The sequence below is a fragment of the Rufibacter sp. JT3400010 genome (assembly GCF_054956755.1).
The window spans coordinates 115,343-171,493 of the sequence record NZ_JBUDXA010000009.1; the positions used below are offsets into that span (position 1 = coordinate 115,343).

43 protein-coding genes and 1 tRNA gene (1 of these 44 running past the window's edge) are annotated in these 56,151 nt (G+C 48.0%); 30 read left to right on the top strand and 14 right to left on the bottom strand.

The annotated features are described in order from the left end of the window. The 6 genes from ACY0JR_RS11030 to ACY0JR_RS11055 all read left to right on the top strand — a co-directional run. On the top strand, nucleotides 1-229 hold the 3' portion of the coding sequence (locus ACY0JR_RS11030) for a DNA/RNA non-specific endonuclease (protein ID WP_462634143.1). 1,658 nt of this gene lie to the left of the window's left edge; 229 of the gene's 1,887 nt are visible here — the last part of the coding sequence; the start codon falls outside the window, past its left edge; its stop codon occupies nucleotides 227-229. Between the two features lie 96 nt (nucleotides 230-325). After that, nucleotides 326-1,405, top strand: a complete 1,080-nt coding sequence (locus tag ACY0JR_RS11035; protein ID WP_462634144.1) for a M4 family metallopeptidase — start codon at nucleotides 326-328, stop codon at nucleotides 1,403-1,405. Between the two features lie 53 nt (nucleotides 1,406-1,458). Beyond that, nucleotides 1,459-1,779, top strand: a complete 321-nt coding sequence (locus ACY0JR_RS11040) for a protealysin inhibitor emfourin (protein ID WP_462634145.1) — start codon at nucleotides 1,459-1,461, stop codon at nucleotides 1,777-1,779. Nucleotides 1,780-2,163: 384 nt separating this feature from the next. After that, on the top strand, nucleotides 2,164-2,457 hold the full coding sequence (locus tag ACY0JR_RS11045) for a hypothetical protein (RefSeq protein ID WP_462634146.1): 294 nt from the start codon (nucleotides 2,164-2,166) through the stop codon (nucleotides 2,455-2,457). Nucleotides 2,458-2,469: 12 nt separating this feature from the next. Continuing rightward, on the top strand, nucleotides 2,470-3,486 hold the full coding sequence (locus tag ACY0JR_RS11050) for a hypothetical protein (RefSeq protein ID WP_462634147.1): 1,017 nt from the start codon (nucleotides 2,470-2,472) through the stop codon (nucleotides 3,484-3,486). Between the two features lie 108 nt (nucleotides 3,487-3,594). Next, on the top strand, nucleotides 3,595-4,029 hold the full coding sequence (locus tag ACY0JR_RS11055) for a cupin domain-containing protein (protein WP_462634148.1): 435 nt from the start codon (nucleotides 3,595-3,597) through the stop codon (nucleotides 4,027-4,029). A 236-nt stretch (nucleotides 4,030-4,265) separates the two neighbouring features. On the opposite strand, the gene ACY0JR_RS11060 is transcribed toward ACY0JR_RS11055, so the two are convergent. Then, the gene (locus ACY0JR_RS11060; protein ID WP_462634149.1) at nucleotides 4,266-4,463 is read right to left on the bottom strand and encodes a hypothetical protein; all 198 of its coding nucleotides are present in this window, start codon (nucleotides 4,461-4,463) and stop codon (nucleotides 4,266-4,268) included. 191 nt (nucleotides 4,464-4,654) lie between these two features. On the opposite strand from ACY0JR_RS11060, the gene ACY0JR_RS11065 reads away from it, so the two are divergent. Continuing rightward, complete coding sequence (locus ACY0JR_RS11065; RefSeq protein WP_462634150.1) at nucleotides 4,655-4,954, top strand: hypothetical protein; 300 nt, start codon at nucleotides 4,655-4,657, stop codon at nucleotides 4,952-4,954. A 208-nt stretch (nucleotides 4,955-5,162) separates the two neighbouring features. On the opposite strand, the gene ACY0JR_RS11070 is transcribed toward ACY0JR_RS11065, so the two are convergent. The 4 genes from ACY0JR_RS11070 to ACY0JR_RS11085 form a co-directional block, all read right to left on the bottom strand. Beyond that, a tRNA-Glu gene (locus ACY0JR_RS11070) sits at nucleotides 5,163-5,234 on the bottom strand. A gap of 319 nt (nucleotides 5,235-5,553) precedes the next feature. Further along, nucleotides 5,554-6,867: a hypothetical protein gene (locus ACY0JR_RS11075; RefSeq protein WP_462634151.1), complete on the bottom strand. Its 1,314-nt coding sequence runs from the start codon at nucleotides 6,865-6,867 to the stop codon at nucleotides 5,554-5,556. A gap of 402 nt (nucleotides 6,868-7,269) precedes the next feature. Further along, a complete protein-coding gene (locus tag ACY0JR_RS11080; protein ID WP_462634152.1) occupies nucleotides 7,270-7,815 on the bottom strand; it encodes an RNA 2'-phosphotransferase in 546 nt (181 codons plus the stop codon). A 146-nt stretch (nucleotides 7,816-7,961) separates the two neighbouring features. Further along, entirely contained in the window at nucleotides 7,962-11,189 is a 3,228-nt protein-coding gene (locus tag ACY0JR_RS11085) for a S41 family peptidase (protein ID WP_462634153.1), read from the bottom strand. Between the two features lie 353 nt (nucleotides 11,190-11,542). Here ACY0JR_RS11085 and ACY0JR_RS11090 point away from each other — a divergent pair, with 353 nt between their 5' ends. Next, nucleotides 11,543-12,832 carry a PepSY-associated TM helix domain-containing protein gene (locus ACY0JR_RS11090; protein ID WP_462634154.1) on the top strand — a complete coding sequence of 430 codons (1,290 nt, stop codon included), beginning with the start codon at nucleotides 11,543-11,545 and terminating at the stop codon, nucleotides 12,830-12,832. 369 nt (nucleotides 12,833-13,201) lie between these two features. Here the strand turns inward: ACY0JR_RS11090 and ACY0JR_RS11095 are convergent, their stop codons facing one another. Next, nucleotides 13,202-14,872 (bottom strand): amidase, encoded by a 1,671-nt coding sequence (locus ACY0JR_RS11095; protein WP_462634155.1) that lies wholly within the window; start codon nucleotides 14,870-14,872, stop codon nucleotides 13,202-13,204. A gap of 163 nt (nucleotides 14,873-15,035) precedes the next feature. Here ACY0JR_RS11095 and ACY0JR_RS11100 point away from each other — a divergent pair, with 163 nt between their 5' ends. Together ACY0JR_RS11100 and ACY0JR_RS11105 are read left to right on the top strand one after the other, a co-directional pair. Then, nucleotides 15,036-16,172 carry a DmpA family aminopeptidase gene (locus ACY0JR_RS11100; RefSeq protein WP_462634156.1) on the top strand — a complete coding sequence of 379 codons (1,137 nt, stop codon included), beginning with the start codon at nucleotides 15,036-15,038 and terminating at the stop codon, nucleotides 16,170-16,172. Then, a complete protein-coding gene (locus ACY0JR_RS11105; RefSeq protein ID WP_462634157.1) occupies nucleotides 16,156-17,007 on the top strand; it encodes an aminotransferase class IV in 852 nt (283 codons plus the stop codon). Before ACY0JR_RS11100 ends, ACY0JR_RS11105 begins: the two co-directional genes overlap by 17 nt. Nucleotides 17,008-17,396: 389 nt before the next feature. On the opposite strand, the gene ACY0JR_RS11110 is transcribed toward ACY0JR_RS11105, so the two are convergent. The 4 genes from ACY0JR_RS11110 to ACY0JR_RS11125 all read right to left on the bottom strand — a co-directional run bounded on the left by ACY0JR_RS11110 (nucleotide 17,397) and on the right by ACY0JR_RS11125 (nucleotide 22,840). After that, a complete protein-coding gene (locus ACY0JR_RS11110) occupies nucleotides 17,397-18,521 on the bottom strand; it encodes an endo-1,4-beta-xylanase (protein WP_462634158.1) in 1,125 nt (374 codons plus the stop codon). A 171-nt stretch (nucleotides 18,522-18,692) separates the two neighbouring features. Beyond that, nucleotides 18,693-19,445, bottom strand: a complete 753-nt coding sequence (locus tag ACY0JR_RS11115) for an SDR family NAD(P)-dependent oxidoreductase (protein WP_462634159.1) — start codon at nucleotides 19,443-19,445, stop codon at nucleotides 18,693-18,695. A gap of 17 nt (nucleotides 19,446-19,462) precedes the next feature. Continuing rightward, complete coding sequence (locus tag ACY0JR_RS11120; RefSeq protein WP_462634160.1) at nucleotides 19,463-21,625, bottom strand: alpha-glucuronidase family glycosyl hydrolase; 2,163 nt, start codon at nucleotides 21,623-21,625, stop codon at nucleotides 19,463-19,465. A 162-nt stretch (nucleotides 21,626-21,787) separates the two neighbouring features. Then, a complete protein-coding gene (locus ACY0JR_RS11125) occupies nucleotides 21,788-22,840 on the bottom strand; it encodes a LacI family DNA-binding transcriptional regulator (protein ID WP_462634161.1) in 1,053 nt (350 codons plus the stop codon). A gap of 645 nt (nucleotides 22,841-23,485) precedes the next feature. Between ACY0JR_RS11125 and ACY0JR_RS11130 the strand changes: the two genes are divergently transcribed. The 7 genes from ACY0JR_RS11130 (at nucleotide 23,486) to fsa (ending at nucleotide 37,218) form a co-directional block, all read left to right on the top strand. Next, nucleotides 23,486-26,596 carry a SusC/RagA family TonB-linked outer membrane protein gene (locus ACY0JR_RS11130; RefSeq protein WP_462634162.1) on the top strand — a complete coding sequence of 1,037 codons (3,111 nt, stop codon included), beginning with the start codon at nucleotides 23,486-23,488 and terminating at the stop codon, nucleotides 26,594-26,596. A 164-nt stretch (nucleotides 26,597-26,760) separates the two neighbouring features. Continuing rightward, nucleotides 26,761-28,563: a RagB/SusD family nutrient uptake outer membrane protein gene (locus ACY0JR_RS11135; protein ID WP_462634163.1), complete on the top strand. Its 1,803-nt coding sequence runs from the start codon at nucleotides 26,761-26,763 to the stop codon at nucleotides 28,561-28,563. A gap of 204 nt (nucleotides 28,564-28,767) precedes the next feature. Then, the gene (locus ACY0JR_RS11140; RefSeq protein WP_462634164.1) at nucleotides 28,768-30,513 is read left to right on the top strand and encodes a glycoside hydrolase family 43 protein; all 1,746 of its coding nucleotides are present in this window, start codon (nucleotides 28,768-28,770) and stop codon (nucleotides 30,511-30,513) included. 117 nt (nucleotides 30,514-30,630) lie between these two features. Then, nucleotides 30,631-31,800, top strand: a complete 1,170-nt coding sequence (gene uxuA, locus ACY0JR_RS11145) for a mannonate dehydratase (RefSeq protein ID WP_462634165.1) — start codon at nucleotides 30,631-30,633, stop codon at nucleotides 31,798-31,800. 11 nt (nucleotides 31,801-31,811) lie between these two features. Continuing rightward, complete coding sequence (uxaC, locus tag ACY0JR_RS11150; protein WP_462634166.1) at nucleotides 31,812-33,272, top strand: glucuronate isomerase; 1,461 nt, start codon at nucleotides 31,812-31,814, stop codon at nucleotides 33,270-33,272. Nucleotides 33,273-33,288: 16 nt separating this feature from the next. Beyond that, complete coding sequence (locus tag ACY0JR_RS11155) at nucleotides 33,289-36,219, top strand: glycosyl hydrolase 115 family protein (RefSeq protein ID WP_462634167.1); 2,931 nt, start codon at nucleotides 33,289-33,291, stop codon at nucleotides 36,217-36,219. 324 nt (nucleotides 36,220-36,543) lie between these two features. Next, nucleotides 36,544-37,218, top strand: a complete 675-nt coding sequence (gene fsa / locus ACY0JR_RS11160) for a fructose-6-phosphate aldolase (protein WP_462634168.1) — start codon at nucleotides 36,544-36,546, stop codon at nucleotides 37,216-37,218. A gap of 574 nt (nucleotides 37,219-37,792) precedes the next feature. Here fsa and xylA read toward each other — a convergent pair. Both xylA and ACY0JR_RS11170 read right to left on the bottom strand, forming a co-directional pair. After that, nucleotides 37,793-39,124, bottom strand: coding sequence for a xylose isomerase (gene xylA / locus ACY0JR_RS11165; RefSeq protein WP_462634169.1), 1,332 nt, complete (start codon nucleotides 39,122-39,124; stop codon nucleotides 37,793-37,795). A 24-nt stretch (nucleotides 39,125-39,148) separates the two neighbouring features. After that, nucleotides 39,149-40,630, bottom strand: coding sequence for a xylulokinase (locus ACY0JR_RS11170; protein WP_462634170.1), 1,482 nt, complete (start codon nucleotides 40,628-40,630; stop codon nucleotides 39,149-39,151). Nucleotides 40,631-41,010: 380 nt separating this feature from the next. Here ACY0JR_RS11170 and ACY0JR_RS11175 point away from each other — a divergent pair, with 380 nt between their 5' ends. From ACY0JR_RS11175 to ACY0JR_RS11185, 3 genes are all read left to right on the top strand, one after another. Further along, on the top strand, nucleotides 41,011-42,042 hold the full coding sequence (locus ACY0JR_RS11175; protein ID WP_462634171.1) for a LacI family DNA-binding transcriptional regulator: 1,032 nt from the start codon (nucleotides 41,011-41,013) through the stop codon (nucleotides 42,040-42,042). Between the two features lie 272 nt (nucleotides 42,043-42,314). After that, entirely contained in the window at nucleotides 42,315-43,181 is an 867-nt protein-coding gene (locus tag ACY0JR_RS11180; protein ID WP_462634172.1) for an MBL fold metallo-hydrolase, read from the top strand. A 186-nt stretch (nucleotides 43,182-43,367) separates the two neighbouring features. Further along, nucleotides 43,368-43,694, top strand: a complete 327-nt coding sequence (locus tag ACY0JR_RS11185) for a hypothetical protein (RefSeq protein WP_462634173.1) — start codon at nucleotides 43,368-43,370, stop codon at nucleotides 43,692-43,694. 335 nt (nucleotides 43,695-44,029) lie between these two features. Here the strand turns inward: ACY0JR_RS11185 and hrpB are convergent, their stop codons facing one another. Both hrpB and ACY0JR_RS11195 read right to left on the bottom strand, forming a co-directional pair. Continuing rightward, nucleotides 44,030-46,579 (bottom strand): ATP-dependent helicase HrpB, encoded by a 2,550-nt coding sequence (gene hrpB, locus ACY0JR_RS11190; RefSeq protein ID WP_462634174.1) that lies wholly within the window; start codon nucleotides 46,577-46,579, stop codon nucleotides 44,030-44,032. A gap of 139 nt (nucleotides 46,580-46,718) precedes the next feature. Continuing rightward, nucleotides 46,719-47,210, bottom strand: coding sequence for a YciE/YciF ferroxidase family protein (locus tag ACY0JR_RS11195; protein ID WP_462634175.1), 492 nt, complete (start codon nucleotides 47,208-47,210; stop codon nucleotides 46,719-46,721). A gap of 453 nt (nucleotides 47,211-47,663) precedes the next feature. Here ACY0JR_RS11195 and ACY0JR_RS11200 point away from each other — a divergent pair, with 453 nt between their 5' ends. From ACY0JR_RS11200 to ACY0JR_RS11245, 10 genes are all read left to right on the top strand, one after another. After that, the gene (locus ACY0JR_RS11200; protein ID WP_462634176.1) at nucleotides 47,664-48,584 is read left to right on the top strand and encodes a lytic transglycosylase domain-containing protein; all 921 of its coding nucleotides are present in this window, start codon (nucleotides 47,664-47,666) and stop codon (nucleotides 48,582-48,584) included. 197 nt (nucleotides 48,585-48,781) lie between these two features. Beyond that, entirely contained in the window at nucleotides 48,782-49,327 is a 546-nt protein-coding gene (locus ACY0JR_RS11205; RefSeq protein WP_462634177.1) for an RNA polymerase sigma factor, read from the top strand. After that, nucleotides 49,324-49,935: a cupin domain-containing protein gene (locus ACY0JR_RS11210; RefSeq protein WP_462634178.1), complete on the top strand. Its 612-nt coding sequence runs from the start codon at nucleotides 49,324-49,326 to the stop codon at nucleotides 49,933-49,935. Before ACY0JR_RS11205 ends, ACY0JR_RS11210 begins: the two co-directional genes overlap by 4 nt. A gap of 474 nt (nucleotides 49,936-50,409) precedes the next feature. Beyond that, on the top strand, nucleotides 50,410-51,183 hold the full coding sequence (locus tag ACY0JR_RS11215; protein WP_462634179.1) for a sensor histidine kinase: 774 nt from the start codon (nucleotides 50,410-50,412) through the stop codon (nucleotides 51,181-51,183). Nucleotides 51,184-51,263: 80 nt separating this feature from the next. After that, on the top strand, nucleotides 51,264-51,911 hold the full coding sequence (locus ACY0JR_RS11220) for a response regulator (protein WP_462634180.1): 648 nt from the start codon (nucleotides 51,264-51,266) through the stop codon (nucleotides 51,909-51,911). Between the two features lie 298 nt (nucleotides 51,912-52,209). Then, nucleotides 52,210-53,085: a M12 family metallopeptidase gene (locus tag ACY0JR_RS11225; RefSeq protein ID WP_462634181.1), complete on the top strand. Its 876-nt coding sequence runs from the start codon at nucleotides 52,210-52,212 to the stop codon at nucleotides 53,083-53,085. 111 nt (nucleotides 53,086-53,196) lie between these two features. Further along, nucleotides 53,197-53,727, top strand: a complete 531-nt coding sequence (locus ACY0JR_RS11230; RefSeq protein WP_462634182.1) for a hypothetical protein — start codon at nucleotides 53,197-53,199, stop codon at nucleotides 53,725-53,727. A gap of 106 nt (nucleotides 53,728-53,833) precedes the next feature. Continuing rightward, nucleotides 53,834-54,796 (top strand): hypothetical protein, encoded by a 963-nt coding sequence (locus ACY0JR_RS11235; RefSeq protein WP_462634183.1) that lies wholly within the window; start codon nucleotides 53,834-53,836, stop codon nucleotides 54,794-54,796. A 506-nt stretch (nucleotides 54,797-55,302) separates the two neighbouring features. Further along, a complete protein-coding gene (locus ACY0JR_RS11240) occupies nucleotides 55,303-55,515 on the top strand; it encodes a hypothetical protein (RefSeq protein ID WP_462634184.1) in 213 nt (70 codons plus the stop codon). A gap of 433 nt (nucleotides 55,516-55,948) precedes the next feature. Beyond that, the coding region (locus tag ACY0JR_RS11245) for a hypothetical protein (protein WP_462634185.1) at nucleotides 55,949-56,151 on the top strand (203 nt) is incomplete at its 3' end.

Sequence of the window (56,151 nt, forward strand, 5' to 3'; positions counted from 1 at the left end):
CCAAATGGAAGAACAAATCCTGAAAGATAAGAATGGCCGTACGTACATCAAGTTTCAGCTTTATCAGATCTCGTTGCAAACGCTGGAAGAGTTAACCGGTGTTGTTTTTGAGGAACTGAAAGAGGTACAACCTCAGGAGATTACCCAGCAGGAGTTTGCTGCTATGGCAGAAGGGGCAGAACCCCAGCAATGGCCTATTGTCCTGGGTCCTATTGATATTAAACTATAAACCTGTAACTATTTCGTCTGAGTTTGTCTGCTTACAACTAAATAATTTAGACAGAGTATTTTAGAACATACGTGTAAATACTAAACCAAACAGAAGATGTGCCAGCAAGCCCCCCATCGCCATTCCATATTCTGTATTCTGCCCCCTTACCTTTTACGGGCCATTGCCGAGAACGGAAACAAAGAGCAGCGATCCCGCGCGTTGCGTATTATAAGCGGAGATATGACCTTCCGCAACTTGCGGTCAGGCGGTCGTGCAAGCGCAGAGTTTTTCAGGAAAAGGTCCTTAGCCTTTATGGTGGCCGGTGAAAAACAACGGACTATTTTTACTGCCAACAACAGCCAGACGCTGCCCGGAGTGATTGTCAGGTCAGAAGGAGGTCCACCCACAGATGATGTGGCGGTAAACGAAGCCTATGATGGCCTAGGGGCTACTTATGATTTCTTCTGGAATGTCTTCAAGCGCAACTCTATTGATGATGAAGGAATGCCGCTGTACGGCACTGTGCACTTCGGCGAAGACTACACCAACGCTTTTTGGGACGGCCAGAGAATGGTGTTCGGCGACGGAGACGGAGAGTTTTTCAACCGGTTTACGTTGGCGCTGGATGTCATTGCCCATGAACTGGCCCACGGCGTAACGGAAGACGAGAGCCAGTTACTATACTCAAGTCAGCCAGGGGCTTTAAATGAATCCCTTTCCGATGTTTTTGGCTCATTAGTGAAACAATACACCCTCAACCAAACCGTTGACCAAGCCGACTGGCTGATAGGGGCGGGGCTGTTTACCGATCAAGTACAGGGCGGAGGTGGGAACGTAGCGGCCATCCGTTCCATGAAAGACCCCGGAAGCGCGTATGATGATCCGGTGCTGGGCAAAGACCCACAACCGAAGCACATGAATGAATTCGTGAACACTTTTGAAGACAACGGCGGGGTACATATTAACTCCGGTATTCCCAATCACGCTTTCTACCTGGCAGCCATGAGCATTGGAGGGTATGCCTGGGAAAAAGCAGGACGTGTCTGGTATGCCACCTTGCTTGATCCGGGACTCAGGCCAAACGCCAACTTCCAGCAGTTCGCCGCCTTGACCATTGAACATGCCAAACGGTTTGACGTGGAAGCGCAGGTGCGGGATGCCTGGAACCAGGTAGGTATTTCAATGCCTGTTTAAGAAGCTTTCTCGGTTTTATACTCTCTTTGTGATTTTAGATTTTAGCCTCTTTTATGAAAATTCAATTCAAAACAGAAGGCGGGCTCGGGTATTTTCCAGGGTTAAACAAACCGCTGGAATTAAATAGCAATGAACTACCAGAGGAAGAAGAGAACCATTTGATGGGCTTAATCAAAGAAACCAGCTTCTTTGATTTGCCAAACCAACCTTCGGAGGTTACCCGGGGGGCAGATATGAAACAGTACCACATCAAGGTAGAAGAAGAGGGCCGTGAGCACTGGATTCAGGTGAGCGATACTTCTATTAACCCCCGGTTGCAGGAACTGGTGACTTACCTAAACAATAAACGCAAGGAGCAACAGTCAAGAAAATAAGCATTCATAAACTGAGGAATAGATGATCATTGTTTATGGGTTGTTTTTCCAAAAAAAGGCTTGAAAACGCTAAAAAGAGCAGGTGCATAAACAGACGTATTAGCTTATAAACACACATACTTTCAACCTGAAAGGATCTTGTGAGCAAGCAAGAATTGCCATTAAGAACTGCTACTGCCGTTCGCCACCAAGATCCTTCCAGGATGACAAAGAAGAAATACTTAAAAGCATCTTCAGGTAAGTGACAGTTTAAGCCTAAGCGTCAGCGGAAATGCTCGGTTGTTTTAGGTCTGTTTTTTAGAAATACGACTTAGAAAGGAAGAAACCTCTTTTCCCAAATTCAAAACATATTAGACATATCAAACACGTTTACTCAATCAACTAATGGCAAAGAATCATAGAATTAGTGTTGAACTAAGCACAGAGGCTACGCTGCAGCTTTTTATGTTAGAAGGTTATGCGGTAGCCCTCACCCGAACCCTTGATAATGTCTACCGCATCACCATCAGTGATTTCCCCATTGAAGGCGAGTTAGACTATTATGTGCATTGTACGGGCTGGAACAAAACCCCCTGGAACCTCAAGATCTTGGTAGATGACAAAGATGTAACCCCAGAGCCTATCAAAGGAGAAATCAAGAAAGGGTATTCTGTCCTTAGAGGTGCCATCACCCTTTAATCTGTGAGCAGTATGAAAAAGAGAAGCGGTACAGTGGCTTTCATGGCAGCCATCTTGTTAACAGTTCTGAACCTGTCAGCCCATGCCCAAACGTTTAAACCCATTTTTGAAGATAAAGAGGGGAGAACCGCCATTATTGCTCCCATTGGGTACTTCGGGGTGAATACAGGGAACCGAAGCATTCAATTTCAATACTTCTTTTCTAAATCAGCCTCACCAGCCGAGGAGGGAAGCCAATTGCTGAAGCGGAACCGGTGTTACTGGGGCTTTAACGTGGCAGGCTCCGCATCGGGAGACTTGTCAACGTTATTCTCCAATGGTGATTTTACTCCCGGTACTTCGGCTAATCTGTTTTTAGGTCATAGATCACTGTTCTTTCCTACCATTGATAAAAACGGAACTCCGGTGTTACATGGAGATAATCAGATTTCCATAGAAGATTGGCTGACATTTAGATTAGGCGGACAGGCCGCCAGATATACTTTATATGATCCCGCAAGGCCTTTTAATCAGCAGATTTACAGTGAGAGGTTTCGGGGGTATCTGGCGCAGGTGGCCTACACGGTACTCATCGGCGGAGCCACTTCCATTGGGGCTTCTTGGGATATTTCAAGGGAAAACAACATTGACAATTTGGCCTCCGTCAGCTTCAGGCAACAGACAGTCAGCACAGATCCCACGGGGCAAACTACCCGCATCATTGAGCAAGAGTTTAAGGCTTATTCCGGAGCTTATGCAACGGAGGTTGTGAATACCTTCAGCCTGGATGCCGTGCAGTATATTACCCCAGCCTCAAATGTGAACTATGCCCTTCACCTGTATGGCCGGCGAGTTCAGTCAGATGATCCCGTTTACCAAACAGGCCTTGGTTTTTACCTGTTTCCCAAGGGGAAAGTGGCCGGTGGTGTTTTTGTCCAGACCAGTGATCTAACCAATGCTGTGTCTGAAACACCGGAATTTTCCAAAAGAATAGACCTGGGGCTTACCGTAAAGTTCATTCTGCCTGGGTTGGGTATACCTAGTCCATGATCATGAGTGAAAGTTATCAATTCAGTTGAAACTGTAGTGCGCCAGCTTTCAGCAAAGCTCTCTATTGTAGCTTCTTCCTATTTTTGAGTTTGTAAAGTATCATTAAGTATGAAAACCAGGCTTTTGCTGTCATTTTCCGTGGCATTGCTCTTTTCCACAGATAGAGACTTGTTTGCACAGGCTAAAACACCTGATAAGAGCGGTTATGTGCTGGAGCAAGATGCGCAAGTGAGTAAAACGCAACCTGGTCCGCACAGCGGCGGCGGGGAGACCACCGCATACAGTTTCTTTGAGGGAGTCTCCGATTTTACTACTGCTTTCAGGAAAAGAACCCTAAAACCCGGTTCATCTATTGGGTATCATTTACAGAAAGAAGATGAGGTGTACTATATTCTTAGTGGCACTGGCCAAATGAAAATGAATGGCAAAACCTTCCCAGTAAAACCCGGTGATGCCATTCTAACCCGTCCTGGCAGTTCGCACGGCTTGGCCCCAGACAAAAACACCGAGCTAACCCTGCTCATCGTCTATGAGAAAAAGTAAAAGAAGGTGTCAGCTTTTCTGGGGACTTTTCATTCCTTTTCTGAACCAGGAAAGATTTTGGGTGAACCGGTAGCCTCAGGGACGGGCACCCATCGGCTCCTAAGATTATAAATGGGTTTTCAGTCAGCATTCCGCATAGATCAGATCCGCTTTGGTAGATTCTGATTGAAAGGGTAGTGTACTGATCTGTATTCCGGATGGAGGAGATTACAGGAACATCATCTGGCGATGAACTTCTACCAGCCCTCTTTCTGCACCAGAAAATTCTCAGAACCGAATCTGTTTAAGGCGTACATGTAAGTTTCATAAAAGGAATTGAATCCTTTGAAAACGATTTCTCCCCTTACCACAAAATAGCTTCCTTGTTCTGCCAACCGGTTCTGCGTTTCCGGTTGATGAGAGCTTTGGATGGTGGTAGGCGGTGCGGCAGTCATGGGCTTTGCAGGTATTCTGATTACGAATATAACTCCAAGCTGCTTTCACTGTTTAGTTTTCCCCTGGAATACCGTACAAGTACGATAAATATACGTATATACCTTCTAGCAAGTAAAATACAGTGAACAGGGCTTCTGAAGCTAATGCTTGATTTCTGTCACTCATCTTAGAAACAAAGGGAATACTGAGGATGGAAGAGAACGGGAATTTGTTTCTGATACTGGATTTACTGCGTTCGGAGTTGCAGCCTTTGGAGACCAATGGGGAACAGGCAGAAAAATTAAAAACTATTCTGGAAGACATTGGAAACGCGGTGCGCGGGCTAACTCACCAAGCCGAAGAAGTGTATGTTTTATCGCTACTTAGCTCTACCTTAAACGGCATCGAAAGCGCCAAAAAGATGATGCAGGAGGGCCACTACGCTGATTCTGCCCTTGCCGCGAAAATGTCCCTCACCAACCTGCTGGCAAACCGTGATTTGTTTTTGTGAGAGATGAAACGCTTTTTCAGCAAACCACCTGGAAAAAACTGGCGTGCAGTAGGTGGTAGAAACCTTTGCTTGTACAAGGTGCATTTTACTTTACTTAGCTTACAAGTATAAATGCTTGATCATGGTTAAGACACCTAGAATATTTGAAATCTGATGATTTGAAGGCCAATAAAAAAAGCCCCTCAGCATGAACTGAGAGGCTTTCTTGTAGTCCGTAGGGGAATCGAACCCCTGTTACCAGAATGAAAATCTGGTGTCCTAACCCCTAGACGAACGGACCATCTTTCGGTTTTGATGGTGCAAATATAGCGGTGTGATTTTGATCTGCCAAACATCAGGTGAAAAAAAGTTCATGTTTTCGAGATTATGAGATTGTATGGCTTCTAAAGTATTGACAGTGAAAAGGTAATCAGTAAAAATATTTTTGCCGTTCAATTATATTTCAACGCAGTTTTAAGCAAAACAGGACTAAAGCGTAAAAGACCCATTCCTTTGTAAGTAGTTCCAGAGAGAGGTTTTGGGGCCGTTTTTAGGAAAAGAGCATCAAAACCTCTCTCTGGAATTTCAGAATCGTCTTGAGCGGGAAGTAATGCTTTTTATTAAAGACCCATGTTGCCGCCGTGTTTTTCCAGGGTATACAAGTGGTGGGCTAACTCAAAAGAAGTGGGGTTTTCCAGGCCACTTGCTTTGCGGGCATTCTTTTCAGATTCTCCTTCCCATAACAGATTCTGATAAACCTGGTAGCTGTCTTTAAGGCTTTGAAAGATGCTGACGAGCGACTCCTTGGAGCTTTTCAGTTGCTCAAGGTCAAAGGCCGATCTTTCCACAATCTCCTCTACCAGGTAAAACTCATCCTGCATGATCTGGTGGGCTCCTTCTTCGTCTAAGACCAGGGGTTTGTAGACTTTGAAATAATGCGCATCGGCTAGAAAGGTGCTGCCGGTACTATCCTTCAGGTTAAGGACAATGGGGGAATCCAGGGGCTGTTCTTTTTGGTGCCGGGCAAACAGAGACAAAATCTGCAGACCTTGTTCGGGGTACTGGGCGAACAGACGGGAAAGGTCGCCTAAGTCAAATCCTAGTGACACCACTTTGAAGGTAGACCCAGAGTGTGTTTTGCCCGTCACAGTGACGGCGGTATCCTCGGCGTAGACGATCTCTTCCATCTCAAAAGGATCTGATAGCAAAATGGATTGCGGGGAGTAGGTGGCAGGGTCAATGCCCGAAGACGTGGAAACTTGGGGCGGTAGCGCGACCAACTGCTCCAGAAGCTGGGCATCTTTGTTTTCCTGCTGAAAAAGGCTGGAGACAAAAATACTGTGTTCGGTGCTGTCGCCTATGGCATTTAACTGGAGAAGATACGTGTCCAGGAACTGAAGCTGGTGCTTCAGTTTTTTATAGATCTTGGTTTTACGGAAGGTTTTTCTGTGGTAGTAAAGCAGGGTGGCCACTTCGCCGTAGCAGTCCAGTTCCTTTACTTTTTCCATTTCCTGCAAAATGGCTTCGGGAGTGGCTCTATCCTTGAGCAGCATCTCCTCAAACAGGAAGATGGGGTAGTCATGGGTGGGCTGGCCAATCTCGGGAAGGACGTTGAAGGCACTCAGCTTCTCACGTTTGGCTTCCAGCAAAACCTCCAGATTTGTTTTAACCGGCGCCATGAGATGCTCAGTGGCAGCCTGCTGCAACTGTTCCTGGGTTTTCTGCAACGCTTGCTCAGATAAAGGTACCGCTTCGGTTAATTGCCACAGAATCTGAAGGTGCGTGTGGGACGGCGGCAGCCCGTACGCCGACATGATATCCTCTTCCAGTTCCACCACCGATTCAAACAATTCCGTGTTTTCTTCGGGACCGCCTTTCTCCTTCAACTCCTGGTAAAAGTGATAATACGTTTTGAGTTTTTCCGTCACCTGCATATCCAGTATAGTTTTTCTATGGTTAGAAAAGGCTTTAGTACAAGAATCTCCTGCCAACAGGCAAGACCTGAAACAAACGGGCTAATTTACCACCCGTGCTACAATGGCTTATAGATGTTTTGCAGCTATGGATGCTTTTACGCAAAGGTTGGGGTCAGGACTTGTACTTTTAGGATAATCTCTAGCGGAATAGGGAAGTACAAACGCGAAAGGTAGTAAAGCTGTGATTACCTCTTCTTTAAACACGGTAACCTGAAATCCCGCTTCTTATCCTGTATTCAAGTAGCAGGGTAGCCAGAGAAAGTTGGTGGAGTAAGAACGTTCATGACGCTTTACGCTACAGTCGAGCTTTCTCAGAACTGTTTAGGAGGTAACTTCTAAAAACAAGCATCAAAACAGTGGTTAAGGAGAGGGGTAGGCTTCCAGATACGTAGGAGCCACAAAGTCCGTCAGCCAAACTTTGTTCTCAGATTGATAGAATATTCTACCTTCTCGCTGCATCTGACCGCTTTTCACTTGGAAGAGGAAGGGTTTTCCGTGTCGGGAACCCACTTTGACAGCCGTCTCCGGCTCTGCCGAAAGATGCACGTACTGGCGCGATTGTTTCTGAAGTCCCGATTTTAAAATATCGGCTACATTCCGCTCTGCAGTGCCGTGATACAGGAACTCCGGCGGTGAAACAGGCACTAATTTTAAATCAATGGATAGGGAGTGGCCTTGGCTGGCTCTTATTTTGGTGTGGTTTTCATTGAAGGCAAAGCGTTGCTTGTCATTGGAGGAAACTACTTCTTGCAATCTTTCCAGGGAAACAGGTTTGCCCCCGGCGTTTAGTTTCTGCAACAACTGCTCTACACTTGTCCAGCCTTCCGCATCCAGTTCAATGCCCAAAACCTCCGGCTTATGCCGAAGCACCAAGCTTAGCAACTTGCTGATGTCTCTGTTATTCATAGGCTAAAGGTAATCAGAGTAGAATTGGGGTGTTTTACGGCTGGTTCCGGAAAAAGGCCTCCAAAACAGCTTGAAGGAGAACTCCCACTTTCGTTATAAAACAGAAAAGCCCGGCTGAACCGGGCTTTTCTAGGAGTACATCGTTTTTATTTCACTTCTTTCAAAAGCTCTTGCACGGCCACTTCCAATTGCTGGTCTTTGCCTTTGCTTACCTGCTCAAATTCATTCATCACTTTCACGTCTGGTTCAGTTTGCAGGTTTTCCAGGTAGCGACCCTGCACGTCTTTCACGCCCAGCGGCGGAACGCCCCAGCGTACGCTGTTGTCCTGCAGAGATTCCCAACCGGCAAAGGTACAGGTGCCTGGTACCGGCATGCCCACCAGTTTCCCCAATTTCAAATCCTGGTAGCTGAACGCGAAGCAGTGACCGTCTGAGTAGTTGGCTTCGTTGGCCAGCGCAATGCTGGGTTTGTTCCACCGGAACGAGGGTTCAATACCGGTAGAGCGGTTGTCTGTGGTGTAGTTCAGGAACACTTTGCCGCTTAGGAACATGGCCAGATCTGCTACCAGGTCACCGCCGCCGTTGTTGCGGGTGTCTACCACCATGCCTTTGCGGTTGGCGTATTTGCCCATTACTTCTTCATACACGTTGCGGTAGGCAGGGTCGTTCATGCCCGGAATGTGCACATAGCCCAACTGGCCGTTGCTCAGGCGGTCCACTTCTTCGGCGTTGCGGCGCACCCAGCGTTTGTACAGCAAGGAGTTTTCCTCACCAGCAGAGATGGGTTTTATGGTAATGTCCCGGCGCTTCTTAGACGATGGATCATAAATAGTGAGCAGCGTGTTTTTGCCGGCTTTGCGGTTCAGGAACTGCGCGTAATCTTTCTCTGGGGTAAGGGTTTCGCCATCAATTTTCTCGATGATCATGCCGGGTTTCACGTCCAGACCTGCTTTCTGAAGTGGACCTTCCAGAATCACTTCGTCTATTTTAAGGCCGTTTCCGGTAAAATTCTGGTCGTAGAACACGCCTAAAGAAGCGGTGGCATCGGCGTTTACGGGCACGTTGGAGAAGCTGGAACCGGAGTGCGATACGTTCAGCTCGCCCAGCAATTCGCTCAGCATCTCAGAGAACTCATAGTTGTTGCTGATGTGCGGCAGGTATTTCTCATAATCACCTTTCAGGGCGGCCCAGTTGGCACCGTGGAAACCGGCGGTATAGAAGGTTTTCTGCGTGCGGCGCCACACGTGCTCAAACATGAAAGCGCGTTCAGCGGCTACATTCAGGTTCATGTCGCCACTGATGGCCACGTTCTCTTGTTTGTTCGCGGTTGGGTCTAACTTAATCACCCGGCCATCGGCTAGCAGGAACAGGTTTTTGAAGTCTTTGTCCCAATCCATGCTGGCCCGGTTCGCGTTCAGGGTCACGGCCATTTTGGTTTCCTTGGTGCGCAGGTTAGTGCTCCAGAGATTGTAGCCTCTCTCAAAGCGGGCCAGGTAGTACAGCGTCTCGCCGTCTTTAGACACCAGGGCATCGCCTAATTGCGAGGAATGCAGGGTCAGGCGCGCTTTGCGGGTTTTCAGGCCTTCCCAGTCAATGGTGAGGGATTCCTTCTTCTTTTTGTCTTTATCCTTGTCCTTTTCTTTCTCCTTGGCTGCTTTTTCATCGGCTTCTTTCACCAGGGCGTAATCTTCTTTGCTCAACCGAAATTTGTCATAGGCGGCCTGGGTCATGAACATCGCGAAGATGTCTGACTGGGCTCCGCCGCTGTTGGCCTGGGCGCGCATGCCTTCGCGGGTGCTGTTCCAGATGAGCATGTTGCCGCCGGCCATCCACTGCGGAGAATCATCCTGGTAGCCGCTCTCGGTTAAGTTGATTTTCTTGCCTTTTCCGTCAGCGGAGATTAATCCAACCTCGCCGTTGGCGAAACCGGGCTCCGAGAAATCAAACGCGATCCATTTGCTGTCTGGGCTCCAGGTAAAGTATTGGTCGTTGTCGCGCATGGAGAACAGCTCATTGGTGGTGAGCAGGGTACGCACTTTCTTGTCATCTATGTTGTAGACTTTCAAGGTCATGCGGTCTTCCACAAACGCGATCTCCTTGCCGTCTGGCGAGAACTGCGGCTCGTAGTTTTCCTTGTCGTTGTCAATGATGGGGGTTTCCTTGAGCAGGGTAGAGGCGTAAAAATAAGGTTCCTCTTTGCGGCTGATCTCGGTTTGGTAAATCTTCCAGCCTTTGCCGCGCTCCGTGGCATAAATCAACTTTTTGCCGTCTGGCGAGAAACTGACGCTGCGTTCCTGCTCTGGGGTATCTGTGATGCGCTTGGTAGCCGTCCCTTCCACCGCCGAAACAAACACTTCACCGCGGTAAATGAAGGCTACTTCCTTGCCGTTAGGCGACACTGCCAAATCCTGCACACCGCTTCCGGCTACGGGTACAATGCGTTCGTTGTTGGTTTTAGCATCAGTAGAGATGATCACGTTCACTTTCTGCGGGGCGCCGTTGGGCTGCATGGTGTACAAGTCCCCGTCAAACCCGAAGCTCAGCACGCCATTGTTAGAGGCGGTTAAGAACCGAACCGGGTGTTTGGTGAACTTGGTGATCTGGGTGGAGGTGCCGGGCTTGTCAGCGGACATGCGGTGCACGTTGAACGTGCCGCTTTCCTCGCTCAGATAATAGATGGTTTTGTCATTGTCGGCGAAAACGGGAGTGCGGTCCTCTCCCGCGTAGGTAGTGAGTTTGGTGTGCTTGCCGGTTTTGGTGTCATAGCTCCACAGGTCGCGGGCCACGGAAGAAACGTGGTGTTTCCGCCACTGGTTTTCGCCGCCTTTTTTGTCCTGGTACAGCATGATCTGACCGTTCTGGCTCAGTTTCACTTCCTCGGCCGGGGTGGTCAAGACTTGCTGCACACGGCCACCGGCTAAAGCTACCTTGTACAATTCTGGCTGGGCGAAGGTGGGGAACTGACGGTTAGAAGCCATGTCCATGCGGGTGGACCCGAAGAATACGGTTTTCCCGTCTGGGCTGAACTCATACGGATACTCATTGGACGAGTGGAACGTCATGCGCTGCGCCTCTCCGCCGGTGGCGGGCATCTGGAACAAGTCAAAGTTGCTGTACCGGTCAGACGCGAACACAATGGTTTTACCGTCTTTGCTCCAAACCGGCATAAAATCATGGGCTTCATGCACGGTGAGCGGCTGGGCCGTGCCGCCACTGGCTGGTACCCGATAAAGGTCGCCTTTGTAGGTGAAGACAATGGTTTGGCCGTCTGGCGAGATGGCAGAGTAACGCAGCCAGGAAGGTGCGCTTTGGGCGTTTGCCGCACTTATGGTTGTGGCCAGCAATGCTCCGGTGTAGAGTAGTTTCTTAAGCATAGAAGGATAGAAATACGCAGAAAGATACATAGCCAAGGCATGATATAAAAGAACTAATTAGTTCAGGAAGTAAGGAAGGAGAGATTTAATAGAAAGCTGCCCAGAGACTTCTGGGTGAGGAGGACAAGATTAAGTTTTTACTATGTTCAGCAGAAATAGCTTTGTTGCTATTTGGATTTAATCTAAATAGGTCGTTAGTTTGTCAGAGTAACAAGAAGAAGCCTTTCCTGGTCAGTTCCTTCTCCTGCGCTTTTGGTCTGTTTTCCTGAAAATAAGGGCTAAACGTCTATTCTGGGGGGAACGGAGCGGTAAGTAGGTAACAAATAAGTAGATCACTATAAAAGGATTCGTCCATGAAAAGAGGGTACACCTTGCGGAAGTTTTTCAATGACATTCACCTTTGGTTAGGCTTAGCCAGTGGGTTGGTGCTGTTTGTGGTATGCCTTACCGGTACCATTTTCACGTTCCATACCGAAATAGAAGAAGCCATTGAACCGGCGAAATACCGGGTGGAGGTACCTACCAATGCCGTAGCCCTTTCTCCGGATGAATTGATCCAGAAGCTGCAGCGTGCGCAAAAAGAAACCGTAACGGCCCTGCAAATTCCGCAAGACCCCGCCAAGCCTTACCGTTTCACGCTCAAGAAAGAAGAAGGCGACAAAGGCGAAGCCAAAAAAGCCGAGGCTTCCCAAGCCATTGCGGGTGCACCTGCCACTAAAGGCAGAGAGGGTAAAAAAGTCGGCAAAGGCGGACCCGGTGGAGGCGGCCGTGGCACTACGTATCTGGTAAACCAATATACCGGCGAAGTAAAAGGCACTACCGAAGGCCCCGCGCACGAATTCTTTGAGACCGCTGAAGGACTGCACCGCACCTTGCTGGTGAAAGCAGAGCCCGGAGAGCTGAACCCTGGCAAAATCATTGTAGGCGGTGCTACCATTATCTTCGTTTTCATCATCATTTCCGGATTAGTGATCTGGTTCCCTAAGAAACTGAAGAACTGGAAACTAGGGCTGAAAGTGAAAACCAGCGGCAACTGGAAGCGCATTAACCATGACCTGCACAACTCCTTAGGGTTCTATTCTTCGTTCCTGCTGCTGATCATGGCTCTCACTGGACTGTGCTGGTCCTTTGAATGGTACCGCGATGGCGCCAGCGCCGTAGTAGGTGACAAGATCTTCAAGCAGAAGTCTGAAAAGCCCATGAATTCAGACTTAGCGGGATTCACCTCCCAAAAACCAGCCCTAGCCGATTACATCAAAATCACCAATGGAATACTTCCTTATGAAGGAAACCTCCGCATCACTTTACCGTCAGATTCGGCCGGAGCCGTGGTGGTAAACAAGTCTGAAAGCGGCTTCTTCGCGCCTTCTGCTTCAGATAAGGTGCAGTTAGACCAGTATACCGGCAAGGCTTTGAAAGTAGAGAAATTCGCAGATAAGAAGTTCAATGAGAAAATAGCCGCCAGCGTAAAGGGAATGCACGTAGGCGATGTCTTCGGGACTTTCTCTAAAATCATCTATTTCATCTGCTGCTTAATTGCCACCAGCTTGCCAATCACCGGTACTTTGATCTGGTGGAACAAATTGAAGAAGAAGTCAGCCAAACAATCGGCTGTGGCCAGACCAGCCGTTTCAAGAGTATAGCGCTAATTTGTTTTAGGGCTGATTTCTGAAAAACAGCTTCAAATTAGAGTAGGCCCACTTGGGTGAGGTGCTTTTTAAAATAGGTTTAGTGTTAGCGTCAAATGCAAACGGGCTTGAACATCATGTTCAAGCCCGTTTTGTTTTAATTCAGCAAAGTAATCTTTAAAGAACTTACCTTATCTGCCAACCTATCCACCATTTGTCATCCTGACCTAACCACCCATCCTTGTCATCCTGAAAGGATCTTGTGGGCGCTACTGGAAAGTATATAGAACAAAGCAGTGGCAAGTTTAGGGACTGTTTCTTTAAAATAAGCCTTAAACCAAGCATTTCTAAATCTACCACTAAATCAGATCAGCCTGAATTGGTTTAAGACGGATTAGTAGTCTTCAGGAATTTAGGTGCGGTGCGGTGTTTGGAGAGTTGTTCGTAGGCATAGGCAATCCCGAACAGTTTTGGCTCTGAGTAGGCTGTTCCGAAGAAGGAGATACCCACCGGCAGTCCCTGCACTTGGCCCAGCGGCACCGTTACATGTGGGTACCCCGAGATAGCCGCCGGGGTAGACATGCCGTAACCCGTGAAAGAGTCGCCGTTTACCAGGTCAATGCACCAGGACGGGCCATACGTTGGGCCGGCAATGGCATCCAGTTTGTTGTCCTTTAGAAGCTTGTCAATGGCCGCCCGGGAGCCGGAAACCTGTTTCGCCACGGCGTCTTTGTACTCCTTTGTATTCAGGTCGCCTAGTTTGTCTGACATTTCCAGAATCTCCTGCTTGAAGAAAGGCATGGAGGTTTTCTCGTTCCGCTTGTTGAATTCGATAACATCTTTGAGGGTTTTCACCTGCGCGTTAGCCGAGGCCAGGTACTTGTTCACGCCGTCTTTGAATTCGTATTGCAGAATCTTGAAACTGTCTTTAGAAGCATCTCTGATGCTTTTCATGGCTTCCACTTCCACAATGGTAGCGCCTTTGCTTTTCAGTTGGTCCAAGGCTTGGCGGAGCAACGCATCAATGGCCACGTGGCCTTCCATAAAGGATTTCTCCACGCCAATGCGTTTACCTTGCAGGGCGTTCGCATCCAAGAATTGGGTGTAATCTGTGTGGGCTTTGCCGGTGCTTTCTTTGGTCACAGCATCATTCGGGTCAACTCCGGCCAGCACGCCCATGAGAATGGCGGCATCGGTGACGGTTCTGGCAATGGGTCCGGCGGTGTCCTGAGTGTGTGAAATAGGAATAATGCCGGAACGGCTTACCAAACCCACGGTGGGTTTAAAGCCTACCACGCCGCTCACGGCCGCTGGGCAGACAATGGAACCGTTGGTTTCGGTACCCACGGCTACGGCGCACAGGTTAGCCGCCACGGCTACGCCCGATCCTGAACTGGAACCGCAGGGCGTACGGTCCAATACGTAGGCGTTTTTGGTTTGTCCGCCGCGCCCGCTCCAGCCGCTAGACGAGTTGGTAGAACGGAAGTTGGCCCACTCGCTCAGGTTGGTTTTGCCGATGATCACCGCGCCCGCCGCCCGCAACTGGCTCACAATGAAAGCGTCTTTGCTGGCTTTGTTATCTGCCAGGGCCAAAGCACCCGCCGAGGTGGACATTTTATCATGGGTGTCCACGTTGTCTTTCACCATCACCGGAATGCCGTGCAGCGGGCCGCGTACTTTGCCCGCTTTGCGCTCCTGGTCCATGGCCTCGGCAATCTGCAGGGCGTCTGGGTTCACCTCAATTACCGAGTTGATTTTAGGTCCGCTCTTGTCCACGGTCTGAATGCGGTCCAGGTACAGCTGGGTGATCACTTTGGAAGTCAGTTCGCCAGACTGCATCCTGCGTTGCAGTTCCTGGATGCTCACTTCATTGAGCTGGAAATCGGTTGGATCAGGGTTCGCAGCGGCGGTTTCTCCTGCTGGGGCTTGGATTGGGTTTTCAGTAGCGGCGGCAGTAGGCGTGTTGCCGGTAGTGGTGGCGCAGGCCCCCAGCCCAAAAGCCGATAAGGTGATTCCGGCCAAAGAACCGGTTCTTAAGAAATTGCGTCTGTTCATCAGGTTGGATTTTGTAGAAAGATAACCCTTCTAAGTCTAAAATGAAATGCTTCTTTTCGGGCATTTTTGTGAAAATCGGCTTCTAAACAGACCATTGCTTTCTGCGGCGGAAACAATATTCCGACAGAACCAATAGATTTACCCTGGAATTCAGAAAACACGCATGAAACAGGTACTGCTCTTAACGCTGATGATGGTGTGCACCAGCCAACTCCAAGCCCAGGAACGGAAACGTATCCGAGAGTACGGTGCAAAGATTGGCGTGCTGCCCACCGGCAAGTTGAACGCCATCACAGATGTGACTGGCGTGTTGGTAGGACAGGTAACCCTGCACAAAGGCAGCGACGTACGAACCGGCGTCACAGCCATCCTTCCGCACAGCGGAAACCTGTTTCAGGAGAAGGTACCCGCGGCGGTGTATGTGGGCAACGGCTTCGGGAAGTTAGCGGGCAGTTCACAGGTGCAGGAACTGGGCAACCTGGAATCACCTATCATTTTAACCAACACGCTGAGCGTGGCTACGGCCATGAACGCAGTGATTACTCATACGCTGCAACAGCCCGGCAATGAAAAGGTGCAGTCGGTGAATGCGGTGGTGGGCGAAACCAATGACGGCGGGCTGAACGACATCAGAGGCCGCCACGTGACAGAAAAGCACGTGCTGGAAGCCATTCAGAAAGCCAAAACTGGCGCGGTGGAGGAGGGAAACGTGGGGGCGGGCACCGGCACCATCTGCTTCGGGTTCAAAGGCGGTATCGGGACTTCTTCCCGGAAGTTGCCCGCAAGTTTAGGAGGCTACACGGTGGGCGTGCTGGTGCAAACGAACTTTGGCGGAGTGCTGCAGGTGGCCGGTGCCCCGGTGGGAGAGGAACTGGAGCGCTTTTCTTTCCGGCAGCAGATTCTGGAGAAAGCCGATGGCTCCTGCATGATCGTGGTAGCCACCGATGCACCCATAGATGCGCGCAACCTGGAACGGCTGGCCAAACGCGCCATGCTGGGCTTAGGCAAAACCGGTGGCATTGCCTCCAACGGCAGCGGCGATTACGTCCTTGCGTTTTCAACGCACCCAAGCCTCCGGGTTCCGTATGAAAGCCGGGAGAAAACCCAGACCCTGCCGCTGCTGCGAAACGACGAGATGTCTCCTTTGTTTCTGGCCACCATTGAAGCCACCGAAGAAGCCATCCTTAACTCACTCTTCAAAGCCGAAACCATGACCGGCCGAGACAAAACTAAAATTGAAGCCCTACCGCTGGAGCAAACCCTGGAAATTTTAAAGAAACACCATGTCCTCAAACCATAGACTTTACGCCTACCTGCACGAAGAAATTTTGCCTTTGGAGAGCGCTTACCTGCACGTGAGCGACCTGGCCATCCAGCGTGGCTACGGTATTTTCGATTTCTTCAAAACCCAAAATGGGCAGCCGCTTTTCCTGGAAGACTACCTGAACCGGTTCTATGCTTCGGCTTTGCTGATGGGCCTGGAAGTGCCCCTTTCTGAAGAAGAACTGGTTTCCACCATTACCCGGTTGATCCAGATGAATGGCCTTTCAGATTCTGGGGTGAAGATGATTTTAACCGGTGGCTACTCTGAGAACGGTTACAATCCTGGCCCGCCCAATCTGATCATGCTGGAGCAGCCGCTTACCTTACCCTCAGAAGCGCAGGTAGCCACCGGCATCAAGGTCATCACCCATGAGTACGTGCGGGAATTGGCGGCCGCCAAAACCATCAATTACACGGTAGGCATAAGGTTAATCCAGCAAGTGAAAGCCAAAGCCGCCGATGATGTGCTGTACCACCAAAACGGGGTAGTGTCTGAGTTTCCGCGCAGCAATTTCTTCCTTGTAAAACAGGACAACACCCTTGTCACGCCGGCGCACGAAATCCTGAAAGGCGTTACCCGTAAAAACGTGCTGGAATTGGCCGGCAAGAAATACCAGGTGGAAGAAGGCACCGTGACCCTGGAAGACATTGCCCAAGCCAAAGAAGCCTTCATGACCAGCACCACCAAGCGGGTTCTGCCCATTGTAGCCGTAGACGGAAAACCCATCGGAGACGGAAAACCCGGTGACGTTTCACTTGAATTGCTGCAAGACTTGATTGATTTGGAGGAAGCTCAACTATGTGCTTTGTAGCTTATGGATAACTGATGGGTACCTGATGTGAGAAGAACCTTCAATTCAGGCAAATACGCCTAGAACACGGAGATTCTCCCCTTGAGGGGAGCAGAGAGGGGTGTTTACACAGGAGAGCAGGCATTTCACAAACAATGGCAAAACATTTCTAAACCAACAGGAGCAAAGCCTAATTGGCAATGCGTAAATCAGCAGGAGTAAACACCCCTCTTTATCTCCCCTCAAGGGGAGAATCTGCGTCTAAGAGACGCTTTTGAAAATCTTGGCACCATGAGGCTTGTTGCCGCCTACTAACGAAAAAACCTCGGTTTAGAGGCTGTTTTCTGAAAACAGCCTCTAAACCGAGGTTTTTTTGATGAGAAGAAAGCCATGATTCGGCTTCTGCTTGATTATTTCTTCATGGTGTTTACAATAGCATGGAAGGCAGGCTTCGGCTGGTAGTTGCGGTCGAAGATCATAGGGTAGCTGGTGCGGCCTTTGATAGGCCAGTCGTTCAACCAGGAATCTCTGTCGGTGATGCCCCAGAAGGTGACGCGGGTGATTTTGTCTCTATGTTTGTGAAAGAGCGCGAAAAGCTCCGCGTAGCGTTTGGCCAGTTTCTGCTGCACTTCCTCCGGAAGACCCGTGGTGTACACGTTGTACTTCTGGTCGAACTCAAACGTGGCATCAATATCAGCCCCTTGACGGTTGCTGGGGTTAGGAAGCACGTCAATGTCCAGCTCGGTGAACATGACCTTGCCTACTTTGGAGAACTTGATGATGCTTTCCTCAATCTGCTGAATAGTGGGGTTTTCCAGGCCGTAGTGGCCCTGCATGCCTATGCCGGTTACTTTCAGGCCTTTTGCCTGAAGGCTTTTCACCAGTTTAACGGCGCCGTCGGCTTTGGCAGGCTTCCAGAGGTTGTAGTCATTGTAGTACAGCTCGGCTTTAGGATCTGCTTTTTGGGCGGTGGCATAGGCGTTGGACAGGAACTCCTCGCCAGCGATCTGGTACCATTTGCTCTTGCGCAGGGTGCCATCGTCATTCAAGGCTTCGTTCACCACATCCCAGCCGTTGATCTGGCCTTTGTACCGTCCGGCTACTGCCATGATGTGTTCTGTTTGGCGTTTCAGCAGCTGCTCTTTGGTGGCGGGTTTGCCTGGTTCAGATTCAAACACCCAGTTTGGAGTTTGCTGATGCCAGGTCAACGTGTGGCCCACAATAAACTGCTTGTATTTCTTGCCCAGCGCTACAAAATCATCGGCGGGTTTGAAGTTGTACGTGTCTGGCTGCGGATGCACGCTTCCCCACTTCAGCAGATTCTCGGGAGTAATGGTGCTGAAGTGTTGGGCGATGATCGCCTCTGCTTTAGGATCTTTACCGGCCGCTTGCTGGTAATTTAGCGCCGCGCCCACGTAAAAATCATCTTTGAAGATTTGTTTCAGGGAAGGCTGCCCCTGATTGAGCGTGGTGGCTACGCAACCCAGAGAGGCGAAAACAACCCCGGCCGCTAACATGATTCTATTCCTTTTCATGGACGTATGTTTGATTAGCTTATCTATTCTTAGGGAGATTAATGCCATCGTTGGCATTGAAAATGACTAAAGAATTTAATCCTTTATAAGGTTTAGCTCCTCTGTTTCAGGCCTATTCTTATGAAAACGGACTTAAAACAGAGGAGCCTTTTTGGTTACAGAAGGAAGTGCTTAAAACCCGATGGAGTTACCACCGTCTACCGGTAACACGGTGCCGGTCACGTACCGGGCGGCATCTGAGGCTAAGAAATAAACGGCTTCGGCCACATCAGAAGTAGCACCGAATTTGCCCATTGGCGTACGGCCCATCGCTTTGTTTTTACGTTCAGGATCGCTGTCCATGGCTTTGGCCGACATGGCCGTGGCAATAAAGCCGGGAGCCACGCAGTTGGTTCTGATGCCCATGGGAGAAAGTTCAGAGGCCATGGCGCGGGTCATGCCCTCAATCGCTGATTTGGAGGCGGTGTAGGAAATTACCTTGGGGAGACCGTACTGCGAAGCCATGGAGCTGATATTGATGATGGAGCCTTCGCCGTGCGGAAGCATCGTTTTCACCACCTCGCGGCTCAACGCGAACACGGCGGTCACGTTGGTGGTATTGATGCGCTGGAACTCTTCATCGGTTACCTCTACAAAAGGCTTCTTCTGGTTAATGCCCGCGTTGTTCACCAGAATATCCAGCTTGCCATGTTCCTGCGCCAGACGTTCTACCAGTGCCGGAATACCTTCCAGGTTGCTCAGGTCATACGACTCCGTGATGCAAAGCTCGCCCAACCTGTCTTTCACATCCTTTAATTTCTGCTCATCGCGGCCAATCACAATGGTTTTGATGTTTTGCTGAATGAATTTCTCTACAATGGCCAGGCCTATTCCTGAAGCGCCGCCGGTAACAATGGCGGTTTTAGTTGTGGTGTTTTGAGTCATGGGGTTGTTCATCAATGTTATATGCCAGGAGCAAATTTGGGTTCTATTTTCATGTACTCCTCTAAGGTGCCCTGTGGTTGTTCTAATCCTTGCGGAATAGGTCTCTTGGAAAATGTCTGGAAATACAGCAGACAGGCATCGCGCCACCAGCGGGCGTCTTTTTCCTGAATAGCCAGGTATTGCTTCACCTGCTGGTGTCTTTCCTTGTCTACTTGTCCTTGCAGGCCATCCCAGGTTTTCTGCATGGCGCGTACGGAGTCTACGCCGCCCGAGTAGCGGTAGCAGAGTTCATCCCAGAGGGTTCTGCCAGATTTGGTTTTCGCATCCCAAGCCACGTGGTGGAACCACAGCAACACTTCTTCAGGGCAAGTGGTTGGACTTCCCCACTGAGCCTGGACTTCGGGGGCGTACTGCGAAAGGGCATTGCTGCCGGTTTTGGTGCGATCAAATCCAATGCCTTTTTCATCGGCGCGGTGATAGTAGACCGAGGTCCAGTCGGCGCGGGGTTTGTCTTTGATCCAGGGCCCCGGACCGTAATGGTGGCTCCAGCCCATAATGTGATGCAGGCCCATGGGCGTCATGTAATTCACCACGGCCTCGCGGGAGCCCATCATCATCTTTCTGATAGGGGCAACCTGCGGCGGAGCGTTGGAGAACGTCATCTTAATCCACTCATCGGCAATGTTTTCTGAGGTCAAATCGTGATCCCAGGCCAGACGGCCGAAAGCGTACCAGTTGGCTTGCCCAAAGGGGTGGCTGGTCCAGTTGATGTCATTCCCGATGTTAGCAACCCCGGCCATACCGGAGATGGCGTGGTTGTCCAGGCTTCCGTCCACTACTTTGGCCACGGTAGAGCCTTTGCCTTTGGCGTAGGTGTCAGCTTCTAAGGTTTCTTTGAACATAGGAGCCAGGTAGGCCAGGTGCGTGCCTTGCCCCAGGTATTCCTGCGTGATCTGGAACTCCATCATAAGCGGGGTTTTCGGCATAGCCCCGAACAGCGGATGGAACGGCTCGCGCGGTTGGAAGTCAATAGCACCGTTTTTCACCTGCACCATCACATTCCCTTGGAAAGTGCCGTCCAGCGGTTTAAACTCGGTGTACGCCTGCTTATGGCGGTCATCGGGTACGTTGTTGTCATACACAAACGCGCGCCACATCACAATACCACCTTTGGGGGCCAGTACTTCGGCCAGCATGTTCGCGCCATCGGCGTGGGAGCGGTTGTAGTTCTGCGGACCAGGCTGGCCTTCTGAGTTGGCCTTTACCGTAAATCCCCCGAAATCAGGAATATAGGTGTAAATTTCGTTTACCTTGTTTTTCCACCAGGCTTTCACCTCGGGGTTCAACGGATCAGCGGTTTTCAGTTTCCCTAGTTCAATAGGTGAGCTGAAGCGGGCGGTCAAATACACTTTAATGCCGTACGGACGGAACACATCGGCGAGCGCCTTTACTTTTTTCAGGTATTCCGGGGTAAGTACCAGCGAATTGGCGTTCACGTTGGTAAGCACGGTCCCGTTGATGCCTATGGAGGCGTTGGCGCGGGCGTAATCTATGTAGCGCTGGTCAATGTAATCGGGGAGTTTGTGCCAGTCCCAGATAGAGAAACCGGCGTACCCGCGTTCAACGGTGCGGTCCAGGTTGTCCCAGTGGTTTAAGATGCGCAGTTTGGTTTTGGGGCTGTTGCTGACGTTCAGGTTCTTGATGTCCTGCTGGGTTTGCAGCAACCGCAACAGGTGGAACGTGCCGTATAACACCCCTTTTTCAGAATTGGCGGCAATAACAGTGTAGCTGTTTCCTTTGTGTTTTTGCGAAAGTAGCAGAAAACCTTCCTGACCCACCGCCTTCAGTTTTTGGTCAAGGGCCAGTTCTTTGATAAGCGAGGAGGTTTCCGGAGTGCCTGCTATTAGTCCTCCTTTGGGAGTATTATTGGAGACCGTCACTTTAGAACCCAGCAATCCAGACAAAGCTGTTTCCAGTTCGTCTTTCACTACCGTGAGGGTAGGAGAGGAGCCTTGTACGGTTACATTGTCAAGGGTCTTGCGGTATTGTTTCAGGAGGTCTTTGTTCTGGATGAGGTCATAGCGCTGCCAAAGGCGGTAGCCGTCTTCTGCCCGAGTAACATTCTGGCAGAAGATAAGGAGGAACAGAAAGGCGAAACGAAGAACTGTTTTCTTGCTCATGTTGCTTGTCTGGTGTGGGTATGGGTGAATGGGGGAAGGTGAAATTCGGTTTCAGGTCTGTTTTCTAAAATGTGCCCTGAAACGTCTTATAAATCTAGTTGATAAAAAAAGAAGCCTTCCTTAAACCAGCGGTTGTGTCTGGGAACAGGGAAATCCTTCATCTTATATAACTATTGCTTTCTTCTTAGAGTTAACCTTACTTCGCAATGATGACTCCCGGATAATCAACTCAGATCTTAGATTGATGGTGTTGCTGGGAATGCCTTCACTGGTGCCATTTATTTGCATGAGCAGCACCCGCACGGCCACCTCGCCCATTTCCTGACCCGGGTAGTTGATGGTGGTAAGATTAGGCTCCACCACTCTGGAAGTCAAATCATTGTTGAACCCGATAACCGCCATGTCCTTCGGGATAGAGATGCCCGCTTGTTTGAGGGTTATAAGACAACTTACCGCGCAGGTGTCGTTAGAAACGAAGATTCCATCTGGCAACGGGTTCATGGCAAGAATCTGTTCGGCTGCAAGTTTTCCAGCTTCCTCAGTCATCTGACCCGTTATCACATTGCTTTCAGTGAATGGCAGGTTATGGTCAATCAGGGCATACTTGTATCCCTTGAGGCGGTCTTCGTAGACGTTGCGTTTAAGGTTACCGGTAATATGGACAATGTTGGTGCAGCCTTGCTCAATTAAGTGGCTCGTAGCTTTGTAGGCCGCCTGCAGGTTGTCAATAATAATGCTGGTGCAATTCTTATGTTCGGCTACCCGGTCATAGAAGATCACCGGAATGCCGCGGTTTATGAATTGTTCAAAGTGCTCCAGCGTCTCTGTTTCAAAACACAGTGATACCAGCAAGCCATCTACCCGGCTATCAAACATGGTTTTGGCATTCGCCATTTCTTTTTGGATCGTTTCCAGAGATTGGCTGATAATCACATTATAGCCTTCCTCATTGGCGATTTTCTCAATACCAGAAATGACGGCAGAATGAAACGGGCTGTCTAACCTAGGCACAATCAACCCAATGGTGTTGGTGCGTTGTTTCCTCAGATTGCTGGCGAACATGTTAGAACGATATCCCATTTGAGTCGCCGCATCAGAGATCCGCTGTTTGGTGTTTTTATTAACGGCCGGATGGTCATTGAGGGCTCTGCTAATGGTGGTAGGAGACAAATCCAGTTCGCGTGCAATATCATAAATAGTAATGTCCTTCTCCATGCTCGTGCAATTCATTCGGAAACAAATATATGAAATCGGTTTCATTAAAAACAATTTCAATTTTTTGTAATATACAAAAACAACATCAGGTACAAAATAATATGTTTCATCAATGTCATTTGGCGAGTACTTCTTTATATAATAAAAAAGGAACTTTAATAAATGAAAAAGAGCTCCAAAGCGTTAGAAGAGAAAATCTTTGTTGTTAGGTAATTGATCTGGTTTCAGTATAAATGTAGGCTCAATTTCAAATCTTGTAAAAAAAGTAAAGTTTCATGGATGGCTTATTTTGAAAAAAGTTATGAAATCGGTTGTATTATTTGAAAATTATATTCAAGTTTGTACAGTCAGAGGAAGGTGACCAGCCTTTATAATGCCAAAAAAGAGAGGGGTAAGAGGCAGAATGGAGCTTTTTAACGCAGTTTGCTTCTTTTTTGAGAAAGAATCTTCTTCTACAGCCTCACTAAGTGCTTCAGAAGCGAACCTGATAAAGTGTTTGCTAGAAAATTGTCAAGATTGTAAAAAGGTGAAGTTTTTAGACGCCTTTCCAAAAGCAAGATAAGCATACCTGAAACCATCAATCAAAGCAGTGTAAATTCTTAGTCCTCACCCTTATAAGCACAATCAACCTAAACAACTGTATGTATGAAAGGTAATATTACCCAAAATCCCAGATCAACGATTTCCCCTCGCTCTGGGGCTGAAATCCTGAAGCTAGCCCTTTTGCTGGTGGTTTCTCTCATGATGAGCGTGCAGGCAATGGCCCAGACTCACACCATTACTGGTAAGGTATTGGATAATACGGGTGCCGGTATGCCAGGTGTTACGGTCTTGTTGAAAGGCACTACCACTGCTTCCCCAACAGATGTAGAAGGTAATTACTCCATTTCTGTTCCAAGTGGCACAGGCACGTTGGTATTCTCCTTCATTGGGTATGTTTCCCAGGAAGTAGCCATCAATGGTAGAACCACTATTAACGTGACGCTGGCCACTGACCAACAAACCATTGATGAGGTGGTAGTTGTAGGGTACGGAACTCAGAAAGCAGAGGCGGTAACCGGATCTGTTGCTTCTATTGGCGGTGATGCGTTGCGTGAAGTGCCATCTGCCAATATCTCCCAAGCCCTGCAAGGGCGTTTGCCAGGTGTAGAGTTTTCTCAATCTTCATCACAGCCTGGTGCTGGCATGCAAATCCGTATACGGGGTACACGCTCGCTTTCTGCCAGTAATGATCCATTGGTGGTGTTAGATGGAATCCCTTTTCCAGGGTCTATTGGTGATATCAACCCGAATGATATTCAAAGTGTAGATATCTTGAAAGATGCGTCTGCCACAGCTATTTACGGTTCACGTGGGGCAAATGGCGTTGTATTAGTTACCACCAAAGGAGGTAAAGCTGGGCAAAAACCGCAAATTACCTATGATGGGTTTGTGGGTGCTAAAACAGTTTTCGCCAGATACCCAATGATGAATGGCCCTGAGTTTGTTGCGCTCCGTAAAGCAGCGGGTCAGTACACCAACGCCTTGGATGAGGCTGATGATGTGAACACTGACTGGCAAGATCTTCTTTACAGAACGGGTATCCAGACAAACCAAAACTTAGGTGTTTCTGGTGGTACAGAGAATGGTCGTTACAATTTCAATGCTGGGTATTACCAGGAAGAAGGGGTGATTCCTTCTCAGCAATACACCCGTTACACGGTACGAGGTACACTTGATCAGGGTGTTGGAAAGTACATCCGTTTAGGCTTTACTACCAATAATACCTACAGTTTGTCTGAAGGTTCTAACGTGGGCTTGTACGGAGTGTTAAGTATGTCTCCAATCGCGAACCCGTACAACTCTGATGGTACTCTGAAAAGAACCGTTAGAATGCCGTTAGATGAGCAGTGGGTGTATACCAGAGACGTGATAGAAGATAACAGAGACAGATGGTTAAGCGAAACCAGGTCTATGGCTTCTTACAATACATTCTTCGGGGAAGCTAAAATTCCTGGGGTAGAAGGTTTGAAGTATCGCATTAACCTTGGTGTTAATTATCGTCAATCCCAAGGTGGCGCTTACACGGGGCAAGGCATCAATGCCGTTAACCCAACAACCATATCTACGGCTTCTGTCAGCAACCAGGTTACAACAGACTGGACCATTGAAAATATTGTGTCTTATGACCGCACCTTTGCCGGAAAGCACAATATAAATGCGGTAGGGTTGTACTCTGCCTCAGATACAAAATTCAACAGGTCCCGTATTGCGGCCCGAGATATTCCTTCAGATGCCTTCCAGTACTACAATTTAGGTTTGGCGGCCGGAGAAATTACAGTAGCTCCTGGGGACCAACAATACTGGAAAAGCGGTCTGATGTCTTACATGGGACGTGTCATGTACTCGTATGATGACCGTTACATGTTGACCGCAACTGTTCGTTCAGATGGATCTTCAAGACTTGCTCCAGGGTATAAGTGGCATACATATCCTGCCCTTTCATTAGGATGGAACGTGGCCAGAGAGAACTTTATGGAGAATATTTCTGCCATCAATATGTTAAAACTGCGTGTTGGGTATGGTAGAACCTCAAATCAATCTATTGCTCCGTATTCCACTCTTGGACTTCTAGCCACCAGGCCCTACAACTTTGGTCCTACCAATTACCAGACGGGTTTATTTGTAAGCCAATTGCCTAACCCTAACTTAGGTTGGGAATTCTCAAAAACTTGGAACTACGGGTTAGATTTCGCTGTCCTGAACAATCGTTTATCAGGTACAGTGGAGTACTATATTACTGACACAGAAGATATTCTGCTTGGTCTTCCTTTGCCTTATACATCTGGTGTGAACAGCTATACTGCTAACATTGGAGCAACCCAGAACAAAGGGGTGGAGCTTTCTTTGAACGGTGTGATTTTGGATAACCTCAATGGCTGGACTTGGGAAGCAGGTGTTAATATGTATGCGAACCGCAACAAGATTGTATCACTAGCCGGTGAGCAACAGAGGGATGAAGGAAACTGGTGGTTTGTTGGGAAGCCCATTAACGTAATCTACGACTACGAGAGAATAGGTTTATGGCAAGAAGAAGATCCGTACAGAAACATTCTTGAGCCAGGTGGAAACGTGGGTATGGTCAAAGTGAAGTATACTGGTGACTACAATGCAGATGGTACACCTGTCAGAGCTATTGGACCTCAGGACCGTCAAATCCTGGATGTGAATCCTAACTTCCAGGGTGGTTTTAACACCCGTGTTGCTTATAAAGGATTTGATTTGAGCGCAGTAGGGGCCTTCCAGAACGGTGGTATTTTAATCAGCACTATTTATGGGTCAGCAGGTTATCTTAACATGATGAACGGTCGCCGTGGAAACGTGAAGGTAGACTACTGGACACCTGAGAACACAGATGCTAGATTTCCTAAACCAGGTGGAATCGCGAGCGGTGATAACCCAAAATATGCCAGTACCCTTAGCTACTTTGATGCCTCTTACATGAAAGTACGTACCATCTCCCTTGGCTATAACTTTGACAACAATGCGTGGTTAAAAAACGCGGGAGTGAACAGATTACGCCTTTACGTGACTGCCCAGAACCCTTTTGTGATGTTCTCCCCATACCACAGAGAATCTGGTATGGATCCTGAAACCAACTCCTACGCCGACCAAAACGTGGCAGTGACTACTGGCACTCCAAACCGTCTGCTAACGATTGGCACGAACGCACCTGCCACCCGCAGCTACTTAGTGGGCTTAAACGTTACATTCTAATGAAGACAAAAATGAAGAGTTTCAAAATAAAGTTTTTGATTGGAGCAGCCGTGATCTCAATGTCCGCGGCAGGGTGCTCAGATATCTTGGAGGAGGAGCCTCGCAGTCTTTATACACCTGAATACTTCCAGTCAGAGAGAGGTGTACAAGGAGGATTAACGTCTATGTATGCCCACCTGCGCTACATCTATGGTGATGCTTACTTCTATAATGTTACTCAAACAGGAACAGATGAAGTAACCTACGGCAGAGATGCCGATGAGAACTTCCTGGTAATGGATCTTTCAGGCAGAGGTGTCATTAACTCTAATAACAGCCGGGCAGATAGATTATGGACCAATGCGTTCCCTAACATCAACACCGCTAGCGGAATCATTGAGAATGGTACTGCCGTAGGAACTATTTCACCAGCCCTGATTGCTGAAGCTAGATTCTTCCGTGCTTTTGATTACTTCTTGCTGGTGCAAACATTTGGTGGAGTGCCCCTAGATTTGGGTGCAGGAGAACTGAAGTTCAACACCAACCCAATCAGAACCTCTGCGCGTAACACAGTACCTGAGGTGTATACGAAAGCTATCTTTCCTGATTTGCTGCAAGCAGTCAATGATTTGCCGGCTACCCCACGTGTAACTGGTGGCGCAACCAAAACGCTTGCTCGCCTGTATCTGGCAAAAGCTTACTTGACGTATGCATGGTGGTTGGAAAACCCCAATAACATTCCTACCTATCCGGAGACCCAGAGAACTGACCCTGCCGGACGTAACGCCCAGTATTATTATCAGCAGGCGTATGATGTAGCAGTAGCAGGTATTGAGAACCCGGGTCCGTTCCGTTTGCAACCAACGTACTATGATGTGAATCTGGGTCAAAACGACCGCAACACTGAGTTGATGCTATACGCTGACCATACTGAAACGAGTGAGTTGTACAATGGCGGTAGCCTTACATTTGGTAACGGTGGTGCCCCAGATAACTTTGCCGGCTGGATGATGACGTGGAACTATACCAACATCAGAAGCGCAGCCAATCCAAACGGGACTGGTGCTTTCTCTTCTGTTCAGCGCGAGGCAGCTCAACCATTAGGACGTCCGTGGACCCGTATGGCACCAACCATTGATGCCGTTGTAAATACCTTTGCTGACAAAACTAACGATTCTCGGTACGATGGTACCTTTACCACCGTTTACCGGGGTAACTGGCCAAAAGCAGGGGGTAGTCAACCAGCGGTTGCCTATAACGCAAACAATTTACCTGTTAGTCCGGGGCAGCCAATCCTGACTTTCCTGAACGAGGAGCCAGCGGCAGCCATCAATTACCCAAGTGGGGCAGGTAAAAGTAATATTGGCGCAGGAGAAATGCCTGGAAGAGCAGATTATGTGGTTTCTCCTCGCGGGATTAGCCGAATTGTGTATCCGGGGCTTTGGAAACTTGGGCCTTACCGGACTGACAATGCCGGTGGTCTTGGTCAGCCAAATGCGGGCAGCACCCGTCCGTTCAACATTGCCAAATTCTCTGAGCTTTACTTTGTAGCGGCAGAGGCAGCTGTAAAAGGCGCTACTACCAAAGCCGGTATGACGGCAAGAGAATTGATCAATGTGATTCGGTCCAGAGCTGGTAAATGGCGTTTTGACAACAACGGCAACATGGCCAAGGTACAGGATAATAGTGCTGCTATGGTTGCCGCTACGCCAGCCACCATAGACATCAACTACATACTGGCAGAGCGTTCACGTGAGTACTATGGCGAAGGGTATCGCTGGTATGATCTGGTACGTACCCAGAAGTGGAATGAACTTGCTTCTTCGTATCGCATTGCTGGAAACAACTATGGTGACCATACTCCTATAACCGTAACCCGCACCATTCAGCCACACCATTACCTGCGCCCTATTCCACAGGGCCAGCTTGAACGGATGGATGTACCTGCAGAAGTAAAAGCAGCATATCAGAACCCAGGCTACTTATAGTAGTAGATAATTATGAATTGAAAAATTGGTTGCCCGTTTTGGGCAGCCAATTTTTTTGTCATACTATATTTCTTCGTACTATATGCGGGATCGTCTAGAGTTAGATTTTCCAATACGATGCTAGGAAGTTAGAAAATTTGAGCTAACTGTTCCTAATCGGAAATTTCCAGATCGTCACCCCGGACATGCAAAATCAAAACACTTATGAATCAGAAAAGTCTTCTTAAAAAGGCACTCTTGTTACTTACCTGTTGCGTATGCCTTTTCATCAGGCCAACCTTTGCGCAGGACAAGCAGAAGTTCCTGAATCCTATCTTGACAGGTTTCTACCCAGATCCTGCCATCTGCCGCGTAGGAGAAGACTATTATCTCATTCTCTCTTCTTTCGCCTATTATCCGGGCGTTCCTATTTTCCATAGTAAGGACTTGGTGAACTGGAACCAGATTGGCAATATTCTGGATCGGCCAGAGCAACTGAACCTAGACAAGCACCGCATAACCAGAGGTATTTTTGCCCCTACGCTTTCCTATCATGAGGGTGTCTACTATATGGTCACTACCTTGATTGATAGAGGCGGGAATTTTGTGGTGACCGCTACCAACCCGGCGGGGCCGTGGTCTAACCCGGTTTGGCTGCAAGATGTGCAGGGCATTGACCCCTCGTTGTTTTTTGACGAGGACGGAAAAGCGTACATCATCTACAACAGTGATGCGCCCGATAACAAGCCGCTCTACGATGGTCACCGCACCATTAAAATGCAGGAGTTTGATTACAAGAACCTGAAAACCACCAGCGCCCCTACCATTCTGGTGAACGGCGGTGTAGACTTATCCAAAAAACCAGTCTGGATTGAAGGCCCGCACATCTACAAAAAAGACGGTTACTACTATCTGATGGCGGCCGAGGGTGGTACCAGCGTGAACCACTCAGAGGTAATCCTGAGAAGCAAAAAAGTAAACGGAGACTATGTCCCGAACCCCAACAATCCCATCCTGACACAACGCCATTTGCCTGCCAACCGCAAGAACCCCATTTCCGCTACTGGTCATGCGGATCTGGTGCAGACGCAGAACGGCGAGTGGTGGGCCGTGTTCCTGGCCACCCGCCCTTATGACACCGAAGACCATTACAACATTGGCCGTGAAACCTTCCTGGCTCCCGTGACCTGGAAAGACGGTTGGCCCATTATCAACCCAGACCATGAGGAGGTGCAGTATTCTTATAAACGCCCCAACTTACCCCGGGGAAAGGCTCCCAAACTTCCGGTAAACGGTAATTTTACCTATAGAGAAGATTTCAAAGCAGACAAACTGCCTATGTACTGGTTGATGCTCCGTACGCCCCGTACCCCGTGGTACAGCCTGAGCAAACCAGCCGGAAGCCTTACGCTGGATGTAAGACCAGAAACAATATCTGGGTTAGATGTGCCTTCGTTCATTGCCAGAAGGCAGCAGCACAACTACGGGAATGCCAGCACTAAAATGGATTTTACACCAGCGGCTCCAAACGAATTTGCGGGCATAGTGGCGATACAGAGTGAGCAGCATTATTATGCTTTGGGCAAGACCATCGCCAACGGCAAAGAAGTGGTGCAATTACGCAAGTCACTAAACGCAACTGAACCGGGCAGTCCGGAAACAACCGTTCTGGCCGAGGCTCCTTTGAAAAGCAAAGACGCAAAAAAGCCGCTCTACCTGAAAGTGGAGTTCAAAGCCGGTCAGTACGCTTTCTACTACGGCACCAAAGAAGGCGACTGGACTTTGCTAAAAGACAACGTTGACGGAACCTTCCTGAGCACGCGTACGGCAGGCGGCTTTGTGGGAGTGACCCTGGGCATGTATGCCACCTCGCAAGGCAAGCCCTCCACGAGAAAGGCAACCTTTGATTGGTTTAACTACAAGGGCAAAGACCCGATCTACGAAACTTTCGCCTCGGTGAAAGCCAAGTAGTTGGAACCGGGTGTTTTGAGGCTCTTTTTCTAAAAACACAGACAAACCACTTATCTCTATATCACCATAGACTTACCACAGACAGGTAAGCATACATCATATTTAAAGAATCACGTTATGTCATTACTTCAAAGCTGGAGATGGTACGGACCCAACGACCCCGTAACCCTACAGGATGTGAAACAAGCCGGAGCCACCGGAATTGTGAGTGCCTTACACCATGTGCCGCACGGCGCCGTTTGGCCTCTAGAGGAAATTCAGGAGCGGAAACGCATTATAGAAGAAGCTGGCCTTGTGTGGGCGGTAGTGGAAAGCGTGCCCGTGCACGAATCCATCAAGACCCGCACCGGAGATTATGAGCAGTATTTGGAAAACTACCGCCAATCGCTCCGCAACCTGGCGGCGGCTGGTTTGAAAACCATCTGCTACAACTTCATGCCGGTACTGGACTGGACCAGAACCAACCTGGGGCTGGAACTGTGGAACGGGGCCAAAGCTCTCTACTTTGACTGGACGGACCTCGCGGTTTTCGACTTATATATCTTAAAAAGGGAAGGAGCCGAGCAGGACTATGCCGAGGCCGTGGTGCAGCAAGCCAAAGAGCGCCATGCGTCTTACAGCCAAGAGCAGTTGGAAGGATTAAGTGAAATCATCCGGATGGGCGTGCCCATGGAAGGCTACATTTCGCTGGAACATTTGACGGAGAGCATCGGGATTTACAAGAACATCGGCCATGCCGGGCTGCGCGAGAACCTGGCGTATTTCCTGGAGTCGATTATGGACGTTTGTGAGGAAAACGGCCTCAAAATGACCATCCACCCAGATGACCCGCCTTATCCAATTTTAGGTTTACCCAGAATCGCCTCCAACCAGGAAGACCTGGAGTTCATCATCAACCGGGTAGACCGGGAGCCGAACGGCATCTGTTTCTGCACGGGTTCTCTGGGCGCCGGAGGGCACAACAATCCGGTGGAGATTCTGAAATCAGTGGGGCACAGGGTGTACTTCGCGCACTTGCGCAACGTGAAGAAAGACGACAACGGCAACTTCTACGAGTCTGACCACCTGGCCGGTGACGTGGACATGTACGGCGTTATGAAAGAGCTCATCGCCATCAACCGTGAGCGGCAGGAGCCAATTCCATTTAGGCCAGACCATGGGCACCAGATGCTGGATGACCTGCACAAAGTCACCAACCCGGGCTATTCAGCCATTGGCCGGTTGCGTGGCTTAGCCGAACTCAGAGGTCTGGAAATGGGCATTGAAAGAACCGTTTACCCATCCTAATTTACACGACTATGTCAGAGAGCATCATATCTTCTTCCCCCGTTGCTTCTCGTAACACAAAACCTTCTGCAGGGACTTTCCTGAAGGAGGACTTTTTACTGCATACCAACGCGGCCCGGCAACTGTACCATGCGTACGCCAAAGGGCTGCCCATCATTGATTACCACTGCCATCTATCGCCGCAGGCGATTGCCGAGAACAGGAACTATCCTAACCTTACCAGCATCTGGCTCGCCGGAGACCATTATAAATGGAGGGCACTGCGCACCCTGGGCATTGACGAAAAGTACATTACTGGTACTGCTTCAGACGAGGAGAAATTCCTGAAATGGGCGGGAGCGGTTCCGTACACCTTGCGTAATCCGCTGTTTCACTGGACGCACATGGAACTGAAGAACCCGTTCGGGGTGAACGAACTCCTGACAGAGCAAAACGCCCGGGAGGTGTACACGCACTGCAACCAACTGCTGCAGAAACCTGAGTTTACGCCGCAAGGGCTGCTGACGCATTTCAATGTGGAAATGGTGGGCACCACCGATGACCCGGCAGATGATTTGGCGTTTCACCGCCAATTATCCGAAAACGGGTTTAAAACGCAAGTGCTGCCTTCCTTCCGGCCAGACAAAGTATTTAACCTTGCGGGGGGAGATTCCTTTAGAGAGTACATCCGGCTGCTGGCCAGTGTCACCGGAACGGAAATCTTCAACCTGGACACCTTGCTGGAAGTATTGGAGAAACGGGTGCAGTATTTCCATGAACACGGCTGTCGCATCTCTGACCACGGCCTGACCAGCATGCCCAACATTTCTGCCTCCGCGAGCAACCTGGAGGATGTTTTCCAGGATGTATTGGCCGGAAACGACCAGCAGGCAGGGCAGCATCAGGAGGCCTTTACGTCTTTCCTGCTTCTGGAACTCTGCAAAATGTACTACCGCAAAGGCTGGGTGCAGCAATTTCACGTGGGCGCTATCCGGAACAACAACAGCCGCATGCTGCAGGTAAACGGGCCAGATACCGGGTATGACTCCATCGGGGATTATGGCCAAATACACAACATGTCCGCTTTTTTCAACCAGTTGGAGAAAGAGAACTGTCTCACCAAAACCATCATCTACAACCTCAACCCCGCCGACAATGCGGCCTTCGCCACCATGATCGGGAACTTTCAGGGCAGCGGCATTAAAGGCAAAATGCAGTTCGGCTCGGCGTGGTGGTTCCTGGACAATCTGGAGGGCATGAAGGAGCAGATGAACGCTTTATCTAACATGGGGCTCATAAGTTGTTTCGTGGGCATGCTCACCGATTCTAGAAGTTTCCTTTCCTACTCGCGCCATGAGTACTTCCGGCGCTTGCTCTGCAACCTGCTAGGCGAAGACATGGAACGCGGTTTGCTGCCCATGGATTTACCCTGGATTGGCAAAATCGTGCAGGATATCTGCTACTACAACGCCAAAGATTATTTTCCTTCCTAACCTGAATCACGTTTTCATGATTAGACTTACCCCAACTAAAGACAAAACAAAAAGGCTCCTTCGCTTCCCATGGAAAAGCCTGCTACTCTTCCTTCTGGCTTTAGAAATTGCTCCTTCGGCGTTTGCCTTAGATGATGCTCCTTATATTTCAAGCCAAAAGAAAGGCAACTCCTTTGTGCTGGCAGAAAACGGAAAATCTGCTTCCTTTTACATCAGCGACAGCGATTTCCCCGGTGTCATCAGAGCCCTGAAAGACCTGCAGGCCGATGTGAAGAGAGTTACCCAAAATGAACCTGCTTTAACGGTAGGCAAAAAAGCGCCTAAAGCGAAGACTCTGGTACTGGTGGGTACTTTAGGTAAAAGCACCTGGATTGACCAGTTGGTGAAAAACAAGAAGCTGGATGTGAAGGACCTGGCCGAGAAATGGGAGACGTTTGTGGTACAGACCGTGAAAAAACCTATGAAAGGTGTAGACGAGGCCCTCGTGATTGTGGGCAGCGACAAACGCGGCACCATTTACGGCATCTATGACGTGTCGCAGCAAATTGGTGTTTCGCCTTGGTATTGGTGGGCCGATGTGCCAGTGAAGCAGCAGGAAAACCTGTACGTGGCCGAGGGCCGTCACACCAAAGGAACGCCCGCCGTGAAGTACCGTGGCATCTTCATCAACGACGAAGCTCCGGCTTTGTCTAACTGGTCTAAAGAGCAGTTCGGGGGTTTCAATCACAAGTTCTACGAGAAAGTATTTGAGCTGATTCTGCGCATGAAAGGCAATTACCTGTGGCCCGCCATGTGGGGCAACGCTTTCAGCGACGATGATAAAATCAGTCCGCAGGTAGCCGACATGTACGGCTTAGTGATGGGAACTTCGCACCACGAGCCGCTGGCCCGCGCCCACGCCGAGTGGAGCCGTTACGGTTCCGGGCCCTGGAACTACAATACCAACGCTGAGAAACTGCGCGAGTTCTGGACCGGCGGTATCAAACGCATGAACGGCTTTGAAAACATTGTCACGGTAGGGATGCGCGGCGACGGCGACGAACCCATGAGCGAGGAAAGCAACATCGGGCTGCTGGAGAAAATTGTGGCTGACCAACGCAAGATTATCGCTGACGTTACTGGTAAACCTGCTTCTCAAACGCCGCAGCTGTGGGCGCTTTACAAAGAAGTGCAGGACTACTATGACAAAGGCATGCGCGTACCAGATGACGTGACCTTGCTCTTAGCTGATGACAACTGGGGAAACATCCGCAAATTGCCGAAACCAGGCGAGAAACAGCACTCTGGCGGCTACGGCATCTACTACCACTTTGACTACGTGGGCGGACCGCGTAACTACAAATGGATCAACACCAATCCGCTGCCCCGTATCTGGGAGCAAATGCACCTGGCCTACCAACACAAGGCAGACCGCATCTGGATTGTGAACGTGGGCGACATCAAACCCATGGAATTCCCTACGGAGTTCTTCCTGGATTACGCCTGGAACCCGGAAAAATGGCCCGTTGAGCGTCTGGAGGAATACACCAAACTATGGGCCGAGCGGCAGTTCGGCGCTGAACATGCCACCGCCATCGCTGATATTCTAGCGACCTACGCCAAGTACAACAGCCGCCGCAAGCCAGAGCTATTGTCCCCAGACACGTACAGCCTCACCAATTACCAGGAAGCCGAAAGAGTTGTAGCCGATTACAATCGTTTGGCCCAGGAAGCCGAGCGCATCAACCAAGCCTTGCCCGCGCAGTACCGGGATGCCTATTACCAGTTGGTATTGTTTCCGGTGCAAGCCAGCGCGAACCTGAACGAACTGCACGTAACCACCGGCCGCAACCGTCTGTACGCTCAGCAGGGCAGAGCCCTCACCAATGAACTGGCCGCCAAGGTAAAGAATCTTTTTGACCGTGATGCGGAGTTAACGCGCGTGTATCACAAAGATATCGCCGGAGGCAAGTGGAACCACATGATGTCCCAAACCCACATAAGCTACACCTATTGGCAACAACCCGAAAAAGACGTGATGCCCGAGGTAAAACAACTGAACGTACCGAATACTGCCGACATGGGCGTAGCCGTGGAAGGATCAGACAAGTGGTGGCCACAGGAAAAAGGCGCTGCCGAATTACCGGAGTTTTCGCCTTTCGCCAAGCAAGGCCATTATCTGGAAATCTTCAACCGTGGACAGCAGCCGTTCAACTACACCGTTCAGGCGGGTGCTCCCTGGCTGAAAGTGTCTCAGCCTACCGGAACGGTCACTACCGAGCAGCGTCTTTGGGTAACCGTTGACTGGGCGCAGACACCCACAGGAACCCAACGTGTACCGGTGACTGTCACTGGACCCAACGGTAAGAAAGTGGTGGTACAGGCGGTGGTACGAAATCCATCGGCGCCTAAGCCGAACCAGTTGGAAGGATTCGCGGAAGCCAACGGCTATGTTTCCATAGAAGCCGATCATTTCACCCGCGCGGTAGATGCGAACAACATCAAGTGGCAACTGCTTCCTGATTTAGGTCGTACGGGTTCAGCCATGACCACCATGCCGGTAACCGCTCCTAGCCAAACGCCCGGCGGCAACAGTCCGCATCTGCAATACAAAATGTACCTGCAGAACAGCGGCGAGGTGAAGGTTCGGGTATATCTGTCGCCTACGCTCAACTTCCACAACACCCAAGGTCTGCGGTTTGCCCTCTCTTTTGACAATGAAACTCCGCAGATCATCAACATGCACGCCAACCACACCGAAGGCGAGTGGAACCGGAACGCAGGCAACAACATTGACCTCACCATTTCTACCCATAAAATAGCCCAACCAGGCGAGCACGTGCTCAAGTTCTGGATGGTAGACTCCGGTATTGTGCTACAGAAAATTGTAGTTGATGCCGGTGGCTTGAAACCAAGCTACCTGGGCCCGCCAGAAAGCTCGTTCCAACCGGCTAAGCAAGCCAAGTAATTTATGTTTCGGGCCTGTTTTGATGAAAACAGGCCCGAAACTATTTCTTATTAGAAGGAAAGGCATTTTGTGGATGCTTGCACCTGCCCAGATAAGTTGGGAATAACTCCCAATTACTCATAATGATTAAGGCGTAACACCTCTACCGGAGCCTAAAAAGCGTATACGTCAAGCAGATAAGAAGTAAATAAGTGTATTTCCAGGGAAGTAGTTATTAATTGTCGTAAATACAATTATATTTAGGTTCAAGAGTACCTACTTAGATAATAATGCCAAACCAACCGGTTTGGTGTAGGAATAAAGCAAACTTATAACCTATTCACTATGAAGTTTTTCATTGACACGGCCAACCTGGCCCACATCAAAGAAGCCCATGATCTGGGCATTTTAGACGGTGTAACTACCAATCCCTCGTTAATGGCGAAGGAAGGCATTAAGGGAGAGCAAGCCACGCTGGACCATTACAAAGCCATCTGTGAGATTGTGGACGGTGACATCTCTGCCGAAGTACTCTCTACTGACTTTGATTCCATGGTAGCCGAAGGTAAGATTCTGGCGGCCCTGCACCCTAACATTGTGGTGAAAGTACCCATGATCAAAGACGGCCTGAAAGCCATCAAGTACTTCACAGACCAAGGTATCAAAACCAACTGTACACTGGTTTTCTCGGCTGGTCAAGCTATTCTGGCCGCCAAAGCAGGCGCAACCTACGTGTCTCCCTTCTTAGGCCGTGTGGATGATATTGGTTGGGATGGCGTGCAGTTGATTGAGCAGATTGCCAACATCTACGCTATTCAAGGGTATGAAACCCAAATCTTAGCGGCGTCTATCCGTAGCTCTATGCACATTGTGAAGTGTGCCGAGGCGGGTGCCCACGTTTGCACGTGCCCTTTAGAGCCAATCCTGGGGCTGCTTACCCATCCGCTTACTGCTAGTGGTTTGGCCAAGTTTGTGGCAGATGCTGAGAAGATGAAGGAAGTAATGAAGGAGCAAGCGTAAACGCTTCTGCTCTTCTTTGAATCACCCTCTAGTTTTCGGTTTAACTAAATTACCTGTATTCATGAAACTATTCTAACCCTGCTTTGTCATCCTGAAAGGATCTTGTGGGCTGACTAGAAAAGCCTCTATTCAAACGTTACCATCGTTTGCTACGAAGACTCTTTCAGAAAAAGAGGGTAAAAGGAAGTTACTTGAAGTATCCTTGTGCTTAAAGCGTCAAAAAAGGAAGACCAGACTTTAGAAAAGTCTGGTCTTCCTTTTTTGACGCTTTCATTTTGAAGCCGTTTTCTGATAAGTAATATCAAATCGCTTAAAGAACCTTCTGGCGCAAGCGTCCGCTTGTGTCCAAAGTTTGCAGGTCAGATCTGCGTGCGGACATAAGCAGACGCTTGCGCCAGAAAGCATTTAACGCTGGTTTCAGGAAAGTAGCCCTGATACAGAAACCAAGGCATTTCAAAGAACAGAAAAAGGCTGCTTCTCTTAGAGGCAGCCTTTCTAAGTATGTTACATGAAAAATCAAGTCAATCACTGACTAAATGAACTGTCAGCAAAGAGGAATGTACTTACTTGGAGACTAAATAAACTTGTTGATGATGTTCTCCAGGTACTCCTGACGGCCGCTCTTAACGGCTGGCTCACCTTGCTCAATAGCGTAGGCGCGCAGGTCTTCCAAAGACAATTTGCCTTGCTCAAACTCCTGGCCTTTGCCGCTGTCAAAAGAAGCGTAACGCTCTTCGCGGATTTTCAGGTAATCTGAGTTGTTCAGGATGTTGTCAGCGGTGATGAGGGCACGGGCGAATGAATCGGCACCGCCAATGTGGGCGTAGAACAAATCAGCCGGGTCAGTGGAGTTTCTTCTGATCTTTGCGTCAAAGTTCACACCGCCACCTTGCAATCCACCAGCCTCTAAGAAAATCAGCATGGCCTCGGTTAACTCGTTCAGGTTGTTCGGGAACTGGTCAGTATCCCAGCCGTTCTGGTAGTCACCGCGGTTGGCATCCAAAGAACCTAATACACCGGCATCTGCGGCAACCTGTAGTTCGTGCTGGAAGGTGTGGCCCGCCAGAGTAGCGTGGTTAACCTCAATGTTGATTTTGAAATCATTTAGTAAGTCGTGCTGACGCAGGAACCCAATTACGGTAGCACAGTCGTAGTCATACTGGTGTTTGGTTGGCTCCATCGGCTTAGGCTCAATAAAGAACGTTCCTTTGAAACCTTGGGCACGAGCGTAATCCTTTGCAGAGTGCAGGAAGCGGGCCAGGTGCTCTTGCTCGCGTTTCATGTTGGTGTTCAACAAGGTCATATAACCTTCACGACCACCCCAGAACACGTAGTTTTCACCACCTAAGGCAATTGTAGCATCCAAAGCGCCTTTTACCTGGGCAGCAGCGTGGGCCAATACATGGAAATCTGGGTTAGTAGAGGCACCGTTCATGTAGCGGGCGTGCGAGAACACGTTGGCCGTTCCCCAAAGCAGTTTCACGCCGCTTTCGGCTTGTTTCTGCTTGGCGTATTCTACCATGGTTTGCAGACGACGGTCGTTTTCAGCTACATCATTGCCATAGTCTACCACGTCTACATCATGGAAGCAGTAGTACGGCATTCCCATTTTAGTGATGAACTCAAACGCGGCATCCATCTTAGCTTTGGCGCGCGTGATCACATCAGAGCTCTCATCCCAGGCAAAGTTCAGGGTTGGGCCACCAAATGGGTCAGAACCGTTCGCGTTGAAAGAGTGCCAGTAGGCTACTGAGAATTTGAAGTGCTCTTTCAAAGTTTTTCCGGCTACCACGCGGTTTTCGTCATACCAACGGTACGCCAACGGATTGTCTGACTCCAGACCTTCAAATTTTATCTGGCCTATGCCTTTGAAATATTCTTTGTCTCCTAATGTTAGATTTGCCATGATTTGTATATATGGAGTTGAAAATTAGTTACTTATTTGTTTTAGCAGAAGCGCTTTCCAGTCTTGGTACGCCGTTTCATAGGCCTCCGTTTGCGTAGGTTCAATGACTCTTAAACGTTCAAAACGGCTGAAGGCTTCCTGTGCCGAGGAGAAAACGTTAGCACCGATTCCCGCGCCCAATGCTGCGCCTACACTTCCATCGTTCTGGTACAGTTCTACCGGTACGTGCGTGGCGTTTACAAAGGCCTCGGCAAACAGCTCGCTCAGGAACATGTTCGCATTGCCCGCCCTGATAACGCTTGGGTTCATGCCGTTCTCCCGCATAATGTCCAAGCCGTAACGGAACGTAAAGGCGATGCCTTCCTGCACTGCCCGGAAGATGTGCGCTTTGGTGTGTAAGTTGAAATCTAAGTTGTGGAACTGCGCCCCGATGATGCGGTTGTTGAACACGCGCTCGGCTCCATTTCCGAAAGGGAAAATGCGCAAGCCGCCGCTGCCAATAGGAGTTTGCTGCGCCTCGGCGTTCATTTGCGGGTAGGAGAGGCCTTGCCCCATGTTTTCCTTTACCCAACTGTTCATGATGCCGGTGCCGTTGATGTTCATGAGCACTCCCACACGCTTGGAATCTGGGGCGTAGTTCACGTGCGCAAACGTGTTCACGCGCGACTGCGGGTCATACACCAATTGGTCGCTCACGCCATAAATCACGCCCGAGGTACCCGCCGTAGCGGCTACTTCGCCCGGATTCAACACGTTCAAGGAAAGTGCATTGTTTGGCTGGTCACCTGATTTATAGGCAACCGGAATGCCCGCTTTCAAAGACAAAGCCGAGGCAATCTCGGCTTTCACCTCGCCGTGCGAAGAAAACAAAGGCCGAACCTCTGGGATAATGTCTGGGCTAAAGCCGAAGAAGTTCATCACATCTTGGGACACCTCGTCTTTCTGGAAATCCCAGAAAATACCTTCAGACAACGCCGAAACGCTGGTGGTAATCTCACCTGTTAATTTCATGGCGATGTAGTCGCCGGGCAGCATAATCTTATGGATCTTGCTGAACTTGTCAGGCTCGTTTTCCTTTACCCAGGCTAATTTGGCAGCGGTGAAGTTTCCCGGAGAATTCAAAAGCCGGGAAAGGCTTTCTTCCTGCCCAATATGTTCCAGCGCTTTCTGGCCGTAAGGTACCGCGCGGCTATCGCACCAAATGATGGATTCACGCAGCACTTCCTGGTTGTGGTCTACAATCACCAGACCGTGCATCTGGTAGGCAATGCCAATAGCGCCAATGTCCTGCGGGTTGTAGGCGCCAGAGGCATTCACTTTCTGAATGGCTTTCTGCGCGTGCTCCCACCACATCTCCGGCGACTGTTCGGCCCAGCCCGGTTGCAGGGAATTGATTTTGGATTCTGTTTCGGGGTACTGGGCAGAGGCTAGTGCTTTCTGCGTAGCAGCGTCTACCACAGAGACTTTGATAGAGGAGGTACCTACGTCAATTCCTAATAAGAGCATATGTCGCGTTGTTTCTAAAAGACCAATTCTGCCCGTAGCCAACCCCTCCATCTTGCATACGAGTGTACGTGAGATTGGTCGTTGTGCCAACGTTGGCATAAGTTTAGACTTTATTTTTGAGAATAGAAAATTTATAGTGAAGAAAGAGGAAGTTTTTAAGGGAAAGAAGCGTTTTTCTGATGTAAAAGGCTAAATATCTAAAAGTTTAACTTTCTTAGGCTTAGCTGTTTACTCCGGTCATAATTAAGTAAGCTCAAAAGTAGAGTCCTTTTTACCTTTCTGGTTTGCAGTGCTTTGTCTGACAAGGTGCTGAAAAAACAAAGTATTCTAAATAACTTTAAGAACTTATAAAAAGGAGCAGGTAGCACCTACGTCCTCGCATGGCAGAAAAACAAAAGAAAACCACCATACATGATATTGCCCGGGAACTGGATGTCACGTTCTCTACCGTGGCCCGGGCTTTGAATGACCACCCGGCCATTAGCGCGACCACCAAAGCCGCCGTGCTGGAAACCGCCAAGCGCCTCAACTACCAGCAAAACAAACTGGCTTCGTCGTTGCGTTCCGGGCGTACCAACGTCATCGGGATCATTGTGCCTAGTCTGGATACCAGTTTCTTCAGTTCGGTGGTGCATGGCATTGAGCGGGTCATGACCGAGAACGGATACAGCATGCTTTTGTACCAAACCGGAGAATCGCTGACGCAGGAGCAAAAGGGAATAGAAACGTTCTTGCAGTCAAGGGTAGACGGCATCATCTCGTCGGTTTCCAGTGAAGAAAAGGGAGTGGAGTTCTACGAACAGATCTGCAAGCGCCAGGTTCCCTTGTTGTTCTTTGACCGGGCCATCCAGAACCTGCCGGTACCTTCTGTCACCATCAATGACTACCAAGCCGGGTTTGACGCTACTGAACACCTGATTCGGCAAGGGTACAAACACATTGCCCACTTAACGTCAGACCAAAACCTGACCATCTTCAAGGAACGTTTCCGGGGTTTCCAAGATGCTTTGCTAAAGTACGGGCTGGAGCTGAACGATAAAATGGTCTTGAAAGGAAAGTTATCCCTGGAGTTCGGGAAGAATTCTTTGCAGCAGCTCTTAGCACAGCAAATGCCCCTTGACGCCATCTTCGCGGCGGAAGATTACACCGCCATGGGTGCGTTACAGTTGCTGTTGGAAAAAGGCATAAAAGTACCCGAGCAGATGGGCGTGGTAGGTTTCGCCAATGAAGCCTTCGGCGAATTTGTGACGCCTTCCTTGTCTACCGTAGACCAGCAAACTATCAAGATGGGAGAGGAGACCGCCCGCCTGTTCTTAAAGCTGATCGCCAACAAGGATTATTACGGCACTACACCCGAACACATCGTTCTGGACCCCATCTTACTTACCCGCCGGTCTTCCCAAGTTATGTAGCTTTTAAGCTACTTTTCTGTATCCAGCCGTAAAACAAGAGAAGTAATTGTGTCTTTGGTTTATAATTTATGTTAAGTAAAGGATTCAAACCTCCTTCTTTGTCATCCTGAAAGGACATTGTGGGCGAACTAGAAAGTCTGTAACTAAACGCTTCTGCCGTTTGCCACTCAAGTTCTTCTTATGACATAGGAATACTAAACACAAAATAAAGTCCTGACGCGCTCCAGGGAAGCAGCGAGATTCAGGGAAACTTAGGTTAATTTTGTGCCGATATGGGTTTGAGCATAACATCGTTGGCATCGGGGAGTAACGGCAACTGCTATTACGTGGGGAATGAGCAGGAGGCAGTGTTGGTAGATCTAGGTATTTCGTGTAGGGAAACTGAGTACCGCATGAAACGTCTGGGGCTGGCAATGGAGAAAGTGAAAGCCATCTTCATTTCCCATGAACATTCAGACCACATCAAAGGCCTGTCGGTTTTAGCCAAGAAATACCGGTTGCCCGTTTATATCACACCTGCCACCCGGCAGAACCTTCGGTTTGGGCTAGACCCACAGTTGGTAAATTATTTTCAGGCGTTTGAGCCGGTACAGATTGGACGTCTCTCGGTCCTGGGTTTCCCCAAACTGCACGATGCCGCCGACCCACACAGTTTCATTGTCTCTTGCGAGGGTATCCATGTGGGCGTATTCACCGACATTGGTACTCCGTGCCAGCACGTGATCCAGTACTTTCAGCAGTGTCACGCCGCTTTTCTGGAAACCAACTATGATGATGACCTGCTAGACAAAGGCCATTATCCTTATCATCTGAAAGTCAGGATCAGGGGCAACCATGGGCACCTTTCCAACCGGCAAGCCCTAAATCTGTTTACGGGCTACAAACCCGCGTATATGAGCCACGTGCTGCTGGGCCACCTTTCCAAAGAGAACAACTGCCCCCAACTGGTAAAAGAACTGTTCACCACCCATTCGGCCGGAACTCAGGTAGTGGTGGCGTCCAGATATGAAGAAACACCCGTGTACCACATCGGCGGTACGCCCGTTGCCTTGAACTTGGTTGCCAATGCAATTCCTGCCCTTGTAAAAGAGCCGAAGCCCGCAAAAAAGGCAGCGCAGCTATCGCTGGATTTTTCCTGAGGTGGGTGTAGTTCATCCTTCATAACGCTTTTTAAGTCCCTTTCAGGAAAATGCCAGGTAAACCAAGAGTAGGCAATTCCCTGGTTTTGATGGCTTTCCTTGCACTTCTTCTCTATTTTAGAAAACCCTAAAAATGTTTCCTACGTTTTGATACCCATGTACCACCTATTATAACCAAATAATACTATGGATGTATCAAGCATAAAAGACGCCGCGGATAACTATAACCCAGACCATAAAGAAGGCCCAGTAGCTCGGTCTATTGAAGAGTATACTGCCAAGTTGCCTTCAGATCTTTTCTTATGGGCTGCCCTTGGATCAATGGCGGTTTCGGCTACCCTCAAAGTCATGAAGAAAGATGACGAAGCATTGTTCGTTGGCCAGTGGCCAGCTCCTTTCCTGTTGTTAGGACTTTACAACAAACTGGTAAAAGTAAAAGGCTCTGACGGCGAAAAAGATGGTGCTGAGCGTCCGGAAGGCGCTAATGCTCAAGTTAGAAACGCTGGAAAATAGTTCAGCGTTTCTTTAAAACAAGAAAGGGAAAGCAATTGCTTTCCCTTTCTTGTTTTAGGCCTGTTTTATGTAAAACGTGCTTGAAACAGGTTGTTTATGTATTCCGCCATTGTTGGTATTATCACCAACAACTTCTATTCAGTTCAGTTTGAGGGCTGTTTTGCGAAAAGAGGCGGTAAAAGGGTTGTTGATGTTAACACCAACAACGGCACGGATGAATTAGCCCCATTTCCCTCAGCAAAAGTACCTCGTTGCAGGGTAACGAGGCTACATTCGGGTATTCAGTAGCAACGTTACCCTGTAACGTCATACGCATGCTTGAGTCCAAACCCCTATTAAGGCTGAGGCCTTTTCTTAGTTCCTCTGGTAGGCGGTGCCGAAAGCGGATCATCGGGCCAGTGGTGTTTGGGGTAGCGGCCTCTCAGGTCTTTGCGAACATCAAAATACCCGGTGCTCCAGAAACTTCTCAGGTCACGGGTTACCTGGACGGGGCGCGAGGCGGGAGACAGCAGGTGCATGAGTACCGGCACTTTTCCACCACCCACTCTGGGGGTATCTAACAATCCGAAAACTTCCTGCAGCCGGACCGCTAATACGGGCGAGGCTACATCTGAGTAATCTATGCCAATGCGGGAGCCGCTGGGAACTTCCAGGTGCGAGGGAGCCAATCTATCCATTTCCTGCCGCTGTTCCCAGGAAAGATCGGCTAGCAAAATCTCTTTGAAATCCAGTTTGCTTACCTGTTCCAGGGTTCTTAAACCTACCAGATGCGGCAAAAGCCAGTCTTCCAGCGTAGCTTCTAAGCAAGCGTCAGAGACATCGGGCCATTGCGCCGGGAAAAGCGCGTGCAGAAACACCAGCCGTTTACGGGTTTTCTGGGCTTCGTCTGACCACGGCAACCGTTCCATTCCTTTTTCCTGCAAAGCTTGCAACAAGGCCTGGGCGACCAACTCCGGATTAGGAGCGCTGATTGCTTTTTCTTCTAAGGTTAAAGCGCCCATCCGGGTGATCTGCCGGGCCACGACTTTCTCGGTGGTGGAGTCCCACCGTACTTCCTCAACCCGTTCTAGTTGGCTGGAGAAATGGGTGAGCAGTTCTTCTTTGCTTACCGGGGCCACCGATAAAACCCGGGGTTTGGTGCCCAATTCCATGTGCGCAATGGCGTAAAACTCGGCTTCGCCGAATAACTCCGTTTGCAGAGAGGCGCGCTGCCACGAGATAAGCCGGATGCGGCCGGAGGTTTCCCGTTGGGCCAGCCGGTCTGGATACGCCAGCGCGGTTAATAGTCCGATTGCACCAAAGTTGATAGGATTTCTTTTTTCCCTGATGCGCTGGCGCAAATTCTGGGCTTGTTCCCTTATTTTCCGGACAGTATTGGCATCTACCGTATAGCCGGGCGTGGGTGGCGACTGACCATCCAAAAGCTCCAGACGCAGGGTCAAGTCCGGGAGCGGATCGGCCCAGGAAATTTGCAAGGGCTTTAAAATATCACGGTCAGAAAGCAAGGCCGCGAGATCACAGGCCGTGGTCCCGAAACCCAGCGCATGGCCGCGAACCACCAAATGACCTAGCCGGGGAGAAAGGCCCAGCGCCGCCAGAGCTTTCCCGTGGGCGGTCGCCTTGCCGGTTTTATCAAGGGCTTCTAACCTGATTAAGAGATCACGCGCCAGGGCCAGCGCGGCGGCAGGCGGTGTATCTAACCACTTTAGGTCCGTGGCTTCTTGGGTGCCCCAGATGGCTAACTCCAGCGCCAATCCGGTTAAATCGGCTTCGCAGATCTCAGGCGTTTGCCGGTCGGCCAGTTGCAGTTGGTCGGCAGAGGACCACATGCGGTAACAGACACCGGGACCTAACCGCCCGGCCCGGCCCCGGCGCTGATCGGCGGCGGCGCGGGAAACCGGAATGGTGGCCAACGTAGTAAGCCCGATGCGGGGCACGAACTTAGGGACGCGCGCAAAACCACCGTCAATCACCACCTTCACGCCTTCAATGGTCAAACTGGTTTCGGCAATACTAGTGGCTAGCACAATTTTTCTGCGGCCAGCCGATGCCGGCCGGATGGCCGCTAATTGTTGAGTCAAGTTCAGGTCGCCGTGCAGCAGGTGGAGGTCAATGCCATGAGCCAGTTTTCCCTCCAATGCCTGGGCCACGCGCCGCATTTCGCCCATACCGGGCAGGAAAACCAAAATGTCTCCTTCCGGTTCATCCTCCAGCGCTTTCCTGATGGCTTTCGGAACCAACCCGGTCAAGCGTTCGGTGGGCCTCTGGCCCGCTAAAGCCATTTCGGTAGGGGAGAGGTAGTGTGTCTCCACGGGAAACTGCCGGCCTTCGCTTTTCACCACCGGTGCTTCCAGCCAAGTAGCCACCGAGGCAGCATCCAGCGTGGCACTCATGACCAATAAGCGCAAATCGGGCCGAAGCACGGCTTGCGCATCTAAGGCCAGGGCTAACCCCACATCGGCCTGGAGGCTCCGCTCATGGAATTCGTCAAAGATAATGGCCGCTATCCCTTCCAGGGCCGGGTCGCTCTGGAGCAGGCGCGTGAGAATGCCTTCGGTAACTACCTCTATTCTGGTTTTGTCTGAGACAATGTGCTCCATGCGAACCCAGTAGCCCACCGTCTGGCCCACTTCTTCGCCCAGCAGATCTGACATGCGTTGCGCGGCAGCCCGGGCGGCCAAACGCCGAGGTTCCAGCATGATGATTTTGCCCTCGTTTCGCCAATTCGCCTCCAATAAAGCCAGCGGAACCAGCGTGGTCTTTCCGGCTCCCGGCGGAGCTTCCAACACCGCCCGCGCATTAGTTTCTAAAGCTGCTACCAGGCGGGGCAGGGCCTCTTTGACGGGTAACTCAGGTAAAGTAGAAAGGATGGTAGTACGTGACATGCAAGACAAATTTCGGGAATCATCCTTTAAACTCACTTGTGCCGGGTAGTTATTTTTGGCTTGATTTTACAGATTTGGCCTAAAAACAGGAAAGCCTGCTCCGTGGAGCAGGCTTTCCTGTTTAGCGTTTTGCCAAAAGCTATTCGGCTTTCTCGTTGATGTAGCTTTTCGCTAAGTCGTTCAACAGGGTGTCGGTTTTTTGCTCTTCTTCCAGGGTTTGTCTTAGAAGTTTCGCGGCTTCGGCGTGGCCTAAACGCTCCGCGAAGTGAGCGGCTGTACCGTAACCGGCAATTTCATAGTGCTCCATGCGCTGCACAGAAGCAATCAGGCCGGCATCTTTTACCTCTGGGGTAGCATCTTCTTCAATGGTTTCTTCGCCTTCCTCTACCAGGCCTTCCATGGCTTTGCACTTCATGCGTCCCGGGCTGGTGCCTACCAGTTCACACACTTGTTCCAGGCGGTCTTTCTGCGCTCTGGTTTCTTCCAGGTGCGTTTCCAAAGCCTGCTTCAGTTTTTCGTCTTCGGTAGCTTTGATCATTTTGGTAAGCGCCGCAATTCCTTGTTTTTCAGCGCTATATAGGTCCTTGAGTTGGTGCTCAAACAGGTCTTCTAATGTTTTTAACTTAGCCATAGTGTTATTTATTCTGTTGGTTAGTAATTACAACAACTATACGCTGGGGTAGGCGAAGGGTTAAGTAACGAAGGGCAAAAACCTGATGAAATCGCATGTTTTTAATACGTCGGCAAACAACCTTACCGTAAGCGCCTGATGATTAGGACTGCTACTATTTTAGTTGTTCTGTGAAGAAACTGGCTACAGGCTTTTAGATTTAGAGAGAAGCAGACGTTTGGTTTTTACCTGAGTCCCGAATGCGTTTTAACCTCCTTTTCTGAAAATATACCCTAAATCAGGAAGGGACTAAAACTCTTCTTCCATCTTGTGGCTTCTGATTTTTTTGGAACGTATCTTGTACTCTACAGGGGAGAAAGCACGTAAACAAGAGCTGTCTGATTTTTGGGATAGACTAAAAGTGTGCTCAGAAGGGTTATTCTTTTACCGGAATCAGCCAGAAAGGAGAAGATTATGACAGATAATATTTGGAAATACCTTGGCGGACTAGGCTTTATTGCCCTTACGCTGAACTTGTGCAGCCAACAGTCCACCCCTGCTGGGGGAGGGACGGCTGAAGGAGACACCGGAGCCAGCTTTACCAACGGGCGGGTGATCAAATCACCTGCCTTGCCCACGACCCTATCTTTCGCCGGAGAACCCGTACCCCTGGATGTTCCTGATGTGGCGGAGCGCTTAGACCGGGAATTGCTGGTTAACTCCTACTTGCAAGCAACCACCTTGATTGGCCTCAAACGGATGCAACGGTACCAGCCCGAGATTGAGCGGCTGCTCAAGGAAAATGACATTCCCGCTGATTTTGTGTATCTCTCCCTGGCGGAAAGTTTGTTCAGCCAGGTCACTTCTCCGGCCGGAGCCTCGGGTTTCTGGCAGCTCATGCCCGATACGGCCCGTGGCTATGGCTTGCAGGTCAACGCAGAGGTAGATGAGCGATTCCATATTGAGAAGTCTACGTTAGCTGCCTGTAAGTACCTTAAATCCGCGAAGCGGAAGTTTGGCACCTGGACCAATGCCGCTGCCGCCTATAACCGCGGAGTAGGAGGTATTGACCGTGCCCTGGAACAACAGAAGGTGAATTCTTACTATGACCTGTACCTGAACGACGAAACCTCCCGGTACATGTTCCGCATTCTAGCATTGAAAGAAGTGTTGGGAAACCCTGCAAAATATGGCTTTGATGTGCCCAAAGAACAAGGGTATGACCCGCTGCCCACCCGTTCACTGACGGTCACTTCCTCCATTCCAGACCTGGCCCAGTACGCCAAAGAGCAGGGCACCAACTACAAGACCCTGCGCCTGTATAACCCCTGGATTAAGAGCTTCAAGTTAACCGTGGCCCCGGGGAAAGAGTACGTGCTGCAATTACCAAAGTAGTTTAGCCGGGCTTTTCTCAAAACGGGGCAGAAATAGTCTTTCATCTTTTTGTAGAGATTTCCTTACTGAATAAGTAGGGAAGAGTTATGGGGTACGTCCCTGCTCTCCGACTTGCGTAAGTTGAGACCGTCCTGTATCTTAGAGGCAAGTCTCCGGAGGAAAATTCTCGAAGGGCAGGTCTATGTTAATCAATTCTTATGGTTGAAAGTAGGATAGGGGGAGAAAACGAAAAGCGCCTCATAGAGGCCATCAGGGAGGGAAAGCAAGAAGCATTCGGTCTTTTATATGATGCCTATGCTCCTGTGTTGATGGGCATGATCTCCCGGATCGTGCAACATACAGAGATAGCCGAAGAAGTGCTAAAGGAAACATTCCTAGCCATCTGGTCCCGCATTCATATCTATGACCCTTCTAAATCTGGGTTCTTATCCTGGGGATTAGCCATGGCCCGAGGCATTGCCCTGGAGGCGAAGAAAACCGGAATGTACGGCAACCTCCTTCATACTACTGAAAAGGATGCTGCTGCCCGGCAGGAAGAGGAGAAGGCCAAACAGTTAGAAGAGGCCCAGGTAAAAGAAGCCTTTTGCCAACTGGAACCTCGGGAAAAGGCCATCATTGACCTCATCTACCTAAAAGGATATACCTGCGCAGAGGCTGCTGAAGCCTTCGGAGTATCCGAACAACAAATAAAGAACCACTTGAAGCTGGCCTTCAAACATATAGGAGCGGAAAGAACAGCATGAACCCCATCACAGACTACATAGAATCCGGGATTTTAGAGCTGTACGTTATGGACGTTACCACCCCTGAAGAAACGCAGGAGGTAGAACAAATGGCTTCTGCTCACCCAGAGATTCGCAAAGAGATAGAAACCATCCGCCAGGCCATAGAAGCGTATGCTTTGGCGCATGCGGTGGAACCGCCTAGCACGCTCAAACCACTTGTACTGGCGACCATAGACTACATGGAGCGGATGAAAAACGGAGAGCCCGTTTCTTCTCCCCCAGAACTTACCCCTGAAACGCGTTTGGAAGACTTTGCTCCCTGGTATACCCGTGAAGATCTTCAACTAACCCCAAATGCCGAGGATATTTACGTGAAGATTATCGGCTATACGCCTAGTGTCACCACCGCTATTGTTTGGCTCAAAGGCATAGCCGAGGAGGAAATCCACCATGATGAACACGAGCGCTTCCTAATTTTGGAAGGCAGCTGTGACATAACCGTTGATGGGGAGGTGAATTCATTGAAGCCAGGAGATTTCTTTGCCATTCCGTTGCATAAGAACCATATGGTGAAGGTGACTTCAAAAGAGCCTTGTAAAGTGATTCTGCAGCGGTTGGCGGCTTAGTGCTTAATGATAATCGTTGATGAATAAGAAGTTTGTAGCTAACAAGATTGTAGATCCTTTATTAGAGGATTTAATAGTAAGCTTCTAAACTCGCCATTAATTACTTTTGATTTCTTCTTATCTAAAAAGGCCATCGTAGTATTTCTACGAAGGCCTTTTTAGCTTTAAGATTATACTTGTGTATAAATACTTAATAGTAAGTATTGAAGGTGAAGTATTGTTCTTTTAGTTTCGTGACGAATAAAATATAAAAACTATTCAAATCTATTTATTCTAAACAGTAAGATTAGATATAAAATAGTATCACTTTAGTAATCATCAAGGGTAAAAGCCCGGCTCTTTTACAATCATAAATGGCTATTAATCTTTCCTAAGTTTTTCTTCTTCCCGTTTCAGAAGCTGACTCTAAGAAGCTCTGCATGCTCCTTGCTTATATACTTGAAATATCAATAGAAAATTTTTTGATTAATATTTATGATTGTAGCTAATATGCTGAGCAATATACTCAGTTGGACCAATCATCACATCCAACACTTAACAAGAAAGGTAGAAATACTGAGTTCCTATAATGTATTGTTGCAATCACTTGTTGAGGCCGAACAAAAACGCTGTACCGCTGAACTGAAAGCAGTGCAGCTGGAGAAAGAATTGCAGATGCAACGCGAGAAGTTAGGGCGTGACCTTCATGATGGTTTTGGATCTCAACTCACTCACCTTATCTCCCGGCTGGAATTACTTGCCTACCACAAATTGCCTGATTCAAGTCAACTTCTACGTTTAAGTGAGTTCACCCGTGAAATGAATCACACCCTTCGTGAGACTATCTGGCTACTTGACCAGGAACAACTTACCGGAGAAGCATTAGCAGGCCGAATGCATGGGCTTCTATTAAAAGTTTGGGAAGATCGTGAATTACCAAATTTAGAATGGCAATTTCTTAATTCAAAAGTTAGATTATTGATGCAACCCTTAGTTGCGTTGCATTTATTACGAATTGTTCAAGAAGGTACTAATAATGCATTAAAATATTCAGGTGCGTCGCAGGTAAGTGTGACGTTAGAAATCACCCAAATGAATGCATTACTGACCATAATAGATAATGGTCAAGGCTTGCATATTGATTCTTATACAAACGGCTATGGGCTTAGAAACATGCAGAAGCGTGCCGAAGAAGTACAAGGCTCTTTCTGTTTAAATTCTAATGCTTCAGGTACCTGCATCAAGGTTGTTCTTCCTATAAGAACTTAAAAATACGTCATTTGCCGTATTTACAAGCTGCTTTTTACATTGTACCTTTCATCTATAAGTAAATTCAATTTATACATTGAATGCAAAAAATAACGGTCGGAATTGTAGAAGACAATGCCCAACTAGGCCAGGATATACGGGATAAGTTAGCCTTAAGCCAAGACTTAGAAGTGCTGTTTGAGGTACGAAATGGTAACCTTTTATTACAAACTTTAATGGAAGGTACTATACCAAAAGTAATACTAATGGACGTGCAAATGCCAGAGATGGATGGCATAAAAGCTACTTGGAAAGCTAAACAACAATATCCGGATCTGAAGATTGTAATATTAACAGTAATGGACGATGAGCAAAAGCTTTTTGAAGCGTTACAGGCAGGGGCTTCGGGTTATTTATTAAAAGATGCAAAACCGCACCAGTTACTCAATGCTATTGATAATGTTTTAGAAGGTGGTTTACCCCTTTCTCCTAGTCTGGCAAGTCAAGTTCTAAATTACTTAAAAGGAGTTAGATCTTTCCCAAAACCGCCTTTGCCAGGAGAAGAAAATTTAACAAAACGTGAACAGGAAATTTTAGAGTTGTTAATGCAAGGAATGGCTATAAAGCAAATTGCAGAAAAGTTATTTGTAGCTGATAGGACTGTACGAAAGCACTTAGAACATATTTTTGAAAAATTACAAGTGCATTCTTATAAAGAACTTGTAGCTAAATTAAATGGGCGACTTTAAAAACTGATAGTTATTTACATTAAAACAAATATTAAGCCGATAGTAAAAGTTATCAAAAAATACATGCTTATCTTTTGATTGTATAAAAGCTCAAAAAGAGAGTGCTTTTATAATAATAATTAAGATGATTTATAAATTCAAATAGCTTCGTTGTGAAAGTTCTGATTGAATTATTCGTTTAAAGATTAATTCCTAGGTTCTTTCAGATTTAAATTGCTTCATTTGGAAGGTAAAAATAAAAATTTTATATAAAGTAGAGTGAAAAAATAATCAATAAACAATCAAATGAAAAACACCTATGGAAACATTATTAAACAGTCAAGAAGCCGGGAATGGTAATAATAAAAATTCTGATTTATTTAGTATAGATTTTTGCACAGAGTTGGATTGGCCAGATCCAGTAAGATCTATGGAAATTGCACTAAATGAAAATCCGAATAATATACGACCTATTGTTCCTATGAGGGATATACCCTCTGATAAGCCTGAACAAATAGGCTTTTTAATAAGTCGATTGTGGAAGCCAGGAAGAACTCTCAGGATAGCTTTTATGGGCAACGTTGATTCTACTGTAAGACAGAAAATTGTAGAATATGCTTCTCAATGGTTGCAATTTATAAATTTGAAATTTGACTTTGTAGCTGGATCAGAAGGTGAGATTAGAATCTCTACTACGCCTGGTGGTTCTTGGTCATATGTTGGTACCGATGCACTAGCTATCGATGCTAATAGACCTACTATGAATTATGGTTGGTTAAGGCCGACCACAAGTGAAGAAGAGTTTAGTAGAGTGATTTTACATGAATTTGGTCATGCATTAGGTGCCATACACGAGCACATGCATCCAGATGCTGGTATTCCATGGGACCGGGAAGCAGTGTATGATTATTATAGAAGAACTAATGGTTGGTCTAGAGAAGATGTTGATAATAATATATTTAAAAAATATAACAGAGATCAATTAAACATGAGTTCTTATGACAAAAAATCAATAATGCATTATTCAGTTCCAAATGAGCTAACAATAGGAGATTATGAAGTTGGTTGGAATACAAAGCTTTCAGAAAATGATAAGCATTTTGCGAAGAAAGTTTACCCAGTAATGGCTGAAATGGAATCTGGTAATAAAGAAAAGGAGGAAGTAAAAGCATATTCATTTAGAAAACTCATGTAATTCACAGTAAATTATTGTACGATTTGATATCCCTTAATTAGAATATTAATTTATACAATTTGGCTGTAAAATTTCTAAAATTGAAGAATTATGTCTTGTCTACATTTTAACTTGAAAAAGTATTACTTTATAATTTTCGTAGTAATAATTTTACAGAATATAATTTCATGCGCAGGAGTAAAATTGTACAGTGATCCTAAAATGTCAAAAGCAACAGGTTTGAAATTTTATAATTCAAAACCATATTTGTTGGTTGAATATGATGTTGCAAGTGATAACAAAGTAAAAAGTACTGTAATCTATCTACCTGATTTAAAAGAACCCACTTATGCTAAAATTATTCGTGGTTTAGGGGCTAATGATTTTAAACTTGGCTTGGAGAATGGCTCAATAGCATCTTATGGGTTAACCACAGATACGAAAATTCCAGAAACAATTAGTTCAATAGCTGAATTGATTCCAGTACTTAGAACACCTGCTTCAAGTAGTACGCCAGCTCAAACCCAACCGCCACAAAGTACACCAAACAAAGATGCGGGTAAGCCAGAACATGGTTTTAGGCTTTTTGAAATCAATAATAAAGTAACACCTGCAACCTTAGTGGAAATTATAGTTCCTGAACTTCCAAAGAAAGGTAATTAATATTATAAAATAAGGTTGAAAACTGATTGCAAAAATTTAGCAAATACAACTAAGTTAGAATAAGTAATTTTTATAAAAAGATCATTCATAAAATAAAAGAAAAAGAATGGAAAAAGATGAAATATATAGGTCTGTTGGTGGTGTGCCCTTGATTCAGGCGGATGGTGAGGAAGCTTGGTTTTTTGGTTGGACTCCAAGGCAATCTTCAGTTGAAGCTTACATCAGGAGTAGAGAACTAAGAATGTTCAACCAAGTAGGAAAGAGACTTGCCGGAACAGGTTCAGGAAATACCGTTTTATTATATGAAGCTGTGCGTCAAGTTTGGGGCAAAGACCTCGATTTAGGGCCACAGCAAATTGGCGATTGTGTAAGTTGGGGATACGCTGGTTGCGTTGACATTATTGCTTGTTTGGAAGTTGTAGCTGGTGAAGCTGAACTACATTCATGGGATTTGCGCACTTGCACAGAAGCGATATATGCACTCAGCCGGGTAGAATACGGTGATTATGATGGTCGTATGTCAGATGGCTCATGGGGAGCATGGGCTACAGCAGCAGTACGGCAAGGTGGCACCCTTTCTAGGCAACGATTAGGTCCTTACGATCCTAAAAGGGCCAAAGCATGGGGTGCTTCAGGTTTGCCAGATGAATTAGAACCTGAAGCTCGTGAGCATATAATTCGAAGCGCAGCAATCATACTTACTTTTGAAGAAGCTCGAGACGCAATCGCCAATGGATATCCTATTGCTGTTTGTAGTGCACAAGGTTTTGAAATGGCCCGCGATAACGATGGATTTGCACAACCTTCCGGAACCTGGTATCACTGTATGAAATTTATAGGTTCCCGAGATGACCATCGGCCAGGTTTGCTCTGTATGAATAGTTGGGGAGATGTGCACACCGGACCTAAGGGACTATATGATATTCCAGCAGGTTCTTTCTGGGTAGATGCGGAAATATGTACGCGAATGTTCCAAAATAGGACAAATGGAGGGCCAGATAGTTTTGCGCTGTCTCAGTTTAATGGCTATCCACGCCGAATTGAAATGTTAAGTTCACTATTCCAATAATATGATTATCATTATTGCATTTAAAAGTTTTGCTTGATTGTCAAATGCTACTTTGAGCTAACTTCTTGAAAGCTTGTAATAAGCAGAAGATTGTAGCTCAAAGAATAGTCACATAAAGCTAAGTAGGTATTTGGTATAATGCTAGATACCCAAAGCTTAAAAGGAAGGCATCACATGGTCTATAATCCGAAGGCACTATAAGTTTCCATTTGTGAATCTCAGGTGCATGTTAAATATGGAAAGTAGGATAATACATCAACTAATTTAATGGTTCAAACCATGAGCTTGCGAATATTTTTAGAAAGGCAAAATGAGATTTAAAAGATAGCAAAAGTAAAGCTTATTTTGATAAGGAAACGTATAAAGTATTTACAAAAGATTATTATGATGATTTAGTATTATCAGGGAAAAACCAAGAAGAACTATTTGAATCATTTAATTTTAATGTAACTATAAAGCATACTAAACAACTACGGGATAAGCCATCAATATACCTTTACGCCTGAGTGGATCTTCTAACCAGAAGTTTAGCCATTCAAAACATATTTTCAGTTACTAATTTGGATCCTGTATTCTTGATTTTGGCAGACTTACAAGCAATTGCCGAACGCGGAGGGCAAATAGATGAATTGAAAATGGATAAGGATGGGAAATTTGCTCAATTAAAAGATTCTGAAAGAATAAATCTAATTAATCAAATTAAAAGCAAAACCCCTTAAACTATGAGCATGTTGTTCCTCAGTCCTGGTATGATGAAATGATGTCAATGGTTTGCGATTTGCATCATTTAATTTCAAACATTCCAGAATGCAATTAGTTTATACTTCATTATCCCTTCTTTTATTTCACTAATTTTGGAATTCTAACAAAAGGGAATTATGGCTATAGGGATGTAGAATTAATATTTGAACCTAGTTTTGGAAAGGCTGTAGTGGTAATAGTAACTTTAAATCTTTTGGTAAAGTATCCAGGTAAAATAGCTCTAAATATTAAGCTAGATAAAGTTAATTTTATAACTACTTTGCTTAAATGGCACAATATGTAAAATGTAACTGATGATGAAACACACCGGAATGTAGCCTTTCAGGAATTACAGGTAAAAAGAGATTCTATAATCGATTTTTATGAACTTAGTTCTACAATAGAATTTTTATGAAATTAAAAATAAAATATAAAACAATTATTTACGAACGAAATATTATTATTATGAAGTATAGCACAAATAAAACTTATTTAATTATAATATTGGCAGGATTTATAATTATGGCTAAACCAAATGTTTCAAAAGGCCAAACTACTGCCGGTGGCACTACTTCCGGAACTACTGCCGGTGGCACTACTTCCGGAACTACTGC

Excerpts from the sequence above, each read along its gene's own strand:
- ACY0JR_RS11115 (WP_462634159.1), bottom strand. The coding sequence starts at position 19,445 with ATGACTCAAAACACCACAACTAAAACCGCCATTGTTACCGGCGGCGCT.
- ACY0JR_RS11090 (WP_462634154.1), top strand. The coding sequence starts at position 11,543 with ATGAAAAGAGGGTACACCTTGCGGAAGTTTTTCAATGACATTCACCTT.
- ACY0JR_RS11135 (WP_462634163.1), top strand. The coding sequence starts at position 26,761 with ATGTATGCCCACCTGCGCTACATCTATGGTGATGCTTACTTCTATAAT.
- uxuA (WP_462634165.1), top strand. The coding sequence starts at position 30,631 with ATGTCATTACTTCAAAGCTGGAGATGGTACGGACCCAACGACCCCGTA.
- ACY0JR_RS11100 (WP_462634156.1), top strand. The coding sequence starts at position 15,036 with ATGAAACAGGTACTGCTCTTAACGCTGATGATGGTGTGCACCAGCCAA.
- ACY0JR_RS11065 (WP_462634150.1), top strand. The coding sequence starts at position 4,655 with ATGGAAGAGAACGGGAATTTGTTTCTGATACTGGATTTACTGCGTTCG.
- fsa (WP_462634168.1), top strand. The coding sequence starts at position 36,544 with ATGAAGTTTTTCATTGACACGGCCAACCTGGCCCACATCAAAGAAGCC.
- ACY0JR_RS11085 (WP_462634153.1), bottom strand. The coding sequence starts at position 11,189 with ATGCTTAAGAAACTACTCTACACCGGAGCATTGCTGGCCACAACCATA.
- ACY0JR_RS11180 (WP_462634172.1), top strand. The coding sequence starts at position 42,315 with ATGGGTTTGAGCATAACATCGTTGGCATCGGGGAGTAACGGCAACTGC.
- ACY0JR_RS11225 (WP_462634181.1), top strand. The coding sequence starts at position 52,210 with ATGGAAACATTATTAAACAGTCAAGAAGCCGGGAATGGTAATAATAAA.
- ACY0JR_RS11110 (WP_462634158.1), bottom strand. The coding sequence starts at position 18,521 with ATGAAAAGGAATAGAATCATGTTAGCGGCCGGGGTTGTTTTCGCCTCT.
- hrpB (WP_462634174.1), bottom strand. The coding sequence starts at position 46,579 with ATGTCACGTACTACCATCCTTTCTACTTTACCTGAGTTACCCGTCAAA.
- ACY0JR_RS11075 (WP_462634151.1), bottom strand. The coding sequence starts at position 6,867 with ATGCAGGTGACGGAAAAACTCAAAACGTATTATCACTTTTACCAGGAG.
- ACY0JR_RS11060 (WP_462634149.1), bottom strand. The coding sequence starts at position 4,463 with ATGACTGCCGCACCGCCTACCACCATCCAAAGCTCTCATCAACCGGAA.
- ACY0JR_RS11195 (WP_462634175.1), bottom strand. The coding sequence starts at position 47,210 with ATGGCTAAGTTAAAAACATTAGAAGACCTGTTTGAGCACCAACTCAAG.
- ACY0JR_RS11080 (WP_462634152.1), bottom strand. The coding sequence starts at position 7,815 with ATGAATAACAGAGACATCAGCAAGTTGCTAAGCTTGGTGCTTCGGCAT.
- ACY0JR_RS11220 (WP_462634180.1), top strand. The coding sequence starts at position 51,264 with ATGCAAAAAATAACGGTCGGAATTGTAGAAGACAATGCCCAACTAGGC.
- ACY0JR_RS11125 (WP_462634161.1), bottom strand. The coding sequence starts at position 22,840 with ATGGAGAAGGACATTACTATTTATGATATTGCACGCGAACTGGATTTG.
- ACY0JR_RS11170 (WP_462634170.1), bottom strand. The coding sequence starts at position 40,630 with ATGCTCTTATTAGGAATTGACGTAGGTACCTCCTCTATCAAAGTCTCT.
- ACY0JR_RS11185 (WP_462634173.1), top strand. The coding sequence starts at position 43,368 with ATGGATGTATCAAGCATAAAAGACGCCGCGGATAACTATAACCCAGAC.
- ACY0JR_RS11035 (WP_462634144.1), top strand. The coding sequence starts at position 326 with ATGTGCCAGCAAGCCCCCCATCGCCATTCCATATTCTGTATTCTGCCC.
- ACY0JR_RS11095 (WP_462634155.1), bottom strand. The coding sequence starts at position 14,872 with ATGAACAGACGCAATTTCTTAAGAACCGGTTCTTTGGCCGGAATCACC.
- ACY0JR_RS11200 (WP_462634176.1), top strand. The coding sequence starts at position 47,664 with ATGACAGATAATATTTGGAAATACCTTGGCGGACTAGGCTTTATTGCC.
- ACY0JR_RS11235 (WP_462634183.1), top strand. The coding sequence starts at position 53,834 with ATGGAAAAAGATGAAATATATAGGTCTGTTGGTGGTGTGCCCTTGATT.
- ACY0JR_RS11120 (WP_462634160.1), bottom strand. The coding sequence starts at position 21,625 with ATGAGCAAGAAAACAGTTCTTCGTTTCGCCTTTCTGTTCCTCCTTATC.
- ACY0JR_RS11040 (WP_462634145.1), top strand. The coding sequence starts at position 1,459 with ATGAAAATTCAATTCAAAACAGAAGGCGGGCTCGGGTATTTTCCAGGG.
- xylA (WP_462634169.1), bottom strand. The coding sequence starts at position 39,124 with ATGGCAAATCTAACATTAGGAGACAAAGAATATTTCAAAGGCATAGGC.
- uxaC (WP_462634166.1), top strand. The coding sequence starts at position 31,812 with ATGTCAGAGAGCATCATATCTTCTTCCCCCGTTGCTTCTCGTAACACA.
- ACY0JR_RS11210 (WP_462634178.1), top strand. The coding sequence starts at position 49,324 with ATGAACCCCATCACAGACTACATAGAATCCGGGATTTTAGAGCTGTAC.
- ACY0JR_RS11045 (WP_462634146.1), top strand. The coding sequence starts at position 2,164 with ATGGCAAAGAATCATAGAATTAGTGTTGAACTAAGCACAGAGGCTACG.
- ACY0JR_RS11050 (WP_462634147.1), top strand. The coding sequence starts at position 2,470 with ATGAAAAAGAGAAGCGGTACAGTGGCTTTCATGGCAGCCATCTTGTTA.
- ACY0JR_RS11155 (WP_462634167.1), top strand. The coding sequence starts at position 33,289 with ATGATTAGACTTACCCCAACTAAAGACAAAACAAAAAGGCTCCTTCGC.
- ACY0JR_RS11140 (WP_462634164.1), top strand. The coding sequence starts at position 28,768 with ATGAATCAGAAAAGTCTTCTTAAAAAGGCACTCTTGTTACTTACCTGT.
- ACY0JR_RS11105 (WP_462634157.1), top strand. The coding sequence starts at position 16,156 with ATGTCCTCAAACCATAGACTTTACGCCTACCTGCACGAAGAAATTTTG.
- ACY0JR_RS11055 (WP_462634148.1), top strand. The coding sequence starts at position 3,595 with ATGAAAACCAGGCTTTTGCTGTCATTTTCCGTGGCATTGCTCTTTTCC.
- ACY0JR_RS11205 (WP_462634177.1), top strand. The coding sequence starts at position 48,782 with ATGGTTGAAAGTAGGATAGGGGGAGAAAACGAAAAGCGCCTCATAGAG.
- ACY0JR_RS11215 (WP_462634179.1), top strand. The coding sequence starts at position 50,410 with ATGATTGTAGCTAATATGCTGAGCAATATACTCAGTTGGACCAATCAT.
- ACY0JR_RS11175 (WP_462634171.1), top strand. The coding sequence starts at position 41,011 with ATGGCAGAAAAACAAAAGAAAACCACCATACATGATATTGCCCGGGAA.
- ACY0JR_RS11130 (WP_462634162.1), top strand. The coding sequence starts at position 23,486 with ATGAAAGGTAATATTACCCAAAATCCCAGATCAACGATTTCCCCTCGC.